Below are 57,671 nucleotides of genomic sequence, written 5' to 3'. Positions count from 1 at the left end.
GGTAATGCGGCGTTGCTCGGAGAAATCATGCGCGAGGTGCGTGTGCTCACGCGCCACTTTCTCGCGTAGCTCGCGCATGGCCTCGATGGGCCACGCGCTCGCTACCTCGGGATGGTGCTGTTTCAGCCACCGATCCACGCAATGCTCCGCTTCGATCAGGGCCGGCAGGACCGGCCACAGCGTGTCATCGAGATCCAGCGTGACCGCACGAATCGGACGCATCATGCGGTTCCCGCCAAATTAGCGGGCAGACACCTTAAGCACCTGCCCCACATGGACATTATTGTCCTTGATGCCATTGACGGCGCGCAGCTGGTTCACGTCGACGTTGTTCTTCTTGGCAATCGAATACAGCGTGTCGCCCGGCGACACCTTGTAGGTCTTGCCCGACGCCACGGCGGTCGGCTTCTTCTCGGCGGCCTTGGCCACGGCCTTCGGCTCGGCCTTCACCGGCTTCGCTTCGGTCACCTTGGGGGTGGCCACGGTGTTCGACTTCTCGGTGGCGTCCACGGCCGGCTTGGCCGTGTTCTTGCCCGCGACGGTCACGGCATCGCCGGTGACCTTGGCGAACTTGCCGCCGACCTTCGCGTTATCCAGCGAGGTGAAGGCTTCCGCGCGCACACCCTTGAAGCCCTGGTGGGCCGAGGTGGTGACGCTGGCCACGACGTGGCCAAACGGCGAGGCGTCGGCCGCGGCAAGGTTGGCGGCGGCCTTCGCGGCAGCGGCTTCCTTGGCGAGCTCTTTCTTGCTCTTGCCAGCCGGGCTCTTGGCCACGGCGGCTTCCTTCGCGGCTTCGGCAGCAGCGGCCGGTGCGGCAGCGGCGGCGACGGTCGGCGTGGTCATCGCCTGGCCCACGTTGCCGCGGGTGCCGACGGTGGAAGCGATCTTCGCGCGACGGGCCGCATCGCCGGAGGCGAGGGCGGTGCCATCGGCGTACGGCACCAGGCCGTGCGCACGCAGCAGCGAGCTGCCGGCGGACGAGGTCACGAACGCGAGGAATTCCTTCACGTCAGCGGCCTTCGGGCTGGTGTCGTTGCTCACCAGGTACAGCTCGGTGTACAGCGCGTAGCTGCCATTGGCCACCGTGGACATCGACGGCTTCACGCCATCAATGGAGAGCACCTTCAGCTTCGGGTTGTTGCCCGCGCCGGCGAGGGTCGTGGCGCCGAGGCCGCGACGATCCAGGGTGACGCCTTCTTCAAGCTTGGTCTGGTTCACGTACAGGCGCGGGGCGGCCACCGGCTGGTTGCCGCGGCCGAACAGCAGCTTGCGCAGGCTGAACTCGACGCCGTCGCCCGGGCTGGCCACCGCATAGAGGTTGATCGGGGCGTCGTCGCCGCCGAGGTCCTTCCAGTTGGTGATGTGGCCCATGTAGATCTCATGCAGCTGCATGAGCGTGATGTTCGATACCGGGTTGGACGGGTAGGTGACCATGACCAGCGCGTCCCACGCCACCGGCGTGAAGGTCAGCGACTGCTCGGCGGCACCGTTGCCCGCGCGGGCCGAGCCGGCCAGGTCGGCGGTGCCCTTCACCACGGCGTCGATACCCGAGGCCGTATTGAACGGCTGCAGTTCGAAATGGCCCTTGCCGGCCTTTTCCCAGGCCTTGGCGACATCGGTGACCACGCCGCGCGCGGTGGTGACGTCGCCACGCCAGACCAGTTGCGGCCCCGCGGCAGCAAGAACGGTGGCGGAGGCGCTAAGGCCGATCAGCGTGGCGGTAAACAGGCGCGCAAGACGAAGAGACATGGACGGCAAGAACTCCGGACAATACGGGGTGGCTTATTTGGGCCGCCATTGTGGGCTATACGCGCCGGGCGCGCACCATTTACGTCATCGCCGCATCCTGCCGGGGCCAAACAGAACAAAGCCTGTCTGATGAGATCAATCTCACGCGCCCGTCAGACGTGTCGTCATAACACCGCGTAATAGACGGCGTCGTCGCGGACGATGGTCAGGAGCAGCTGGCGGCCACCCAACGTGCCCGTGGTCGGCAGGCCTTTGACCCCAGGCACTCGGCGCTGGCCGATCGCGGCGAGCACATCGCCATCGCGCAGGCCGGCGTTGTACGCGGCGGAACTGCGCTGCACATTAGATAGCGCCACGCCATACAGCCCGCTGGCCTTCTGGTCGGCCGTCAGGTCAGTGAGCACCACGCCGGCCAGGCGCGCGTCCACCTTCGCGCCATCCACGGTCGCCAGCTTCGACGCTTCGATCGACGCCAGCACCTCCCGCGTGGCGCCCTCGCGCTGCACGCCCAGCTTCACCTTCGAGCCCAGCGGCAGCAGGCCTTCGGTGTTGCGCAGGTCCTGTGCCGAGCGCACCGGCTTGCCATCAATCGCGGTGAGCACGTCGCCGGTCTGCAGGCCAGCACCGTCGGCCGGGGAGCCGGTGGTGACGCTGGTGACCACCGCGCCATTGGTGTCCTTCAGCCCGAGGGCCTTGGCGATGCGCGGGGTGATGTCCTGCACCTCCACGCCGAGGTTGCCGCGGCGGACCTTGCCGTAAGCGAGCAGCTGCTTCATCACCCCGGTGGCCAGGTCCGTCGGGATGGCGAAGCCAATGCCGACGTTGCCGCCCGAGGGGGTGAAGATCATCGAGTTGATGCCGACCAGTTCGCCGCGCAGGTTCACCAGTGCGCCGCCGGAGTTGCCGGGATTGATCGAGGCATCGGTCTGGATGAAGTTCTGGATGCCCTTGCCCAGGCCGGTGCGGTTCACGGCCGAGACCATGCCCGAGGTGGCCGTCTGGCCCAGCCCGAACGGGTCGCCCACGGCCACGACGAAATCGCCCACGCGCAGTTGCGCCGAATCCGCCACGGGCAGGGCCTGCAGGCCCTCGGCGGGGATCTGCAGGACGGCCACGTCGGTGTCGGGATCCGTGCCGATCAACTTGGCCTTCAGATCGCGCCCATCCTGGAGGGTCACCGTGATATCGTCCGCGCCCCCCACGACATGGTTGTTGGTCAGGACATACCCCTTGGCCGCATCCACGACCACCCCCGACCCCAGGCTCTGCTCCACGCGTTCGCGCGGCACGCCCTGGCCAAACAACTGTGCAAACAACGGATCATCCGCATAGGCATTGCGGGTGCGGATACGCGTCTTCGTGGAGATATTCACGACGGCGGGCGTCACCTTCGCCAGCATCGGTGCCAGTGACGGCACGGGCTGGCCATCCACGGCCGGCGGGATACCCGCGAAAGCGGGCGTCGCCAGGGCCATGGCCAGGGCGGCCCCGAGGGCCGAAAAAGTGGTACGCCGGTAAATCCTTGCGGGCATTGAAAAGCTCCTTGGCTGGTGTGTCCTGGGCACGAGGTTTGCGCCTTTCGACCACGCATTTCCGGATGGGTTTCAAACCGTGAGACAGGTGTATCCGACACTTTACATCGAGCACCTCCGGGCGTAAGGTTCACACCGGCCGCAACCACAACATCTTGTGTTCCTTCGTTCGATAGTTACCAAGTGCTGGTGCTGCGGAGACTCAGGTTCAAGCTTCAAACCAGCGTCCGCAAAGGCATTTTGCCGGCGGATGCCGAAGGAAAAGGGATGGTCGATTTTGTCCGGGGGGATGGAATCGACGTGGTTGCGCCGACGCTACCAATAAGAACGGCCAACACAGGCCGAGTACTTGAGGACGACACATACATGAGCACCGCACGCGCGCAGGCCCTCGGCCTTGAATCGGCCATTCCGCTTCAGCCCGCTTCCTACGACATCTGGGACAAGAAGTACCGCCTGAAGGCCAAGTCGGGTGAGCCCGTCGATGGCTCGGTGGACGAAACCTACCAGCGTGTCGCCCGTGCGCTCTCGGATGTGGAAGCCACCGACGAGCTGCGCGCCCACTGGTTTGAGCGTTTCCTGTGGGCCCTGCGCCGCGGCGCCATTCCCGCCGGCCGCATTACGTCGAATGCTGGCGCGCTGGCCCACAAGCCGGCCACCTCGACGATCAACTGCACCGTCTCGGGCACCATCCACGACTCCATGGACGACATCCTGGAGAAGGTGCACGAAGCAGGCCTCACCCTGAAGGCCGGCTGCGGTATCGGCTACGAATTCAGCACGCTGCGCCCGCGCGGCGCGTACGTGAGCGGTGCCGGCGCCCATACCTCGGGCCCGCTGTCGTTCATGGATATCTACGACAAGATGTGCTTCACCGTCTCCTCCGCCGGCGGCCGCCGCGGTGCGCAGATGGGCACGTTTGATATCAGCCACCCGGACGCCAAGGAATTCATCCGCGCCAAGCGCGAAGATGGCCGCCTGCGCCAGTTCAACCTCTCGCTGCTGATCACCGACGGCTTCATGGAAGCGGTGGAGCACGACCAGGACTGGCCGACCGTGTTCCCGGTGCATATCAAGGAACAGGGCGAGATCGACCTGACCGACCCGGCCAAGGTGGTCTGGCGCGAATGGCCGACCAGCCAGAACTACGTCACCCGCGACGACGGCCTGGTGGCCTGCAAGATCTACGGCCACATCCGTGCCCGTCATCTGTGGGACATGATCATGGTCTCGACGTATGACTACGCCGAGCCGGGCTTCATCCTGATCGACCGCGTCAACGAGATGAACAACAACTGGTGGTGCGAGCACATCCGCGCCACCAACCCCTGCGGCGAGCAGCCGCTGCCGCCGTACGGCTCCTGCCTGCTGGGCTCGGTGAACCTCACCGTGTTCGTGCGCGACCCGTTCGGCCCCAAGGCTCGTTTCGACTGGGAGGAATACCGCGAGGTCGTCCGCGTGTTCACCCGCATGCTCGACAACGTGGTGGAAATCAACGGCCTGCCGCTGCCGCAGCAGCAGCACGAGATCCTGTCCAAGCGCCGCCACGGCATGGGCTTCCTCGGCCTGGGCTCCACCCTGACCATGCTGAAGATGCGCTACGGCTCCAACGACGCCGTGGGCTTCACCGAGGAAGTCAGCCGCGAGATGGCGGTGGCCGGCTGGGAAGTCGCCCTGGAACTGGCGAAGGAAAAGGGCCCGGCCCCGGTGCTGGCGCAGACCTTCGACGTCACCGGCGACATGCTGCGCAAGCGCCCGGAGATGGTGAAGGACGGCTGGAAGGTCGGTGCCAAGATCAAGGGTTCGGTGTTGCACGCCAAGTACTCGCGCTACATGCAGCGCGTGGCGACGGTGGCCCCGGAGCTGGTCGACGCCCTGGCCGAGACCGGTGCCCGCTTCACCCACCACTCGTCCATCGCCCCGACCGGCACCATCTCCCTGAGCCTGGCCAACAACGCCTCCAACGGCATTGAGCCCAGCTTTGCGCACCATTACTCGCGCAACGTCATCCGCGAAGGCAAGAAGTCCAAGGAAAAGGTCGAGGTCTACAGCTACGAGCTGCTGGCCTACCGCGCCCTGATCAATGGCGATGCCCTGCCGTTCTCGGAAGACCCGAAGTTCCGCCTGCCGGATTACTTCGTGTCGGCCGACGACATCAGCCCGAAGGAGCACGTCGATATCCAGGCGGCCTCCCAGAAGTGGATCGACAGCTCCATTTCGAAGACCGCGAACGTCCCCACGGATTACCCGTACGAGGACTTCAAGGACATCTACACCTACGCTTATAAGCAGGGTCTGAAGGGCTGCACCACCTTCCGTTTCAACCCCGCCGCGTTCCAGGGCGTCCTTGTCAAAGAAACCGATCTTGAGAACACCCTCTACCGCTTCGAATTGGAAGACGGTAGCGTTGTCGAACTGAAGGGTAACGACGAAGTGGAATACGACGGTGAATTGCACACCGCCGCCAACCTCTTCGACGCCCTGAAAGAAGGTTACTACGGCAAGTTCTGACCCCGCGGAGAGGGAAAAAAGTATGACGAATGAAAACCAGATCGACGAGGCAGAACTGCCTGCGAACGATGTAAGCGACACCACCGAGACCACCGAGACGCACGAAGTCCCGGTGTCCGAAACCGAATCCGCGACCCCCGGCCACCCGCCGGTCGTCGCCAAGAAGGTCGTCAAGAAGAAGCCGGTGGCCAAGAAAGTGATCGAGCCGACCCCGGCCCCGACCACCGAAGCCACCGACGTGGTCGCCTCCAGCGAGCCGGACTTTGACGACGAGCCCGTCGCCGAGAAGCCCAAGGCCGTCCGCAAGCCCCAGGCTGCAAAGCCGAAGGCCGCGAAGCCGCTCACCAGCCAGGCCGACATCGCTGGCGACGAGATCGCCGCGCACCAGGCTGACCAGGCGGAAGCCGCCGTCGTCGCCGCCCCGGTGAAGAAGGCCAAGGCGGCGCCGAAGAAGAAGGCGGCCGCCAAGAAGGCTGCGCCGGCCAAGAAGGCTGCTGCCAAGAAAGCCCCGGCCAAGAAGGCGGCGGTGAAGAAGGCCGCTGCCAAGAAGGCCACCGCGAAGAAGGCCGTCAAGAAGGCTGCGGTGAAGAAGGCTGCCGCGAAGAAGGCACCGGCCAAGAAGGCCGCGGTGAAGAAGGCTGCCGCCAAGAAGGCGCCGGCCAAGAAGGCTGCGGTGAAGAAGGCCGCGACCAAGAAGGTGGCCGCCAAGAAGGCTGCGCCGAAAAAGGCAGCGGTCAAGAAGGCAGCACCGAAGAAGGCCGTCGCCAAGAAGAAGGCACCGGCCCGCAAGGCAGCCACGCCCAAGAAGGTCATCAAGAAGCTGGTCCGCCAGGCCACCGTAAAGAAGGGCGCCGCGAAGAAGGCCATCAAGAAGGCCGTCACCCGCGTCGCCAAGAAGGCTTCCACCGCCCGCAAGGCGGTCAAGAAGGCAGTCGGCAAGGTAGCCCGCAAGGTCACCAGCCGTACCGCTCCGAAGAAGACGGTCCGAAAGGCCGCTGCTCCGAAAAAGGTCGCCAAGGCGGCCAAGAGGTCCACTGCCAGCAAGACCGGCCGTACGCCGGCGCGTAAGACCGCCGCCCGTGGCCGTCGTAAGTAAGTAGTAATTATCCGGCCCGGCGTACGCGCCGGGCCGGATATCCACCTGTACCAAGAGACAAAGACAATGGCGATCAAGATCGAAAAGAAGATCAAGGGCTACCAGGTAGTTAAGCCCGAGGACAAGACCACCGCAGCCGCCGCACCCGCGCCGGTGAAAGAGGTCGCACCCGTCGCCGAAGTCATCCAGATGCACGAGAGCCTCGAGCGTCCGGAAACCCTGGTGGGCAACACGTACAAGATCAAGTCGCCGCTCTTCGAGCATGCGCTGTACGTCACCATCAACGACATCGTGCTGAACGCCGGCACGCAGCATGAGCAGCGCCGCCCCTTCGAGCTCTTCATCAACTCGAAGAACATGGACCACTTCCAGTGGATCGTGGCGCTCACCCGAATCCTGTCCGCCGTCTTCCGCAAGGGTGGCGATGTGACGTTTATTGTTGAAGAGCTGAAGGCTGTCTTCGACCCGCGTGGCGGCTACTTCAAGGCCGGCGGCGTCTACATGCCCAGCATCGTGGCCGAGATCGGCGGCGTGATCGAACAGCACATGAAGTCGATCGGCCTGATCCACGACCCGGAAATGGACGAAGCCACCAAGCGGCTGATCGCTGAGAAGCGCGCCGCCTATGAGAAGGCGGCAGCTCCCAAGGCTGCGCCGGTGACGGCGGCTGTTGCCGAGGCCGTGGTCGATTCGCATACCAATGCGTCGGGCTTCCCGGCCGGTGCGACCCTTTGCGCCAAGTGCAATACCCAGGCGCTGGTGCTGATGGATGGGTGTCAGACTTGCTTGAATTGTGGGTATTCGAAGTGCGGGTGATGCACGCGGCGGCAAGATAGGAGGCGCAGCGGGGGATACTCGCTCAAACGCACGATCAGTGACGATGAGTGTGCTGTGGCGCGTCCAATCGCTGAAAGATGCTGTGTTCCACGCATCTGGAAACGGTCGAGTTGCCTTCCGACTCCTTGCAAGCATTTTGGACGTCGGTAGCCACCTGCGAAGAAGGGCAGCCGGCGGCTGTCCTTCTTCGCAAAATGCGATCTTCGCCAACTCGGGGGCGTCCACGGGCGTCCACGAGACGAGATTCCACGCGCGCGCTCAGCTTCAGGTCGGCGCGACGCCTGAACTACCACGGCGTCGAGAACGAGTGGCTGCTAATGCTGGGCCGATTCGGTAATCGTCAGGGTATCGCGGGAAGGCCAAGCTCTTTGAGGAACTGGTTGTGCGCCTCGGTAGCGGTGGCTATCGTCCCGGCGAGTGACATCAACTCGCGGTGGACAAGATCTAAATCCACCTCTTCCTCAATTTCAGACGTACTCACGTATCGCGAGATGTTGAGGTTGAAGTCGTTTCTTTCGATCTCATCCATGGTTACTCGGCGCGAGAAGCGTGGCTCTTCGCGGCGATGCTGATACGCGTCTACAATTTTCTCAATGTGTTCTGAAAGAATTCGGTTCTGCTTTTTCCCCTTGTCGAACTGCTCAGAAGCATTGATGAAAAGAATATCATCCGGCTTCTTGCACTTCTTGAGCACCAGGATGCAGACCGGTATGCCAGTCGAAAAGAAAAGATTGCTTGGTAGAGTGATCACAGTGTCGATGTGACCATCGCTTAATAGCTTGCTTCGAATGCGCGCCTCAGCACCACCACGGAATAAGACGCCGTGAGGGAGGATGATCGCCATCACGCCATCCTGCTTTAGAAAATGAAATCCATGCAATAAGAAGGCGAAATCCGCGGCAGACTTCGGCGCAACGCCGTAATTCTTGAATCGCACATCGTCAGCAAGCGACTCCGAAGGATCCCATCTATAGCTAAAGGGAGGGTTGGCCACTACTGCGTCGAAACGCGGCATCTTTGCTGGATTTGTCTCGCGCAGTGCATCCCAATCGTTCAAAAGGGTGTCCCCGTGAAAGATCTCGAACTCCGAGTCTTTCACGCCGTGCAAAAGCATATTCATTCGCGCAAGATTGTACGTCGTTATATTTTTTTCTTGTCCGTATATTTTTCCGATACCATGCGATCCCATGCGATGGCGCACGTTCAAAAGCAGAGATCCGGACCCGCAGGCGAAATCCATCACGCTATCGAGGTGCGAGCGCAACCCGGTTGCAGGATCTTGACTGTCAAGCGTGACTATCGCAGACAGGATCGTTGAGATTGGTTGCGGTGTATAGAATTCTCCGGCCTTCTTTCCACTCCCCGCCGCGAACTGACCGATCAGGTATTCGTACGCGTCCCCAAGGGTATCGGTATCGGTAGAGAACTGCGTTAGCCCCTTAGCAATCTCGCTGATGATCTTGCACAGTCGAGCATTTCGGTCTGAGTACCCTTTGCCAAGTTTCTCGGATGCAAGATTAATTTCTGAAAATAGTCCGCGAAACGTACTCGCGAACGATTCATTCTCGATGTAGTTAAGCCCGCTCTGGAGTGTGCGGAGGAGCTCGGGGTCCTGAGTGCGAGCCAGCTCTGCGATGTGCGACCAGAGGTAGTCGGGCCGTATTACGTAGTGCACCTTTCGGCGCATCTGCTTCTCGAATTCCAAGGTATCGGATGAATTTGAGGCATACCAAGCCGCTAGGGCGGCCTGCCGATCTTCGCCTCCGATGCTAGGGTAATCGGGCCCAAGTTCTTTCTTCGCCGCGGCCTCATAGTTATCCGACAAGTAGCGAAGAAATAGGAAGGCGAGCATATAGTCGCGGAAGTCATCGGCATTCATCGCCCCACGAAGCTGATCTGCTATAGACCAGAGTGTTCTTCCGAGTTTCTGCTTTTCGAGGTCGGTCATGCCGTATTTCCGTTTTGCGCCGTCGCGAGGTTAGGTAGGGCGAATTGATAGCGTGCTTGAAACGAATCTAAAATTTGACGAAAGAGTGCTTTGGTGTCTTCGACCATCTCGCGCGGCTCATATATCGCATACTGCCCATGGCTTAGTAGATTTAAGGCGCGAGCATAGAGGATTTCGTCTTCTACACCGTGAATGCACGCAGAAAAATCATCGTGCCCAAAGAAGGTCGCGGTTTTTTCGAGAATGCTACGGAGCATATTGAAGTGATACGTGTAAAAGTCACCTGACTCTGCGGCATGTTGGATCTCACTAAGCATCGCAACGTGATGGAAGAATGGCGTGTCGTTCGTTGCTCTAAGCGTGTACTGTCCATTTGGGCGCGTGCGATGAAGAAAGTAGCGCTTATGCACCTCACGCTTCAGTTCGTTGCAGACGACGTTAAAAAACAGGGCATGATGCGATGAGATCACGACCTTAAGGCTATTTACTCCTTTGCGTAATAGCCGAGCAAGGTCGCTTGCAACCGCGATTGCGTTGTTGTCGTCGAGCGACGAAATTGGGTCGTCGATGTAAAGATACTTGACCCATCCATATGACGGGTGCCCGTCAATAACGCGTTCGCATATAGCCATGAACAAGCACCATATGAAGATATTTTCCTCGCCGCGAGAAACCTTGATGTGGTCGCTTTCTGCCTTGCTGAATGTTATGAGCCATCGCTCGTAATCAACGTTGAAGTCGAAGTCAGTGTAGCGGCCGAGGTATGCTTGAATGTTTTCTTCGAGAGCCAACTCTCTGATGCCAGCAAAAAATCGTGATGCGGAATTTAAGCGCAACACTCGTTGGCTGTCATTAGCTAGGTCATTGTCCCAGGAAAAAAGGTCCTCGGTGAACGCGTTGAAGTAAAGCGTATCGGGGCGGCCCCTGTTCTTACGCTTCCCGGCATCCTTGAATTCCATCGAAAGTCGCGTCTTCCCTGTTCCATTGAATGCGTAAAGGAGAACGAAATTCTGAGCGCCGCCATTCAAGTCGTCGCGGATTCGCTGAACAAGTCGTCTGATTGAACCGTACCTATAGATGCTCACTCCGCATCCTCGACGTGCTCGCATAAAACTTTCTGCATCAGACCCGTTTTATATCGCTTGAGGGCATCGATCATCCTTGATTGCGTCGATATCAGCTCATCGAGAGAGAGTAGGCATCGAGCAATCTTTTCCTGCTCCGGCATTGCAGGGTGGGGCAAGGATATGCGTGAAAAGTCCTGAAAATAGAGCCGCAGTCTATCGGAGGTCAAGCCTCGAGAGTGAGATGCCAAGAGACGAAGGCTCCGCGGCATTTTGAAGTAGTAGTAATAGTACTGGGACAGGACGTCCGCTTGCGGTGTAAGTACAACGTAAGCCGGACTGACCATGCATTCCTCAGGCGCTACCCCGAGGGCGCCCTGCCACATGCGCATCATGTTATAAGCGATATCGCCGGCATTGACCTTTTTGTTCACTCCCGGGTCGGAAGCGTCGTCAACTCGACGCTCGAGAGACGCTCGCGGCACCATTCCGTCATTGACGGTTACCGAGTAAATTGGAAGATCGCTGTTGCCGCGCTCGGACCTGTTGTGGAAGAGGGTTCCTGCCTGCCTTACTCTCCACCGACGCGTGCGCGCGAATTCCGGGAATCGTATGGTTGGAGGTTGTGAGTCATCGGACGGGAATAGCAGACTGATCAAGCCCACCTTGTGAGACTCGAGTGCCGAGAGTTTCCGTGTGGCGGATGAGATGAGTGAGTCCGCACTGTCTAAAAAAGAGGCAATCTTTCGCTGCTCATCTGGCTCGGGTCGGGGCATACGAACGCCGAAGAAAGTGCCCTTCGTTATATTTAGAAGGCCATTGCTCCGGGCGCCACTTGTGATCTGAGGTTTGAGCTGGTGGCCATGCACATTGAGTTCGAAGGAATGGCGGAAGAACGCGTTCTCATTGCCTTGTTTGAACCGGAAGCAAATAAAAACATTAGGGGCGGCTGCCTCATCGTTCCCTCGCCATTCGTATATACATCCTTGCGGGAACTTCAGTGAGTTGCCCTTGTTGTACACGAAGTCCCCTCGTCCGATTCGGGTGTACAGTCGGTACTGATTGCCGGAGATGTCGCGCCCAAACTTCTCGGCTTGCGCCACAAATCCGACGCCCGCGGAAATGCTTACAGGCGTGAGCGCCGCTGTTCCCACGCGACGTTCAACGGGTGACGAGATTTCTGCCAGACTGGGGAGGTCCCAGGCCTTTCGGGATCTGAATTCGGGGAAGCGAAGTCGTGGGGCAATCGCTTCAGCTTCGCGCTGTAGATTGGTCATAGAGCTGCGCTTCTTAGTGCTCATAAACGTCCAAGCCAGAGATGTCGTGACCTGGCGAAAGGCGCTCAAGTAGCGGCGTCAGGTCATGCATAAAGGCAAGCTCCTTCTGAATGCGGGCCTTCCAGGCGAGTCCGAGTGGAACCATGAGGTCGCTGAGGGCCTCTCCGTCAAAGATGTGGCGACGAAGTATTTCTTCGACGAAGGTGTGAACTCGTCCTGGCTCGAGCTGGTGCTTGATCGCAAGATCCTCTATTGCTTCATCCTTCTTTCGGTCCTTGAATCGCTGATAGTCAGCGCGAATTTCACTCTCACCAAGAGCTCGGCCGACCGGGAGTGACCGAATATATTCGGCGATTTCATTCCGCTCATCGATGAACTTAGCGTCTGATTGGATTAGGCTGATCAGCTGATGTCGATCGAGCGTGAGCTTTCCCGGCGCTTGCAGGGTCATGCGCGATATAAGGCTCATAATGTAGTCGTAATCTATGATGCTCGAAGCAAACAGTACCAGTTCAAAGTCAAGCGACTGTAATTCCTCATCGCCCTGTGATTCACGATGTGAACGCGCTTCACCGAGACGGTGTGCGGTCTCGATATATGCACTTCGGAATTCATGGAGTCGTTCTGAATTCGCTATATCTTGGATCTGCGATTTCTGCTCGGACGTCAGGTCAGTATATTGCTCGAGTCGAGTGGCTAGGCGCTGCACCTCTTTGAAAACGCTAATGAACTGGCTGCGCGCGGTGTCCCCGTGGAGGTTCGCGACATCGTCGGGAACGCATCTGAGGCCCTGCGACTCCATGAAGATGGCCAGGTGCCCGACGGCTTCCTCGAAGGCTGCAATAACCGCGGGCGCAGATTCAACAAGCCATATCTCGCGGGCACTGTCGTTCTTCTCTCCGGAAAACAAGGTAATGGCATCTTCGACGGCCGACTCTTGTTGCCGAAAGTCAAGAATATTCCCATAGGGCTTGCTGTCATTCAGGACGCGATTTGTGCGTGAGAAAGCCTGTATCAGGCCGTGATGTCTTAGCTTCTTGTCCACGTAGAGGGTGTTCAGATACTTGGAATCGAAACCAGTCAGAAGCATGTCTACGACGATAGTTATGTCGATGTTGTCAGCGTGACTGAAGCCGGAGCCAAGGAACTGCTGATCCTTGATTCGCTTCTGTACGTCTTGCAGATATGAATCGAACTCTCCAAGACTATGGGCGGTGCCGTATGCCTCGTTGTAATCGTTAAGGATCGCGTTCAGTGCTGCCTTTTTTAGCTCCGGCTCCTGGCTATTGTCTTCCCGCTCCTGAGGAAGATCCTCTTGGATCTGCAGTACATCTCGATTGCCTTCTGCGGGCGGCGAGAATACACATGCAATGTTCAGCTTCCGGGGAATTTCGGCGCTCTCTTCCCTCCGCGATTGAACTTCCTTAAAGAGCTCATAGTAAGCGATTGCATCATTTATGCTTGATGTCGCGAGGATAGCGTTGAAGCGCCGAGCGTTCGTGGCCGAATCGTGCTTCTCAATTATCGCGTCAACTATCTTTTTCTTTGGCACGCCTCCGCTACCCGCAGGAACGGTTGTCCCCGCAGGCTTGAAGTAATCAACGTGAAACTTCAAGACATTTCTGTCTTCAATTGCGTGCGTGATTGTGTACTGATGAAGGCAGCGATGGAACAGGTCCTTGGTAGTCCGAAGTGAAGCCTCCTGACCTGAAATCTGCTGACTTGATGCGTTCTGTTCAAAAATCGGTGTTCCGGTAAATCCGAATAGTTGAGCGTTTGTGAAGAATTCTTTGATCGATTTATGATTCTCGCCGAACTGCGAGCGGTGACATTCGTCGAAGATGAACACCATGCGGCTCTTCTTCATACGCGAAAGCCGCTCACCGTATTTCTTCTTGCTCGTGCCGCTCAGCGCAAGGCTGAGCTTTTGTATCGTTGTCACGATGACCTTGTCGGCATAGTCTTCCGATAGCAGCCGGCGAACCAACGCTTCCGTGTTGGTATTCTCTTCAACGCACCCTTCTTGGAAGCGATTGAATTCCTCGCGGGTTTGGCGATCGAGATCCTTGCGATCTACTACGAACAGGCACTTCGCGACAGTCGGATCATCCTTCAGTAATGTCGATGCACGAAACGATGTAAGCGTCTTGCCACTTCCAGTGGTGTGCCACACGTAGCCATTTCCGCACCTTTGTTTGATGCAGTCCAGGATCGCCTTAACCGCGTACATTTGGTACGGGCGCATGATAAGGAGCTTCTGCTCGCTCGCTACGAGAACCATATACCGACTTATCAATTCACCAAGTGCGCATTTCGCCAGAAAGGTCTCGGCGAAGTGATCAAGACGGGTGACCTTGGAGTTATCCTCCCGTGCGAATTCATATGCCGGAAGGAAGCGTTCATCAGCATTAAATTCGAAGTGACGCTCGTTGTTATTCGCGAAGTACCAAGTGTGAGTTCTGTTGCTAACGATGTAGAGTTGAACGAAGCAAAGTAGCGTCCGCGAATAGCCATTACCAGCGTCATTCTTGTAATCGATGATTTGCTGCATTGCGCGGCGGGGGCTGACCTTCAGATTCTTGAGCTCGATTTGTGCAACGGGAACACCGTTGATCAGAATGATTAGGTCGTATCGGTGATGACTGTGATCCGTGTTGACTCTTAGTTGGCTAATCACTTCGAAAATGTTCTTGCACCAATCTCGAATGTTGACCAAGGTGTAATTGAGCGGCGTTCCGTCGTCTCGCTCGAACGCGTTGATATTTCGCAACGACTGAGCGGCCGCGAAGACGTCAGGCGTCGTGATGCTGTCAAGCAATCGTTGAAACTCACCGTCCGTCAGGCGAACGCGATTGAGATCTTCGAATTTTTCGCGAAAGTTTTTTTCCAGGCCCAGTCGATCTCTGATGTCGGGGCGGTGCGTGTACTTAAGATCGACCAGCCTCTCGATGAGTTCGTGTTCGATATGGCTTTCCACTACTGTCATGACGCGATCCTGAAGAGAACTTACTGGTTCTTGTGCGGGTGCACTTCGATCCGGTTGGGGTGGCGTGTACGCTGTCCGAAGTCCGGCGTCGGCGATTAACTCGCATCGGCTCCAGCGTCGTCGCTCGTCTTGCCCGGTTCCAGTCGGTGAAATTGGGCGTACGCCACAACTAAGGCCTCCACCATTGACGCAACTGAGCGTCGTTCGCGCTCCGCGGCCATGCGTAGGAGGGCCTTAATGTGCGCAGATGTCCTAATCGAAAGCGTCTCATCTTTATATCGTGCCATGGCGGCCCCTGATGTACTGCAAATGTACTGCATTCTACCTCACCTGGAGGCAGCCTTTGGGGTAATTCTTTAGCCTGCTGGAGCAAGGCATGTCGGGACTTTGCCTTCGCAATGCGCATTAGTGATCTTGATTGCCAGCGCGGGCTACGAAGCGTTGGGTGCGCGCTAAGTAGCTGGCATTACGGAGGAGTATGCCGTTAGCCGAAGACGCTTGCGCGCATTTGATAGAGGTCTGTACGTCGTAGACGTTCGCCCACTTTCCCGACACTGCTGAGAGACGATGGATTATCTTGTGGCATTTGACGCAGAGAAGGGCGGCGTCTTGCAGTCGGGTCTTCGCTGGGCCTCGACTCGACAGGGGCAATAGGTGATTTGCATCGAGGATCGCTTCATCAAGCCGAGAATCTATCGTGGCAGAGCACGTTCTGGATGTAATCAGGCCACCGTTCCTCGGAAATCAGGCTGACGCGTTCGAGGCCTGACTATTCCCGGGGAACTCGACTTTGCACGTGCCTCTCCACTGATAGCTGGCGTGGAATCGGCTTAGATTTTGCGGCGGTGTTCACTCATGTAATGCTCTTGCTGTTCTGAAAGTTGGCGGGGAGCAGTTGCAAGGTAAAGATTCCATTTCGACCGAACATCCTTCGAGAGCCGCTTAGAAACTAGAAGCATTCCCTCGCGGCTAAACGATATTAGGTGCTTATCGAATAAATGGTCGATGTGGGGCGCCAGCATAAGGCCGTTGAATCCGTCGAGGCGCTCGTAGTTAGTCGCATCCCTCCACGGCTTTATGTGGCTCGCTCGAAGCAACTTCGGGTCGGCGACGTTCGTGACGCGGCAGATAGGATCAATTGACGCGACTCTCGAACGAAAGACGCCCTGACCCACGCGAGAGCGCAGGATCTGTATTCGCTCAGTCTCGGGAATGGATGCATCTTTCGCTAGTTCCGCTTCGTCATCAGCGAGTCCTGCGGCCTCGAGCACACTTGGTCGCGACGGCTCCGCTGTACTGCCGAGACGAAGCAGTTTGAACGCGAGTGAGCTCGATATCTCACTTAGATAATTCATCGTGCCGTCACCATTCGCCTGGAGCGGAGACGGGCCTTGCTTGGGCAAGTCGTCGCGAATCAAGTCCATGTGCTCTCTTGGCCTGAATGCTTGACGGATGCGCGAGAACGTCACCGGTAGAAGCCATCCGTCGTCAGCCCAGTTCGCGTCTTTGGCATATGACGGCTTGATGTAACTCGACGCCGCCTGATCTACGACGCCAACGAAGGAAATACAGGTATCGGCGAACGAAAAGACGACATCACCCGGCGTCGCCCGGGTCATGTTGATGTATGGCTGATGCTTTCCGTGGTTACTTCGCGTCTTCGGCGACCAAAGCATGTTCAAGGCGGTCTCATGCTTCCAAGATTGGCCGTGATTAACCCACCAATACGCCATGTCAGCCGTCCCCAACTAGGCCGAAAATAGTTTCTATTCAGTTGAGAATATTCGGAATCGCGGCTGAAGAATAGGCTTGCAGTCCGGTCTGTCTGTTTCGTGAGGATGCACTGCGAAGTTTAGCCAGGAAGATTTCGTCGATTCAGACGTCCTCCCCCCGCAAGAACGATCAAACGCCCCATCCCCATCCCTCGTATGATCCCCTCACACCAAGGGGAACCCCGCATGCCAGCAGTCCAACGCGCAGTCTGGTTCATCGAAAGCCACTCATCCGAAGAGCTCTCTTTGGGTGATGTCGCTGCCGCTGCGGGCATCTCCTCCTTTCATCTGGCTCGCCTTTTTCGTGCTGCTACCGGTTGGTCAGTCGCCCGCTATATTCGCGTCCGTCGGCTTAGCCAGGCGGCCGCCGAGCTGGCTGCCCGGGCGCCGGACATCCTTCCGCTGGCCCTTGCTTCGGGCTACGGCTCGCATGAAGCGTTTACCCGTGCCTTCCGGGATGCCTTTGGCCTTCCACCGGAAGAGGTGCGCAAGCGCGGCCATCTCGATGGCCTGGCCCTCCTTGCCCCTGTGCGTGTCATGGAAGAGCCGGTAACCCAGGCACCTGCCTTGCGTACGGAAGTCATTGGCCCGCTGCTCCTGACCGGTATCGAGGCCTCGTACCTGTCCAGCGATACGGCAGGCATCCCCTCCCAGTGGCAGCGCCTGCACACCGAGCAATCGCTGGACCGTTGCCGTTACACCTACGGCGTGTGCAGCGCGACGGATGGGGAAGGGCGGCTGGATTACCTCGCCGGGTACGAGGTGGATAACTTCGGCCAGGCCCCCGACGGCTATCGGCGGCTGCGCCTGCCTCGCCAGCGTTATGTCGTGGCCCGCCATGAAGGGCACATCGGCTCGATCCCACAGACCTGGCATGCCCTGCTGAGTGACTGGCTTCCTGCGGCCGGCTTCACCCCCGTGGATGCCCCGGACTTCGAGCGCTATGACGCCGCGTTCGATCCCGGTACGGGTTATGGCGGCGTCGATATCTGTGTCCCGGTCGAGTGATGGAGCTGATCATGTTGAAGACGCTATTTAGCGGTTGTGCCGTCGCCCTGGCCTTTCTTGCCCTTTCCGGGCCCACCGTGGCGGCCGTGGGTGAGACCCACCGGTCCGCGACTACACCCACCGCGGCGCTGCGCAATGCCGACGGCTCGTCAGCCGTGCCCATCACCGTGTGGTATCCCGCCCAGGCCGACGCCCACGAAACCCCGCTGGTGATCGGCCCCGACGACGCCCCCTTGTTCGCCACCGGCAGCGCGGCCGCCGATGCCCCGCCCGCGTCAGGGCGCTATTCCGTCGTCCTGCTCTCGCACGGCTTCGGTGGCACGGCCCGCATGATGGCCTGGTTCGGCACCGCGCTCGCCCGGGAGGGCTTTGTGGTCATCGCGGTGGACCACCCCGGCAGCAACGGCCGCGGCCCGATCACGGGCAACGGCGCCGCCTGGTGGTGGGAGCGGGCGGAGGATCTGAAGGCCGCCTGGAAGACCGTACAGGCCGATCCCGAGCTATCGCCGCATATCGATGCCACGCGCCTTGGCGTGGCCGGTTTCTCTGCCGGCGGATTCGCCGCGCTCGTGGCCGGCGGGGCTCGCGTCGACGTCCAGCACTTCGCGGACTTCTGCCAGAAGCACCCCAACGACGGCGTCTGCGCACCCCAGCTCGAAGCCCCGGACCTGACGGCACGCAACATCGGCACCTGGCTGAAAGACCCCAGCATGCAAGAACGCTTCAAGGATGCCGCCGGTGACCACGCCGTACCCGGTGTGCGGGCGGTCTTCGTCATGGCGCCTGCGATCGTCCAGGGATTGGCGCCGGATTCGCTCAAGCGCATGCAGGTACCGGTGTCGATCCTCGTCGGTACCGCAGACACCGTCGCACCGCCGGCCACCAATGCGGACGTCGTGGCCAAGTCAGTACCGGGTGCGAAGGAACAGCGCCTACCGAACGTCACGCACTACGACTTCCTGGGGGAATGCACGGAAGCAGGGAAGAAGGCCGTGCCGCAGTGTGCGAAGGCGCGGCATCAGGAGGAGGCGCATAAGGTGGCTGTGGAGGAGGCACTCCGCGTGTTTCAGGCGGCGCTCGCCAAGTAGCGCTTCAATCACGCCTTGTCGCGTCATGGGCCGGTCCTCGCGGCGTCGGCTTCCTGAGACTGGTGTCGAGACGAACGGGGTATGCGCTCGCGTACGGGGAGTTCTGTTTTACAGGGCTTTATACCGGTCGCGCGACTAAAGCTGATGCTCGATCAACCGATAACCTAAGTCCCGACCTCACCTAGGAAAACCCTGCCATGGATACGGTATTTCGAGCGATACGAAAGCTGCTTCCACAACTTCCTTATCTCTCATTGGCTATCGCGCTGCTTTACATCGCAGGGCGTCAGTACAACATGTCCTATTGGAAGGGGATGGGTCTTCCGCTGATGATTTCGAGCCAGTCTGTCGCCGACACGGTCGCAGACGGGTTCGTTGCGTGGGCTATGCTGGTCTTCTCGTGGCTTCCCTTTAGGGTCGATCCCTTCTGGTTGATCCTGGGCGTCGCATCGGTCGGTGCCGGGCTGTTCTTCCTCGTTGAGACGTTGACGAGGCGGGGGCAGCAGAGGCGTGCCGAAGGGCACAGATTTCCCCCGAGAACGAAGGCCTCTCCTGCTGTAGACGCTGTGGGCGAAGCGATCATTCGTATCATTGAAATATTTCCCGGGTTCGCGTTTCCGCCGGTGCTCGTGCTGTTTACGTTTTTCGGCGGACTCGCTCTCGTCATTTCACCGATGAAGTCCATTGATGCTTTAGCCAGAAAACAAAGTTCCGTCGAGGCGACGAAGTACAAAGCTAGCTTTACGAAGCTGAGGGATGGCCTCGTCGACGTTTCGGTGGCGCGCTACCGAGCGGCTGGCGATAATACGGATGCGCTCGGAATCCCCATGGCTTGCACTGCGGACCGCTGTGCAATCATGACGACCTCGGGCCCCGTGTCCCTTTCCAAGGACAAGGTCACCGAGGAATATCTTCAGGCCGCAAATCTAACGTCTGCGTGTTATAGCGAGGCGGGCATTCTTAGCAGGCGCACTTAGTGCAGAGCGCTACGCGCGAGTTCTGGTTGCCGCCCTCGCGTCTTCGTCCCACGATCGCATGTTGAAGGGTCATCGGCGTAGGCGTGGGCTTAATCTAGTCACTGACGGATCCCCCTCAGGGGATCCGCGCATGCGCGTCTTTCATCGCAGCCTCCCAGCTCATCTGGGCCCTGGCCTCACCCAACTGCCTCGTCCCACGCGCGGTCATGGCCGCAATCGCCTCCAGCGTCAGCGACAGTTGCTTGCAATCGACCTCGTCTGCCTCGTGAACCAGATCGGCCACGAGCGTCATGACGCTGCGGGCGTATTGAAGCCACTGGGTGGCGTCGTTCAGGAGATCGTGAACACTCGGGGTTTGTTCGTCCGTTGTCATGGATTTCGTCCTTGCAGTCGTGGATGGCCCACGGTCTAACGTGGCGCGACGAGCATTCACTCGCCGCGCCACGGACCATAGGCTCGCGGGTTCACCGGCCACCCGTGTCCGGGTGCCGGATGGCTTGATTGACGAAGTGGGTGCGGCAAGGGCCGGACGTGAGGTGCACCAGGCGTCTCGCCTGCCTCATCCGATCAAGAATTACCTCAAAGCCGGACCGCGCCGCGGTTCGTCAACCGTGCCTGCAGACTAGGCAGGCGGTCCGTGTACCGGCGAGGTGCCACCAAGGGGATTCGGCGGGCGAGCGTCTGCCGTATGATCAGGGGTAGCCAAATCAACTCTCCAAAGTTGGTTCTGGTTAGCGGGCCAGGGGTGCGTCTAACACCTCTGGCTCGCGACTCTCACCGCGAAGAGCGGTGGTCACCAGCGCCGTAGCTGTGTCGGTGCGCTGGTGACGAGAGAAACCTAGCAGATCGTGCGTGTGTTGTGTCCACGCTATCGGAAGCCATTGAGGTTGGTGCGCACGAGCGTTGATGTGCCGTCGCTTCGGAAACAACGCACATCCCATCGGGTGACGTCGAAGCATCACGCGCCGATGCTACGACCTCAGAATATCCTGACTGCAGATGCGCCTTTCTGCGGTTACCGGTCAAGATACTCAGTCGGAATCCAGAACGCCGCTTCCCCGTTCGCGCCCGACACCTTCGCGTTGTTGGTCTTCTTGCTCACTTCAACCACTACGACGCTGAGACCACCCTTCAGCGGCGAACACGCCTTCAACGCGTCACTCGCCGACGCAACACCAGAGGCCTCACGCAAGCGCTTCACGACATCCGCGCTATCGCCGGTGGCCTTCGCCTCGACGGCATTGGGGTCCACGTTTTCCTGTCCAGTGCTCGCCGCATCCGCGGCCACCAGGTAGAGCATGAAGTTGCTATAGGCGGCCAGGGCATCCGTGGCGCAGGCGGCCACCGGTTCGCCGGGGGCGCTATAGGTCGTGACCTGCTGGCCAACCTTGCAGGAGACCTCTCCGCACGTCGTTGCGGCGGCCAAGGTGGCGAGGAGCGTAAGGGCGAGCGAAACGAGGATCGTTGATGTGCGCTGCATGCAAGAAGCTCTTGGGGCTGGGGCCGGATGGGTTCGTCGGAAACTATAGCCGGTGAGTCGCTGGTAATCTCACCATCCTCCGCTGCAGCCGCGCAGCTCGGCAGCGCGGAGCCAGGCAGCTGCAGTTCGATTTGCCGCATTCAACCAGCCAATAAGATCAGCACTAGGACGCCGCGTGATGCCAGCCAAAGCCCCTCCGCTCAAAGCCCTGGCCCACGCTACGGTGGCCGCCATGCTCCTCACCGCCCCCATGCTCCACGCCCGGGAAACCCCGCCACCGTGGCTTCGCAAAGACCTCGTGCCCTCGCTCATGATGGAAGCCGTGGACCAGGTCTCCGGCGACAGCATGCTCAATGCCACGCCGGCCATCTACGATGTCGCGACCCAGAGCTGGTCGGTCACGTTCATGCCTGTCAACGGCACGCCCTTCATCGGGACGCTCGACGAAACGACAGGCAAGGTCTGTGCGCACCGCCCCAACGAAACCGGGTGCCTGGGTACGGGAAGCGCGAAGCTCAGCCTCGACCTGGCAAAGGCATCGTACGCCCGGGAGGAAGAGGGCAGGCGCAACCCCGCGCCCGACATCGAAGACCTGTGGCTGACCGTCATCCGCTATGCGCAGCCGCCCGAGCACCTGCCATCGGGCCCGCGAACCGTCTACCTGGCACTCAGGGATACCAACGACGAGCGCGTTGTTCCGGCCGCCTCGTTTCTCGACAGCATCCACGTCGACGGCGTGACCTTCGTTCCCGCCAGCAAGGCGCCCGATATCCGCCATCTCACGTGGCTGACCATCGGCCAGCCTTTACCGAGGCCCGATGGCGATTACGACGTCACCTACGGCCAGGTGAGCGGCATCGGCGGCCAAAGCTCGACACTGCGTACGACCCACACGACCGCCGGCTGGCGTGTCGTCTCGCGGCAGCAGGGCGAGATGATGTGATCGCGCATGCCCATACCGGCCGCGCCGCGTTTTACGGTCACGCCTGTGCCAGAGGCGCATAGGCGGACTCAGGAATCTCCGCCAGCCGCGAAGGATGCACCTGCGCACTCAGCCCGTAGAACTTCTGGAAGTTCATGATCAGCGGTGACCACTTGTCCGGATCGATACGGTTAGCGTGACCCGCCATCAGGAGATCCGGATGAACATGGACGCGCTGGACCCGCACTTCGAAGAGCTTGATAAAGCCCCTCAGATCGTCACTGTCCTCGCCAATGCCGTGGACAGCCGCGACGACGGCTTCGAGCTGGATGGGGCATTCAAGCGCGCGTGAGGCCGAGACCGTGTCCGCCGCAAGTTTTGTCATGCCCGCACGGCCGAACTTGTCCGGTTCGTAGACATAGCCAAGCGCCTGCCTGAACTCCGGCACCGGATTGCTTCCGGTAGTCCGCGCAATGCGATCGACCGCGGACACCTCGTTCGCCGACGGAAGGTTCAGCACGCACTCGCCGGTCCGCATCAGGTTGCGTGTCGTCTGCGAATCCGCCGCAAGCCCAAGCACGCCTCGCCAGCCCAGCCAGAACGCCGAGGACATCGGGGCAAGGTTGTGGGTGCCGTCTTCGTTGACGGTGCTGATCAGGACGACGGGCGTGCCTAGGTAGAGGATATGGGGTTCGATGGTGACGTGGGGGCTGGGCATGGCCTTGGTGTTTCGCGACGGGGTGGCTCCATGGTGCGGAAGGGGCCATGGGTGGGCCATCCGGATCTTGTGCCCATTTTTCAGATAAATCGCGTAGTTTTGTGATGGTGTTCGGGGCTAGACTCGCGCGGCAACTTAGAATTGATGTCTACGGAATGGTGATCAGGAGGATCAGAGATGCGATCGGAAAAAGTAGCGCGCGAGCTCGCAGGGCCGCTTTATGGGCAGGAGCCGTGGCCCATCCGCTTCTACACTCATAGCTTCATGGCCGCGTGTTTCAACACGCTTGCCTGTAGCTTCATCTACAACCATTACCAGTTCGGTACGCAAAAAAAGGATTGGGCCGGGCGTATTTCGGATGGGCCGTCTGGCCCTCCGCCCAACGACCGTGGAGTTCTGTGGAACTCCGGGCACATCATCATGCCAAAAAAGGGCGAGACGTTTCCTGGCCCCGTTGAACTTGCGTGGACCTCTCTTGACGGAACCCCGTTTCAGGCTTCCGTGGATCTGGATGACCTCTTCAAAGAACGATTGGTCCTGCATAACGTTGTGCGCGAAAACGTTCAGGAGCCGTGGCTGAAGTACCTCGCGGTGCAGCCATTGAGTCCAAAGATCCTCGTTGAATTGGATGATCGGACGGTAAGTGTGTACATGAAAGCGATCATCGCGACGGTACAAGAGCGGGTTCCGGGTGAGCCGGCCACCCGTTTGCGTATCGAGCCAGTTCTGGCGTGGAAGCACACTTACTGAGCAGGGAGAGCTCACCATGGATGAGAAGAACTCACCGCTGACGGCGACCGGGTCGATGCCGGCGGTCACGACTACGCCAAGCCAGACCATTGATGTCTGTGGGATACCGATCCGGAGGATCAAGGATGCAATCTGAGCAATCGGCTCGACGGCTGGCGGGCCCCCTTTACGGGCAAGAGCCCTGGCCCATTCGTTTCCACGAGCACACTTTCGTGGCTGCCCTTTACAACACGCTCGCCTGTAGCTTCCTCTACAACAACTATCAGTTCGGTACTCAGAAGCGAGATTGGACCGGCCAGGTCTTCGAGCGTCCATCCGGCCCAGGGCCCGAAGACCGAAGTGCTCGCTGGAACTCCGGGCACATCATCGTGCCCAAGAATGGACAAACGTTTCCTGGCCCAGTTGAGCTGGCGTGGACCTCGCTCGATAACACGCCTTTGCAGGCGTCCGTGGACTTGGACGCCATGTTTAAGGACCGACTGGTCCTTCATAACGTTTCGCGCGAAGAGGTCAAGGAAGCTTGGCTCAAGACGCTCTCGATCCAGCCGGTGACCCCCAAGATCCTCGTCGAATTGAACGATCGGACGGTTAGCGTCTACATGAAGGCAATGGTTGCCACTGAGAAAGAGCAGGTCCCGGGAGATCCGTACACCCAGTCGCGTTCGGAACCAGTCCTGGCGTGGAAGCACACTTACTGAGCCTCGCGGCTACTTTTTCAGAAAAATCGCGTAGTTTTGTGATGGTGTTCGAGGCTAGACTCGCGTCGCAGCTTAGAATTGATGTCTATGGAATGGCGATCTGGAGGATCATGATGCGATCGGAAGAAGTGGCGCGAGAATTGGCAGGGCCCCTCTACGGGAAAGAGCCTTGGCCCATTCGTTTCCACGAGCACACCTTTTCGGCAAAGCGCTTCAATACGCTGACCTGCAGCTTTCTATACAACAACTACCAGTTCGGCACGCAGAAGAAGGACTGGACCGGCCAGATTCTGGAACGTCCATCTGGCCCGCCGCCCGAAGATCGGAGTGTTCTTTGGAACTCCGGGCACATCATTGTGGCCAAGGGAGGTCGAACGTTTCCTGGCCCCGTCGAGCTCGACTGGACGTCCCTGGATAACACACGCTTGCAGGCGTCCGTGGACTTGGACGCTCTGTTCAAGGACCGACTGGTCCTTCATAACGTTTCGCGTGAAGGGGTCAAGGAGACGTGGCTCAAGACGCTTTCGATCGAGCCTGTGGTCCCTACGGTTCTCGTCGAATTGAATGATCGGACGGTCAGCGTCTACATGAGGGCGATCATCGCGACGAACGAAGAACGAGCTCCGGGTGATCCGGACACCCGCTTGCGCTTCGAGCCCGTTCTGGCGTGGACGCACACTTACTGAGCAGGGAGAGCTCACCATGGATGAAAAGAAAGTGGCCGCTGATGGCGGCCCGATAGACGCTGGCGGCCATAACTACGCCAGGCCCGAGCATCTGGCTAGGCTCAAGGATGCCAGCGACGAACTCTCGAGGTTCAAGGCGCCGACGTTTCTTCACGCGGGAAATCCGTCGGAACGCCTGTTCGTCGTGGCATTTGACGGAACCGGAAACAACAAGTTCACGGATCCCGAGCATGCGACTAACGTCGCAAAGATTAGCGACGAGCTTGAGGCCTTGGCGGAGCGCGATAGCCGGCTCTCGGTTATGTATATCGAAGGTCCCGGGACGACGGGAAGTCGCTTGGAGCGCGGGTTCGACAGTGCGACTGGCGCTTCCTTCGCTGGCAAGATCGAGCGAGCCTACGAAGGCCTGGTCAAGCAGGCGAACGTCTGGCATGAAGATGTTCCTGAAGCCAAGATTCGGGTTCAGGCTATTGGTTTCAGCCGCGGCGCTAGCCAGGTAGCCGGCTTCACGAACATCTTGCATGAGCGCGGAATACCGCGACTTTCAGGCTTCGTCGAACGAGACGACAGCGTCCACTACACGCGGTATGTCGCCTCGCCTGGAACGACGCGCCAGGCCGTCGGCCTCTTCGACCCGGTTGCCACCGGCGTCCCCATGCAGTTCGACCGCCGCCTTCCCTCGTCGGTGGTCTCCGGCTTCCAGATCACCGCGAAGGACGAGTTCCGCGCATCGTTCCCCTCCGACCAGATCATCCCGCCAGGGTTGTCGCAGGACGGCCGTTTCCTGAACATCACGGTGCCAGGCGCCCATTCGGACGTCGGTGGCGGCTACCTCAGGAACGGGCTGTCGATCCGGTCCGGCAACCTGATGCGCGACTACCTGGGTGCGTTCAACGAAACGCCCAGCCTGGTGAAGGAATTCGAACCGACGGACACGCGGTTCAACGTCCTCCACCGCTCGGTGGAAGGGCAGCACATCTTCCGTCTGGATCCTCGCGTCGGCGTTCGCGGCTTTCCCAGTGGCACGAATCACGTTCTCGCCCCGGACCATGTGAACGATGCGGGTGCCTGGCCGCAGAAGCCCGCTGAGCTCAATCCGGACCTGGCCGCGCCGACACGCCACATTCCCATTGGTCCACCGATCACCGAGCCGAACCCGCATCTCAGCTTCGCCCGCCCGACCGCTGCCCAGCTCGTCGAAGCAGGGCGGGGGCCTTCCTATGCGGGCGCGCTGGGACGTGTGGTGGGCGTCGGGGCGACCGTGGCCGACGGCGTGAAGAGCGGCGGTGCCGCTGCCGATGCCTTCGAAGCAGGCAACCATGCAGGCGCCATGTCGCAGGTCGTCCACTTCGCCGGTCGTAATGCCGGTGGCTGGGTGGGTGCCGCTACGTTCGCCTCCGCGGCGGGCGCGGCCGGTATCGAGACCGGGCCCGGGGCGCTTGTCGCCGCGGGTATCGGCGGCATCGTGGGTGGCGTGGCCGGCGAGCGCCTCGCAAACGAATACGACCAGTACCGCATCAACAACCAACGGGACGCCGAGGGCAGGTCATGGACGCTTGATGCGGACCACGGGTGGTCGCAGCGCCTCCCGGCGCTACCTGGGCATCCGCGGGAGCAAGTCATCGTTGCAAGCCCGGAGCTTTCGCGCCGGCTGTCATTCCAGGCCAGCAATACGGCGGTCGAGCTTGCGCTCGCGAATCAGTACGAGCCCAAAGACCCGTACCGTCAGCCGCCGTCGGATCACGATCCGCGCACAGCGGACGCCGTGCCCTGGGTCCGCGACCCCGAGACCAAGGCGTGGTCGCGCCACGTGACCGATCAGTGGCTCGAGCACGGGATGTCGCGCTCGCACGTGGAGACCGCATCGCCGCAACGTGCGGCCGAACTCAATGCGAGCGCCGAACAGACCATTCGTGAAAACGTCGCCCAGTCGCCCCTTGGGGTCGCAGAGCGTTACCTGTCCGTGTACGAACAGGAGCGCTGGCACGAACTGGGCAAGGTTCCCACCGCCGTACAACACGCGCTCCTGACACCGACGGACAAGTTACTGGCCTCGGACGGTCATACCTACACCCACGACCGTTCCGGCGACTGGTCGTCGCCCGGCTTTCTCGGAACGCGGCATGCGGCTGACAACCTGCGGGATGAGCTTGACCATGGATCGCAGGTCGCAAGGAGCACCAGTCAGAGGGCTGACGAGGAACTGGCGTCGATTGACCGCGCTAGTGCCGCACCGGCGGCTAAGCCGACCCGCCTGGACGACCAGGCTCATCCCGACCACGAGCTCTTCACCCAGGCGCGGGCGCATATCGCCGAGCTTGATAAGTCCCTGGGACGCACCCCGGACCAGTTTACGGATAACCTCGCATCAGCCCTGACCGTACAGGCACGCAAGGACGGCTTGTCTCGCATCGATCAGGTGGCACTTTCGACCGACGGTAACGCCCTTTGGGCGGTGGAGACGCCGCCCGGCCGTACGGACCATCTATTCGACTTGCAGACCAAGGTGCCAACGAACGAAGCGACGACGCCCATGGAGCAAAGCGCGGCGCAATGGCCGGCGGCCATGCAGCAATTCCAGGTGCAGCAGCAGGAGAACGCGATGGCGCAGCAGCAGTCGCAGGATCGGCAGCAGCAGGAGAGCGTGGGGCGCGGCATGTCGCGTTGAGAAGGCATGCCCCGTATCGCCACCGCCACGCCCCCGCCAAGCCACTTCCTTCCGATAACTAATGGGCCTTCACCTGCAGGGAAGGCCCCCATGAAAGCGCTCCCCACGTTCGCCGCACTCTGGCTCTGCGTCATAGGCATGCTCCCGCTTTCCGCACGGGCCGCCACCCAGCCCACGGGCGTCTGGCAGCCCGTCGCACCCCTGAAGCAGGTCAACCTGTGGCCGAGTGGTGTTCAGATCGCCCAGCCCGAGAACGACGGCCCGGAGAGCTTCGACGGCCACACCGTCCGAAACGTTACGGTCCCCACCATGACCGTTTCCCCGCCCAAGGGAAAAGCCAACGGTACGTCCGTCGTGGTTTTCCCCGGCGGAGGCTTCAGCGTCCTGGCCATGGACATCGAGGGCACGGAAATCTGCGACTGGCTGACGTCCAAAGGAATCACCTGCGTTCTCCTCAAATACCGCGTCCCTGTCTCCGGCCCGCAGTGGGATGGCTCCTGCCACTGCCGCCGCGAGCCCACCGTCCACATGGCCACGCAGGACGCCCAGCGGGCCATCGTCCTGCTTCGCCACCAGGCCAAAGCCCTGGGGATTGATCCGCATCGCGTCGGTGTCATCGGCTTCTCCGCCGGCGGCCACATGGTCGCGGAGGTGAGCAACGAGAAGGGCATCATCTACCGTCCGGTGGACGACGCCGACAAGGAAAGCGCACGCCCCGACTTCGCCATCGCCGGCTATCCCGGCCACCTGTGGGAAGGGAAGGGGCTGGTGCTCAATCCCACGCTGCACGTCACCTCAGCCGCACCACCCACCTTCATCGTCCAGGCCGAAGACGATCCGGTCGACAGCGTCCGCCAGTCGCTCACCTATTACCTCGCCCTCAAGGAAGCTAACGTCCCGGTGGAGATGCACCTGTACGCGGTAGGCAAGCATGCGTTTGCGCTGCGCCATCCCGAGCTGCCTATCGGTGCGTGGCCGGTGTTGGCGGAGAGCTGGATGCGGTCGATTGGGGTGCTATAGGCGTTGCCCGGTCGGCTATGGCCTTGTCATCGCGGGTAGACGATGAACTGGGCGATCTTGCCCTCGGGCGTGAAATAGGTGGCGGCGCCTACCGTCTTCCCGGCACCTTTGATCTTGAAGAAGCGGTAGGTGAGACCGCCGCGCTTGTCCGCACGCGTCTGTGTGATGGCAATGTCCGAACCGAGGGGCTTGAGCGACGCAGCGAAGTCCTCAATCGTCTGCTTGCTGAAGTAGGCGTTCAGTGCGTCCGTCATGACGCTGCGATCCGGGTGGCCGTCCTGCAGTTGCACGAACAGGCTTCGCGCGGCCGCAAGGGCAGCGGGCGCCTGTGGATCGGCTGCCGACGGAAAAAGCAGCTTCTCCAGCTCGCTCGTGATGGTGGCGCTTGCGGCCCCCGTTCCATTGGTGAGCACCACGATAGCGGTGTCATCGTCCGGGAACAGGGTGTTCTGGGTGCGGAAGCCCGATGCTTCACCACCGTGGTCCCAGCGCAGCCGTCCATCGTCGCCGGCGTGCACGAATAGCCCGAGCCCATAGCCGCTGGCGATACCATCAGCCAGCAGGGTGTCCGTCGTCATCGCTTTCCTGGATGCCGCGGTAAGTACCGTGTCATGCATCAACCCGATATCCCAGCGCGCCAGGTCCGTGGCGGTCATGGCCAGGTTGCCGGCGGCCCATAGCCAGTTCTTCCCTTCGGGCCGTGCCGGCCGGGGTGGGCCCAGCGCGGCGACGTCATAGCCTTCCGGGTCGCGTCCTTCCCAGGGGGCCGTGGCGGTATCGACAACGGACTGCATGCCCAGCTTGTCCGCCATGCGGGTCCGGATGAAATCGGTCAATGGCATGCCCCCGGCGATCTCGATGATCCGGCCGGCGATCATGTATCCGGTATTGCTGTATTCCCACCGTGTCCCGGGCTCGAAACCGAGGGGCCGCTTGCCCCAATCGGAAAGGACGGCAGGTACCGTCGTTGGCCTGGCCATATAGGGTGCCAGGTAATCGAGCGGGTAGTAGTCGACATATCCGGCCGTGTGCGACAGAAGCTGCCGGATGGTTACCTCATTCGCACGCGTAAGCTCGGGAAGGTACTGCGCTACCTTGTCGTCAAGCGAAAGCTTTCCATCCTGCACGAGAAGCATCATCGCGGCGGCGACGAATTGCTTTGTGTTGGAGCCAATCTTGTAACGCATATCGACCGTGGCCGGCGTCCTGCTTTCCAGCCGCGAGAAGCCATAGGCTTTGGCATACACGATCCTGCCGTGCTGCACGATGGCAAGAGAGACACTCGGAACCGACGGATCGTTGAGCGACGTGTTGACCACGGCATCGATGGACTGCGCGGTGGCCGGCGCGATCTGCGCCTGGGTACATACGGGGAGGAGTGCGACGACAAGGACGGCGTAGATGGCGTGGAGTCGGCGCTTGCGCACGAGTAGTCCTGTTGACTGAAAAAGGGAGGCTTAGTCCGTCCGATTATCTGGGCGTGCACTGATAGCGGGCAACACCCGATTGCAATCCGCCTGCGATCGGGAAGCCGGTCTTCGGATCCCGCTGGGGCGCACCGAAACTGGAGTCAAGCAGGAGTACGGGCCCGTCACAGGCTTCGCGGGCCCGTTGATCGCATGACGCCATGTAGTCGCTACCCCCGCCGGTCATCATGCTGCAGCCGACACGGACGACGCCCGTGGCATCCGGCTTCGGTGGCGTCATGTCAAAGAGACTGCACCCGGATAGCCATCCAGCGGTTACGACCAGCAGAACGGCCTTCAACCCCTTGCTTGCCATGCGCATACCTTTCCTTGTGGTAGACCAGCGTGGCGATGCAGGGACCGGGGCCACGCTTCATGGGGCAAGCATAGGTGATGTACGGCCGGGGCGGGTGGCGGCTAGTATCCCGGGCAGCTCGATAGCGCGTGATGGACGGGAGCCTGTCTGATGCGGATACGTCAATGGATGCATGTCGGGGCATGGGGCATGGCGTTGCTCCTGCTATCGGGAGCGGCTGGCGCCATGCAACCGGCGCTGGTCACGGTGCACGTGAAGGTCAGGCAGCCCGATACGGGTGAGCCGGCCCCCGGCATCCGGGTGAAGGTCGGCTACTGGCGATGCGTCCTTGTCGTGGCGTGTGCGATCAAGCCTTTGGCGGAGGGGACGACCGGCCCCGATGGCGAGGTGACGCTGGTCGTGGAGCGGCGGACGTCGATGGTGGTCCAGGATCTGGCCTGCCCCGAAGAAGTCACGATGCTGGCACAGAAGATCCCGCCTGATGAGATAAAGGAAGGGGAGGTGATCGTGGAGGTCACGGCGCGGAAGGTGGTTTGCCGTCCGCATAACAGCCAGGCTGCACGACAACTTCAAGGATCCGAACACCATGACCCCTCGTGACATGACGTTGCGTGCCGTGTTCTTTGCCATGGCCTGTGTGGGCCTTTCCGTTGCCCATGGGGCTGCGCCAGGGGCGCCCTTCGCCTCTCAGGCCGACGCCATCGTCAACCGCTTCACGAAGACGACCGGCCCGGGCGCGTCGGTTGCCGTTTATAGGGACGGCAAGCTCATCTACCAGGCCTCACGGGGCGAGGCGAGCGTTGAGCTTCATGTGCCGGCGAAGGAGGGATCGGTCTATCGGATCGGCTCCATTACCAAGACCGTGACAGCGGCCACCATTCTTTCCCTCGTGCATGAGGGGAAGCTGGCGCTGACGGATCCGCTGGCGAAGTTCCTTCCTGACTTTCCCGGGGCGTCGGGTATCACCATCGCCCAGTTGCTGAGCCATACGGCGGGCGTCAGCGATGAGTGGACTGCCGACCCTGCCCAGCCCCTGGACACCAGGGCGCTCGTGGCCCTGATCGCGAAGCAGCCGCTGGACTTCAAGCCCGGGAGTGAGTGGCGCTACAGCAACTCCGGTTACATGCTGCTGGGTGCCGTGATCGAGCAGGTCACGGGCAAGGCGTGGGACCAGGCGGAGCACGATCAGGTGCTGGTGCCGTTTGGCATGACGCACACGGGCTTTCATCCGGACGACGTGGTCGTGGACGGGGCCGTGCAGGGCTATGGCGCGGATGCCGCTGGCAAGGTCACCAGGCCGCCCTTTGTCTCCATCACGGGGCCGATGAGTGCGGGTGCGCTGTCGTCTACGGCGGACGATATCGCCCGGCTTGCTGTGGGCCTCGGCAATGCGAAGGTCTTTTCGCCGGAGCTGCTCAAGGCGATGACAACGCCGGCAAGGCTATCGGATGGCAGTGACGCGCCCTATGGCCTTGGGCTGGCGCTCTCGACGGTGAAGGGCGAACCGGTTTATGGCCACAACGGCGGCATCGAGGGCTTCTCGTCCCAGTTCTTCGTCGTGCCGAAGGACCACGTGGCCGTCGCCGTGCTGGTGAACTCGGACTCGGGGACGCCCAGCGCACGTGCCATCGCACTGCAGCTCGCAGCGGCCGCCATCGGAAAGCCCTATCAAACCTTCACCGACGTAACGCTGAGCGACCGGGACAAGCAGGCGCTCGTCGGCAGCTACCAGATCCAGGGCGACTCGGCGCATGCCATCACGCTGGAGCATGGTGCGCTGTATATCCAGCGAGCGCCTGGACCGAAACGTCGGCTTGCGACAGCGAAGGGAGACCTTCTCTATTACGCGGGGGAGGGCACGGATTACATCCATGTCGTGAAGGTGGACGGTGGGAAGGTGTCGGGGATTGAGTTTTTTGTGGATGGGGTGGGGCCGGGGCGGGTTGAGAAGCGCGTTGCGGGGGTCAAGTGACACCGTTGGATGACCTTCTTGCTCTCATCAGTGAGACGAGCACGCGCTTTCGGCCAAAGGATGCTGTGTTGTTGAAGAGGGGCCTTGAGGCCGCCTCTCTATTCGGTAAGGCTTCCCCATCCGATCGCTTGCGGGTCGTCGAAAGCGTTTCATCGGACCTTCGGAAGAAGCTACTCGCCATCTCTGGGTTCATGGCTGAGGAAGCCTTGAATGACGGCGGCGAGCGGTGGATTGAAGGCGCCGTTGTTATGCACGTCATCGAAGATTTTGATGACTATCGGGAGAATTTCCGGCGTCTGGCATTGGTAAACTTCGCCGCCGACAGGATCGGCGTACGCCTCGAGGACGTCATCGACCGCGTTGGCAAGATGGGTACAGCGAGGTCGTTTGGATATCTCGGGGACTTCTGCCGAAGAGATCGAAGCCTCAATGGATTGGGTTCGTTTGGGGTAAGGGTGGAGCAGGTGGGTGCCAGGTGGCGATTTGTCCCGGGAGCGAATCCATGATTGATGCTGCCAATGGATACATCCAATTGCCGGATGGGCTAGTTCTCCGTCCAATGATGGCCGCCCAATATATCCCTAGGAACTCCCGTAGCGACGCGTATCCCGTAGGCATTCCAGGAAGCCGAATTTCTCGGCTCGGCTTGCATGAGGTCGACGGGCGAAAGTGGAGTGTGGGAGCCATCTTCGCAAGGACACTCGATCAGGTACTTGTGCAGTTGCAGCTAGACACCATCGTCGACTGGAGCCTCGACAGTGAGAAGCTCCGAAATCGGCATCATATCGAGTACATGCGTGAGGCCTTTCGCGCCTTTCGTCTAAAGCCAGAGCCGGGTGAGGGGGTGCGTGTCGACCTTCCTTGGGGATCTGTCGCCTGTTCGATCGACTTGCGCGGTCTTCAGGCCCTTCTACTGGTCACGTACCATGATCAATGAAGATGGTACTGGCGTCGCCGCCGGCCTCGCGCGCTCTGTGACGTCCACGGCGGTTGTTGTTCGATCGCGGAACGAGGCGAAGCTATATCGCCGACTCAAGTCACATGATGGCCTTGCCGTTCATGAGTTCAGGTCTGACATTGCGACCAAGGTGAATGGCATGTTCGACATCGGGGAGGCGCATTTTATTGCGGTGTTTGTCAGTGCGGCTCAGATCTTTGTGAGGCTCGATGACGTCGTCGCATCGCTACAGGGCGAGGAGACTCCAGTCCGCTACGTACGGGACGATGCCGCGTGCACGTTCTCTGTCCTCGCCAGTGACGGTCGATTCGCCGAAATCACATATCAGATTCCCAGAGATCCGGTGCTTACCGAGCAGCCGTTCCATTACGTCGATGATTCGGATCTCGATATAGGACTTGCGATTCACGATATTGCATTAAGCCTGCAAAAGCAGAGGCAATTGACGTTGACATGGCAATAATGGTTTGAAGTTTCTTGAATGGATATTTGAACCTTGAGGATGGATACCTACATTAAATCGTGGTCAGGTGGACGCCCGATGTGGCGTGCATTGAGCGGCGTAAATCAAGCGCACGACAGAGTTGGGAAGCTCGGATATGAATGAGCAACTGGTCCGAGCATTAATTGATGTATGCGTATTCCTGGAATACTCAGGCGATGACGTCATTGAGCCTGATGCAGCCGTGAAGGCCTTTGAGGACCTGGCGGCGACGCTTCAATCCGCCGAGCCGTCGGTTCAACGAGAGCTACGCTCGGAGATATCGAGACAGGCATCTTCATTTGGTCCCGGGACGTCGTCGTTCGTCGAGCATTTGGCGGACCACATCGGGTTGCATGGCGCGGAGTGACTTAGCCCCGATCGCCTCAGGGTGGTGAGACGACACCCTAAAGTTTTCACGAATCCGGCCGATCCTATGCGATTGAAGAACGGCCGCGGCCGCCCGTGAGGGCTTCCCGCGCGCTATGACCAGGACGGTATGGAGCAGGAACAACATGAGGTTTACAGGGAAAGGTCGTTGGCGCTCAACGACATACGGGCTGATTTCCCTGCTTGCGGTCGCTGCCAGTCACACGGTGGCGGCCCAGCAGAGCGTTTTGGAGAAGCAAGAGCAGTTGCGTCGCGCACAGCAGCTTGAGCACAAGGAAGAGCAGCGCCAACAGGCGCCGTTCCAATCCTCGCCGTCGGGTCAGGTCGAGCGGGTTGATGCGCCGTTGCCCAAGGAAACGCCGTGCTTTCCGCTGCAGAGCCTGCAGCTCGATGGGGAGCGCGTGGCGGAGTTCGCCTGGGCGCAGCATTATCTCGATCGCTTTGTGGGGCAGTGCGTAGGCCGGGACGGCTTGGAGACGCTTCAGCGGCGGCTCTCTAACCTCATGATTGCGCGGGGTTTCGTTACCACGCGTGTAGGCGTGCCGGCACAGGATATCTCCCAGGGCCGCCTACGCATGCTGTTGGTGCCGGGGACGCTGCGCCATATCCGTTTTGCGCCGGGCTCACCGGAGCTCGACTGGCGCTCAGCATTCCCCATCCGCGAGGGCGACCTGCTCAACCTGCACGCCATCGAGCAGGGTCTGGAGCAGCTCAAACGCGTGCCCTCGCAGGACGTGAGCATGGACATCGCGCCTGGCCAGGAAATCGGCGAATCCGACGTTGTCCTGACGGTGCACAAACAGCGCCGCTGGCATGTCGTCGTCGACGCCGGCGACTCCGGCCTCAAAGGCACCGGCAAGTACCAAGGCAATCTCAACGCCTCGTTCGATAACCCGTTCGGCCTCAACGACCTGTTCTCGATCGGCGCTGGCCACGCGCTGGGCACCAACCGCGATGGCGGCAGCACCTTCAGCAAGAACGCCACGTACAGCATCCCCTGGGGTTGGTGGACCTTCAGTGCATCGCTTTCCACGTACCGCTATCGGCAGTGGATCGACGGCTTCAACAGCCGGTTCCGCTCGACGGGAACCTCGACCTCAAGCGACCTCACCGTGCAACGGTTGCTGACCCGTGGCACCTCAAGCAAGACCTCGCTCGAGGCGCGCGTCGCCACACGCAATGCGCATAGTTATATCCAGGGCGTGGAAGTCGGCATCCAGCGCCAGCGTGTCGCCAGTGCCGAACTCGCCCTGGTCCATCGCCATTACTTCGGCCAGGCACAGGTGGATGGGCGCCTGGGCTACCAGCGGGGTACGCCATGGTTTGGCAGCCAGTGGATGGGCTATGACCCCGAGGTGGGCTTCCCGACCAACCGCTACGGGCTGACCACGCTGGACCTGTCGGTGAGCCAGCCGTTCTCGCTGGGCGGCCGCCAGGCCATCTGGGATAGCAGCCTGCGCCTTCAACGCTCTACCGACCACCTGCCGGCGGCCGAACTGATCACCATCGGCGGCCGTTACTCGGTGCGTGGATTCGATGGCGAGCAGACGCTTGCCGGCGAGCGCGGCGCGTACCTCCGCAACACCCTCACATTGCCGCTTGGCGTGGTCGCACCGTACCTCGGTGTGGATCTCGGTCATGTGGCGGGGCCATCGACGCAGCCCGGCCATCGCTCGCTCACGGGCGCGGTGCTGGGTCTGCGTGGCAGCTACAGCGGTTTGAGCTGGGATCTCTTCATCGGCCGGCGCCTGCATGCGCCACGCGGTTTCGACACCGAGCAGCCGGCAACGGGCTTCCAGCTGATCTACCAGTACTGAAACGGGCAGGGGTGCCCAGGCGGGCACCTGACAAAACTTAGGAACGGTCATGATGACGGTCAAGGAAACGATGGCGCGCCCGCGGGGCGCGATGGCTCTGGCGACGTTGCGCTCACTGGCGCTGGCGATTGCTTTTGCCTTGGTGGGCACCCCGGTGGTGTCGTGGGCGCAGCAAGTGCCCGACGCCGCGGCGGGAGCGCACCGCCCGGGGATGGACTCGGCAGCGAACGGCGTCCCGGTCGTGGACATCGTCGCTCCGAACGCGAAGGGCGTGTCGCACAACAAGTACCAGCGCTTCGATGTCGACCAGCGCGGCGTGATCCTCAACAACAGCGCCTCGATCGTGCGGACGCAGTTGGGTGGTTACATCGCAGGCAATGACAACCTCAAGGGAGGCGAGGCCTCGCTGATCCTCAACGAGGTGACCTCGGCGTTGCCAAGCAACCTGCGCGGTTACATCGAAGTGGGTGGCAAGTCGGCAGCCGTGGTGATTGCCAATCCGTATGGCATCACCTGCGATGGTTGCGGTGTCATCAACAGCCAGCGCTTCACGCTCACCACCGGCACCCCGGTGTTTGGTGGCAGCGGTAGCCTGGATGCCTTCCATGTCACCGGGGGCAGCATCGCGATCGGCAGCGGTGGCCTCGATGGTTCGGTGGTCGATCGAACCGACCTCGTCGCGCGTGCCGTGCAGGTGAATGGCCAGCTCTGGGCCAAGGACCTTAACGTCGTCACCGGCACGAACGATGCGAGCTACGCCGATGCAGGTGTACGTGCCAACAACGCCGACGCCGCGCACCCTTCCGTCGCGATCGACGTGGCGGCGCTGGGTGGCATGTATGCGGAAAAGATCCGTCTCGTTGGCACCGAAGCAGGTGTCGGCGTCGTCAGCAGTGGCGCCATCGCGGCACAGGCGGGCGACCTTGAGCTCAGCAGCGCAGGCGAAGTGCGCCTGGGTGGCACGACGGTAGCGCTGAACAACGCCACGCTGAATGCAGCCGGACCGGTCACCCTCAGCGGCAACTTCGGCACACAGAGCGGAAACGTCGCGCTCACCGCGCAGGGCCCGCTTACCGTGCGCGGTGGCCTTATCGCCGGTGGTGCGCTAACCGTGAATGTGGCGGGCGATATCGATGCGTCCGGCCGCCTCAACGCGGGCAACAACATCGCAGTATACGCTTCGGGCGCGCTGGCGAACTCCGGTCTCGTCTACGCGGGCCAGTCGTTCGATCTGCGCACGGGAAGCCTGCGCAATACCGGCACCATCGTCGGCACGGGCGATGGTGCGCTGCGTGCCACCGGCAGTATCGACAATGCTGCGGTCGCCGTCTCTGGTGGTCGTCTCGACTTGCAGGCCGCGAGCATCATGAACCGCGCGGGCGCGATCGTGAATGCCGGGACCATGCTGGCCACGACAACAACGGGCGATGTCGTGAATGACGGCAGCCTGGTCGGTAACTCGGGCCTCGCAGTGAGCGCACAAGGTCTCACCAACCGGGGTGAGCTCGGTGCGCAGCAAGGCAGCGCCGCGCTGACCACCACCCGTGACATGCACCTGGACGGTACGACGGTGGCCGGCGCAACGTTGACCCTGCGTGCGGGCGGTGCGGTTATCCAGCAGGGACAGCTCACCGCCAACGGCATCGATGCCGACGTGGGCTCGCTCGATAACCAGGGCGATTTCTACGCGCGGGGTGATGGGCAGGTCCACGTCAGTGGAAACGTTAGCAACGCTGGCGCGCTGTATGCGGACAACCGCCTGGCGCTGAGCGCGGACGGCGCGGTCAGCAACAGCGGCACGCTGCACGCCGGGACGGATCTTGCGCTCTCGGCGACCACGCTGGACAGCAGCAAGCAGATCGACGCCACGCGCGACCTTTCGCTGAACGCCCAGTCGATTCGCCTGGCCGGCAATGTCCAGGGCGGCCGCGACGTGGCTCTCACGGCGAGCGGAATGCTCGAGAACAACGCCGCCGTGATCGCGGGCCGCGACATGGCGGTCAACGCAGGCTCGCTTGCGAATGGCGGTGCACTGTCCGCGACACGCAACCTCGCCCTGTCGACACGCGGGACTGTCTCAGGGGCGGGCCAGCTCTATGCCGGCCAGGCGCTCACGGCGGAGGCCGGTTCGTTGTCGCTTGGCGTTGGCGGTTCGGTCAGTGCAGGTGACTCAGCGATCTTGCATGTGCATGACGGTCTGCAGAACGCCGGCAGCATCGTGGCCGCGAACGCGCTGTCGATCAACGCGGGCTCCATCGATTCCACGGGATCGTTGGGCAGCACGCAGGGCTCGGCCACGCTCAGCACGACCACGGGCGACCTGCATCTTGGCGGCGTGACCTCCACCGCCACGGGCTTCCAGGCGCGCTCCGCGCAGGCCTTCCTGCTCGACGGCAAGCTGACCGGCGCGACGCTCGACGTCGCGTCCGCCAACACGATGACACTGGGCGGGTCCTTCTACACCTCGGGTAACGCGGTGTTCGAAGCGGGCCAGGCGATGCTGTTGGGTGGCGACGCCTACGCGGATGGCGCGCTGAGCCTGCGTGCCGCTACGTCGCTGGCGCAATCGGGCACGACGCATGCGGGCACCGATCTCTCACTACAGGCGGCAAGCCTCAGCACCCAGGGCACGCTGGATGCGGCTCGCGACGTATCGCTTCGCGCAGATACGCTGAACCTGGCGGGCCGAACGCAGGCGGGGCACGATCTCACGCTGACCGTTGCGCAGGAAGTGGCCAACGCGGGCCTGCTCTACGCGGGCCACGTGCTGAGCCTCGATGCGGCGAGTTTCACCCAAGCCGCGGCTGGCGAAGTTAACGCGGCCGGCAAGCTCTCGCTGTCGGTCACGGGCGCCCTGTCGAGCGATGGCGCGCTGATCGGCGGCAACGGGCTGGATGTGCATGCGGGTAGTCTGCGTAGTGGCGGCCAGCTCGGCACCACCGCGGGCGATGTGACGCTCACCACGACGCAAGGTGACCTCGCGCTGGCGGGGACCACCGTGGCTGCGGGGCGTATCGACGCCACCTCCGCGGGCGTGCTGGCGCAGGCAGGCTCCTTCAGTGCTTCATCGGCCGGACTGAACGCCGCGGGCGACCTGACCCTTGGTGGCGACACGTCGGTCAACGGCGCGCTTGCGCTGCAGGCGGGCCGCGATCTGCACAACTCGGGTAGCGTCTATACAGCGGGCACGCTCGATGTGCATGCCGCGCGCGATCTGGATAACCGTGGCAGCATCGCCTCGGAGCAGGCGCTCACCGCCATCGCGCAAGGCGCGTTTACCCAGGACGCCAATAGCAAGCTCCAGTCGAACGGTCACCTCGACGTCCGTGCGGGCAGCATTGATAGTGCTGGCCTGCTGGCCGGTGCACATGACGTAACGGTGGCCTCGCAGGGCGATGCGACCCTGTCCGGTGTCGCGCAGGCGGGCGGCACGCTGGGGGTCACTGCCTCGGGCGGACTGAGCAACGGCGGCAAGCTGCTGGCATCCAGCGGCCTCAGCTTGGATGCCACGCGTATCGGTAACACCGGCGAGATCTCCACGGATGGCGCGCTGTCGCTGCACGCCGCGGGCACGCTCGATAACCAGGGCAACATCTACAGCGGAAAGGCGCTCACGCTCGGCGGCACGGACTTCACCCAGGGTGGCTCGGCCACACTGACGGGTGCTGATGACGTCGGCGTCGATGTCTCGGGTGCCGTGACCAACGCCGGCAAGCTGGTCGCGGCGAAGACGCTTGATGTGAAGGGTGCGAGCGTGGCCAGCACGGGCACGCTCGGCACGCAGCAGGGTGACGTGCATCTGTTGGCACGCCAGGGCGACCTGGTGCTTGGTGGCACCGTCGCTTCGGCGTCGAGCCTTGATGCCACGGCCAGCGGCGCGCTTCGCCAGAGCGGCCAGCTCGCGGCGACGGGCCTGACCCTGAACGCCGCGGGCGATCTCGTGACCCAGGGCGATGTCGCCGCCCGAACCGCCGTGCTCTCGAGCGGCGCCGCTCTGAAGCAGATGGGCACGCTTAGCGCGGAGAGCATCACGCTCGACGGCGTGGCAGTCAGCAACGATGGCCGCACGCTTTCCTCGAACGACCTTACCGTGCACGGGAGCACGGTCGACATCGCGGGCACGCTCGCTGCCGGCCTGAAGGACGACGGCACGCTGGGGACCGTCGGCGACCTGCATGTGCTGGCGGATACCGCGCTCACCGCGCATGGCAGCCTGCTCACGGGTCACGCACTCGATGTCCAGGGCAACACCCTGGATCTGTCATACGGCACGCAACGAGCGGGTGGTGATGCTCTGTTGCTGGCGCGCACGGGCAACATCGACCACACCGGCGGTGACTTTGCAGCAGGTGGCGCACTCACGGCGCAGGCGAGTGGCGCCTTGATCAACCGTGGTGTAGACGGTCACGACGCGCGCCTCCAGGCGAATACGTTGCTGCTATCGGCGGCGTCTATCGACAACGGCCGAGGCAAGCTTCTGCAGACCGGCACTTCAGCGCTCGCGCTGCGCACGGCCGGTACGCTCGACAACACGAGCGGTACCATCGCCAGCAACGGCAGTGATCTGACGCTGCACGGCAGTCGTGTCGTCAACAACGGTGGTACGGTGCAGCTGGCCGGCACGGGGACACTTGATGTCAGCGCCGACCAGGACGTGGATAACCGACAGGGCACGATCATCGGCAACGGCACCACCCAGGTGTCCGCTGCCACGACCCTCGCCAACGATGGCGGTCTGATCAACGCGCAGGGCGCCACCACGATTGTGGCGGGTTCGCTGAGCAACACCGCGAACGGTGCTATCTCGGGCACTTCGCTGGGCGTGACGGTTACCAACGGCGTGAACAACGCCGGTGGCCTGCTCCAGGCGACGACGGGCAACGTCGGCGTCACGGCGGGTTCGCTTGCCAACGCGGGCGGCACCATCCAGTCCGTTCCGGGTGCGGTGACCCTCGGCGTAGGCGGCACGCTGGACAACGGAAGCGGCATCATCGCTGCCGGCGGTCTGGCGACGCTCAACTCCGCGCGCCTCATCAACGCCGGCACCATCGCCGGCGGCCAGCTTACCGTGTTGGCCACCGATACCGTGGCCAACACCGGCCGCCTGCAAAGCCTCGGCGCGCTTGACTTGCGTGCCAACAACGGCCTCAACAACAACGGCGGTGCGATCGAGGCCAACGGCGCGACCACGCTCAACGCGGCATCGATCTCCAATGTCGGCGGCCGTATTTCCAACGCGAGCACGGCGCTTACCCAGGTGAATGCCACGGGAGGCATTGATAACCGTGGTGGCACGCTGGGCGGGCAGGGCGATGTGAACCTGTCGGGCACGTCCGTCTCAAACACGCAGGGCGGCACGCTGGTCGCGGCCGGCAACATGACGCTCGGCACCGGCCAGTTCGACAACACCAGCGGCAATGTGTACGCCGGCAACACCTTCAACTTCGTTAACGCCGGTGCCTCGGCGAACAACACCAACGGCAAGATCACTGCCGGCCGCCAGCTCAACCTCACCCTGGCCTCGCTCAACAACAGCGGCGGCACTGTGCAGGCGGGCATCGATGGCGTGGGCGGTGTGGGCAACGTCGCACTGGACGTGCACAGCATCAGCGGCCAGGGCAGCATCATCGCCAACAACACGCTGGGCATGCACCTGGTGGGTGACTACATTCAGTCTGCGGGGTCGAGCATCAAGGCCAACGGCGGCTTCAGCCTGGCCGTGGACGGGCAGTTCATCAACAACGGCAGCATCCAGGCGGTGAACGGGCTGACGATCAGCGCGGCGAACATCACCAACAACACAGGGGCACTGCTTAACTCGGCCAACACCCAGCTCAACACCGGCGGCACCATCACCAACGCCGGCAACATCGAAGGCAATACGGTCGGCCTGCACGCGGGCACGGTGAACAACACCGGCAGCATCATGGGCGACAACGTCACGATCCAGGCCGCTACGGTGATCAACGGTGCTGACTTCGGCCAGGCTACCGGCAACGCCGACTACCAGAGCGGGACTATCGCCGCGACGAACAGCGTAGATATCTACACCAGCTACCTGCTCAACCGTGACGCGCAGATCTTCAGCGTCGGCAGCATCAACGTGGCGGGGGCGGGGCGTAACGGTCAGGGGCTTTTCGACACCCGCGCCGGCCAGATCGACAATATCTCCGGTTCGATCCAGGCCCAGGGCAGCATCCTGCTCGCCGCGAACCAGATCAATAACGTACGCCGCGTGCTCAACACCACGAGCCATACGCTGACCGCAGAGGAATCCGCAGCGTCGCAGCCGTTGCCGCGCTCGGATTACAAGCATACGGTCAACAAGGTCCAGGAGTTCGAGACGTATACCGAGTACCACACCATCGACGAGACGGTGGTGAACGCTGCCAGTGCGCAATCGCAGATTGTGGCGGGCGGCAATATCTCGCTGTATGGCTCGGTGACCAACAATACCTCGACCATCGCCGCGAACGGCTTCCTCGCCGTGAATCAGCAGGGTGCGGGCGGCGGTACAGGCATGGTGTTCGGTAACGAAAATGTTGCCAACCAGTCCCTGGCGGCCGGACGCACGATCCAGGCCGTGGCGGTGACGCACCATATTGGCTGTGGCTGGGAGCCGGATCTCTGCCAGGACAACGATTTCGACACGTACAGCTATCGGCCCGATACCGATCCGTCGCACTACATCCACGACAACTACACCGCCCTCGGCGCGGTGATGTCGGGTGCGCAGGGCGTTTCCATCGGTGGAGTGAACGTCTCTAACGGCGGGGTGGCCGCGGACGGCCGCTCGGTTGGCAACACCCGCCTGGATCCCAACGCGCAGGCGATCGGCCTGTCGTCGGTGAACAAGGGCAATGCGCAGGGTGCAGCCGGCCTGCCGGTGGGCGCGCAAGTCGATCCGGCAACGGGCCATGCGCCGCAGGTGCTGGGCGGTGCCGGCCAGCCGCTGGCGGGCGTGACCCTGCCAACCGGTGGCATCTACAGCGTGCGCGGTGGCGATAGCGTCTCTGTGGATGGGCCCACGGTGGGCGGCCAGATCACCGCGGCGTCGGCGGGTTCGCGTAGTGCCGTGGGCGGTGTGGACGCGGGTGCGCTCTCGGCCTCGGCCACGGGCGCCTCGGCCCGTTACGCCGGGATGTTCGGCAACGCCTACCTCGCCGCACTGCTCGGCCATGCGCCGAGCAGCAACTACCTCATCGAGACCAACGCGCGCTTCGCCGACTACAGCCAGTTCATCAGCAGTGACTTCCTGCTGGACAAGCTGGGGCTGGACCCGGCGCGCACGATGATGCGCCTGGGCGATGGTTTCTATGAGCAGCAGCTGGTGACCAACCAGGTGACGCAGCTCACTGGCCGCACCTACCTGGCCGACTACAGCAGTGGCCTGGAGGAATACCAGGCGCTGATGAACAACGCCACGCAGGTGGCCCAGGCGATGAACCTGAGCGTGGGCGTTGCGCTTACCGCCGATCAGGTCAGCGCGCTGACCCAGGACATGGTCTGGATGGTGCAGCAGACCGTCGATGGCCATGAGGTGCTGGTCCCGGTGGTCTACCTCGCCAAGGGCGGCTTGGGCCTCACCGCCCAGGGCGCGGTGATCGCGGGCGGCGATGTGAACATCAACGCCACGGGAACGCTTTCAAACGACGGCACGATCCGTGGCGAGAACAGCACGCTGCTGACGGCGAAGGATCTGCTTAACAGCGGCCGTATCTCCAGCGGTGGCCTCACGGCGATCAACGCTACCGGCAATATCACCAACCTCAATGGCCGTATCGACGGTGCGGGCGTAAGCCTCGTAGCCGGTGGCGATATCCGTTCGGAAAATGTGGGTGGGCTTGTCGGGCGCGGCATGGATGCGTCGAGCATCACTGCTACGCAGGGCCTGCAGATCAGCGCGGGGAACAACCTTTCGTTGAGTGGGACCAAGATCACGGCGGGCGGCGATGCGCTGCTTTCGGCGGGACATGACCTGACCCTGGCGGGGCAGGGCGTCACGGCGGGTGGCAGTCTCGCGCTGGCGGCGGGCAACAACCTGTCGCTGGAATCGAGCCTTACCACCACGCATCCGTACGCGTGGAGCAACTCGCTTACCGGGACGCAGGTGCAGGGCATCACGCTGAGCGCTGGCAACGGTATGTCGCTGATGGCCGGCAACGACCTCAGCCTGTCGGCCACCACGCTGAGGGCGGGGGGCAACGCGTCGCTGCAGGCAGGTAACGACCTGACCGTGGGCGCTGTGCAGAGCGGCACCCGCTGGAAGACGGAGACGACCAGCAGCTCGATCGACGCGGGCGGCTCACTGCTGCTCCAGGCGGGACATGACCTGGGCGTACAGGCGAGCACGTTGAAGTCTGGCGGCGACATGGGTGTGCTCGCCGGCCACGATCTGTCGCTGACCGCGACCACGAACGGCAGCGCCACCAAGGTGACCCACGACGTTACGACGCTGGATGCGGGTGGCAGCCTCGCGGTGGCCGCTGGCCACGATGCGACGCTGGAAGGCACCCAGCTCAAGGCAGCCGGCACGGCCGCGATCCAGGCGGGCAACGACCTCACGCTGACCACCGTGACGGACAGCCAGACCAGCACCGCCAACTGGAAGGAAGGAAAGAAGAAGATCACCCAGACCACCACCGACGAGACGGTGCGCGGGGTGACGCTGGAGGCCGGAAAGGGCGTCCAGATCGCGGCGGGCCATGACGTCAATCTCGAGTCGGCAACCGTGAATACCACTGGTGACCTGACCGTCGCCGCGGGCCATGACCTGAACCTGACGACAGCCGATGAAACGCACACGGTTGTCACCGATACAAAGAAAAAGAAGGGCGGCCTGCTTAGCAGCAAGACCACGACGACGCATGACGAGGTCTCAGAGACGTATGCGATTGGCACAGGGCTGACCGGTGCCAACGTCAACCTGATTGCCGGTAACGACCTTAACGCGACGGCCGCCAAGGTCAGTTCGGATGGTGCCATCGCGCTATCCGCCGGTCACGACGTGAACCTCATGGCGGGCGAAGACGTTTACGACGAGGGCCACAGCAGGACGGTGACGCGGTCGGGTATGACGCGCGGCACCCTACCGGCGGACTGGAACTACCAAAAGCAGACAAAGGCAAACGCGGATGTCAGCGAAGATCACGTTGCTATCGGCACGACCCTTAGTGGCGACTCGGTCACGGTCAGCGCCAGGCACGACATCAACACCGAGGCAGCGCAGATCGCGGGCACCCACGATGTAACGCTCGCGGCTGGGAACAACCTCAACATTGGTACGGCTCTCTCCACGCATGCCGAAGGACACGAACAAAAGGTCTCCACCTCTGGGTTCATCCAGGACGGGCTGCACGTCACCATTGGCAACCAGAAGCAGAAGGGCACACTGGATGTTACGCAGGTGGATGCGACGGGTAGCCTTGTCGGAAGCACTGATGGGCGTGTAACGCTGGCCGCAGGACAGGATGTCCATATCACAGGGTCGGATGTCATCAGTCATGCTGGGACGTCGATCGTTGGGCAGAATGTGACGATTGATGCGGGGCTGGGGAGCGTAGATACGCGTCAGACCCAATCAGTTCACTCTGGCGGAATTAACGTAGGCCTGACTGGAGGAGCTGTTGCCACCGCTCAGGGCATCTACGGGTCTGCGCACGCGGCAAGCCAAACGGATGACGACCGACTCAAGGCGCTTTACGCCGCGCGCGCTGCATACGGGGTGTACGACGCCGTCTATGGGAATGACGATCAGGACTCGAACGGTTCGAATGGCCTGAGCGTACGTATTGGCCTAGGCGCGAGTACAGTCAATAGCCACACCAATTCCCACGACGATACGACAGGTGCAAGCCATATTCGTAGCGACGGCGATGTCAGCATTGCTGCGGGCAACGGCGATCTCAACGTCATCGGGAGTGCCATTAGCGGCAAGGATGTAGCGCTTGCGGCAACGGGTGATCTGAATCTCATTAGCCAGCGAGAGACGCATTCCCAGAATAGCGGTAGCGCAAACGCCAGTGGTGAACTCGGATTTAGCATCGGCAGCCAAACTGGCTTCTACGTGACGGCGAGCGTTGGTAAGGGCATTGCTCACGGAAATGGTTCGACTAACGCCAATACGTCAGTTAATGCGTCCGAGACGCTTACCCTTCTGTCCGGAAACGACACGAACATCCTGGGCGCCCAGGCGAGGGGGCAAACCGTTGTCGCCGCGATAGGTGGCGACCTGAATATTGCGAGTCAGCAGGCTACCAACGACTACGCAAGTCAGTATTGGCAGGTGGGCGGAACGTTCGTCTATGGATATGGTAGCCAGGTCAACATCGCTGCCGGGAAGACTACGAGCAACTACAAGAGCGTCGATGAGGTTAGTGGCATTGGTGCTGGGTCTGGCGGATTCAATATCTACGTTGGCGGTAACACCGATCTAAAGGGTGGGGTGATCGCTAGTTCATCGGAAACATCGAAGAACGTCCTTAACACCGGCTCGATCTCCTTTAGCGACATCGAGAACAAGGCGGAATATCATTCCGCGAGCGCCAGCGTATCCGCTGGCGGCGGCAATTTTTCCGGAAGCATTGGTCTTCCCCAATCGAAGGATACTGCCAGCACAACGCGCGCCGGTGTTGCCGACGGCGCGCTTATCGTTCGCAACCAGCCGGACACTGACCTGAGCGCCCTGGATCGGAAGCCCGATATTGACGCAGGTGGCCTGAAGCCGATCGACGAGAAAAAGCTCGCGCAGGACCAGGAAGCATTCCAGGTCGCGACACAGCTTGGCTTCTCAATTACGAAGGACATCGTGAAGTCACAGCGCGATGAGGCCTATTCCCGACTCCAGGATGCTTCAAGTGATATGCAGGCTGCGACGAACGATGACGAGCGCGCAGCCGCATCAGCCAAGCGTGACGCCGCTCTGTCGGACCTGAATCACTGGACCGATGGCGGCTCGTATAAGATCGCGGCCGATGTTCTTGTTGGCACCGTCTCTGCGTACCTCGGTGGCGGAAAAGCCGTCGCTGGTGCCGCAGGTGCGGCTGCCAATGACGAATTCCTGACGGCCATCAGTGTTGGTCTACAGCGGAATGGTATTGACGCTGATAAGGCCGAAAGCAGCGGATTGATGACCCTTGCCGCCATCGGTCTTGGGTATGGCGTAGGAACGGTGGTGGGGAGTGGATCCACCGGCGCTGCGACGGGGGACGCAGCCCAGACCTACGGCTTCTATGATTATCGAGATGGTAAAGTTCAAACGTTGAAGTGGGCGCACGATAGCTTGACGGCTCTCACTGGTGGCGATGACGCCGTGAGCGCCGCCCGTCAGCACATCATCGACGAAGCGATTAAGAACGGCGCCGATCCCGTGGCTCTCGCTGCGGCGCTCACGGCACCCGGCGTAAGTGAGGACTTGAATGGGCTGGCGGTCGTCGAGGCCACGTCGTACAAGATGTACGGTGGAACGTCCTTCAATGATCTGTCCGATAGTCAAAAATCAGCGGTGCTGGAGGCCATTGGTGGCACTGTCACTGTCGGGCCGATCGAACATCAGGGCCAGGGCGCGGATGTCGCTGACTCGGCAGCTTCGCCGACCTCACAGGGCAGTAGCGCAGATGCGATCAGCGGAAACATTCGGGAGGCCGCCGGATCGGCTCTCACCTATGTGGTGGTCAGTGGCGAGAAGGGGGTCGAGAAGGCAGTCAACTGGGTGGGTGCTGACAACGCGGAGGCATTGGGCTACGCCGTCGCTCTCGCTACCTCAGGGCCCGCAAAGTTCGGTTTCGGTCTTATTCTGGACAAATCGGGTGTCACCGGCCAGATCCAGGCGGTAAAGCAGGAGTATCTCGTCGATCCGGCGGCCAACTGGATCGGAGCCTACGGCTTTAACGCGCAAACCCCCGAGCAACTCAATGCGGTGCATCCGGCATCGAATACCGTTGCATCCGTTGGGGTTGACTCGGTCCTCGCCATGGTTGGTGGTGCGATAAAAGACAGCGCAAAATCCATAGTCCAGCAGTCGAACGGCTTCTCCGATAAGGTCGGTTCCGCAGAGGAATCAATCTTGAATGGGGTGGATCGTCCCACCGCAAAGCAATCCGAGGTCGACGTCGGAAAGGATCTGGGTGAGGGTGCCAGGCCGCAAGTCAGCTACAAGGATGGTGAGGAGGTAAAATACGGTACGCCCGGGAGCGTCAGGCCAGATTGGTGCCAGGGGACTACCTGTAGCGTTGAAGTAAAGAACTACAATCTGACGACGAATGAGCAGGGTTTGATCAGCAGCATCACAACCCAGGCTAAGCAGCGGGTAGACAACCTGCCTGAGGGAATGGTGCAGAAAGTCGTGATCGACATACGCGGACAGAACGTCGATTCAGATCAGGTTCGTCGAATCACGAAGGCCATTGTCGAGAAGTCAGGTGGCGTGATCAAAGCCGAAGATATTCAGTTCAAGAGGTGATTCATGGCGGTGGGCTTTATTGGCGGTAGTTACATGTACGACCTTGGGGATCGAGAGCGGATGTTGACGCTGTCTCGACTCGTCAAGGAAGTTGCGTCTACACATCCTCACGGCGACGACCTTCATGAAAAGATATTTCGGACGTTCGTGCCGCTTTCGGATCTTCCTGAAGCGAGGACTCTGATGCAGCACGTGCGAGAGACTCTCCGTGGCGCGCGTTTCACGGGAGACGGTCCGTCATACGGCCGGCCGTATGACGAAGCCGTATTTGGTCCTTACTTCGACGCTTTTGAAGAGTGCGCGCTTTCTTGCGCCGATTTTTTTGAGGATTGGGGGAAACTGAAACCTGTCCGAGTGGCGCGCGTCGATATGCCTGCGTACCTGGCAGACACGGGACGGTCGCTAGAAGAAATCGCGGCTCTCTCCGGCTTCGATGAGCCGTTCTGGGCAAAAGTAAGCGACTAGCTCTATGATTTCCTGTGAAATATATTGTGAGGATGCGGGTCGCCCATGATTACTCCCGAATTCGTAAGCGAAGAGCGCGGAGAGTTCATCTTCGTATCGAACCACAGTCTGTCGAGCGATGAGCACGTTTCCCGGAGTATTGAATACAACCGGGCACGCATCCTTAATGCACGAGCGCATTTGCCCGCCCATCTTTCTCGTTGCCGTCTCTTCTACGACGTCAGAGGTCAGAACGTCACCGAGGACATCTTGGGGCGCCTCTCCACCGGATTGAGCGATCTGTGTGCCGTGGAGATCAAGCGCTGATGGGTATGCAAATTCTTATCGAAGACACGAATGCGGCTCTTGTCGCGCAGGCGCTTTCCGATGCGGGCATCTCGTCTGAAGTATTTCCTGTCTCAGACGGGCGCGTCGGGGTCTCGATACCGACCGCAGTGATCGACTCCGTCGGCGAAGACTTGGTGTCGAAAGTATTGAGCATATTCACCTACGTCGACTTGTGGTCGGGTGAGCGCTCACTGCGGCGTGGGTAGGGAAGTCTGACGGCAGGTCGATTTCAGCTGAATCTTGAGGCCGCCATGAGTGACCTATCCGAGTTTGAACTCAAGGTCCTGCGATTGGCCTTGCGCGGCGATGAGCCCTGGCGACACGCCCTGCGTAGTCAGGTTCCGCATCTTTCGGTCGACCGGCGCGAGGTCTTCGCCGGTGGAGCGACCACTCACTTCACGAGCGCCGGCCCCATCGTTGGGGTCGTCGTTCCGCGAGGAGAGGACGGACTACCGGTTAAGTCCTATCCGCCGACCGTCACCGCAATACGGGACGATCCCGTCCCTGGACTGGCTAGTTTCGTTGTGTGGGTCGGCCAGGAGGGAACTATCGTTGAGCTCGAAGCCTTCTCTCTGGTCGATGACGCCTGGCCGGAAGAGCCGGAAGTCGGGTTCCACTCATTCCAGGACGACGCAGGTAACTTGCTCGACATCCCTGTGGGGTCTTAATACACACTTGATCGGCCGGGGCGCCGCTGAGACGAGTTGGTCGCTGCAGTCGCCCGTGCCGCAGCCTCGGTGCGCTGCATCACTCAGCTGCGAAGGAAAGCAGATCAACGTATGCCAGTAACTAATCGCCTTAGTCCGTGGGTCATCAGGTGTCTTCTGCTCCTACTCTGTGGTGGGCTTGCCGCATCCTCATTCCTTGTGATTGCTCTGTTCAATGGCGGCGCGTTCATAAGGCAGTGGCGCGGTCTCCTGGGATTCTTTGCCATCGGAGTTCTCGTGACGGCCATCTTGGGCCTCCCGCTCCTCTTCGTGGTCGATCGCTGGTTCAAGTTCCGTGGTCGTTACATTCTGGGAGGTGCCCTATACGGTCTGATTTTTTGGCTACTCGTCGACTCTCCGATCTTTCCTAAGGATTGGCCCACTTGGCTCGATCGACACTTTTTGCTGCACTACGCGATTCCACGCGCGACCGCACACGTTATATATGGCGCGGTCTTCGGCATCGTTTTCACGCTAATGGTTTGGGCTGCTGAGGGTAGAAGGCGAAGTGCATAACGATGACTCAACGGTGCGAGCGTCTCTACGTGTTGAGATCTTTAGCCGTCGAACTGTCGGTCGATGCATCCGACTTGGTCGCGGCGTCCGTCGTCTGAACGTCGGTCCACGCATCCTGAAGATGCATATCCATAGCCTCCAGCCGGCTCTTGGTCAGCGTCGACGTCCAGGTTAGAAAGTAGAACAAGAGCAACAGGAACCCGAACAGGCCGTCGATCCAAGTAATGGCGTGGCCTTCGAGTATTTGCCGACCCTGGAAGTAGACCGCCACCAGGACGGGGACGATGCCCAGCGTCGATATGCTTCCCGCAAGCAGCGGAAGCTTCTGGGTATACCGTTCCCGGCGGTACTTGGACATGGAGGCATGCTTGCTCAGTACGTCCCGTGGCTGACCGATCAGCCACGTGCGAATCTGGAAATGGTAGGGAAAATCGTGGTCGAGCTGGCCTGCAAAGTCTTCGAAGGGCCTGAGCAGGCTGACGAACTCCCGGCGAGAGAACCAGAAATTGATGGCAACACCTCCGATCTCTACGGCCAGTAGGAGAAGCATCAACGCCACTTGCACCTTACCGTTGATCGGCAGCTTCGCAACGACGAGCGTTCCTGCGTAGGCCAGCAATGAGACGAGGAATCCGATGGCAGGTAGGCGTCGCCTCTTGGGCGGCGCCGAGTCGTAGTCCGGGATAGCGCTAAGCCGGCGGTTCAGCTCAGTGAAGCTAAGTGGCGTTTCCATCGAGCCCAACGCGTTATCGGGCACCTGAGAGGTGGCTACCGCATCAGGCGCCATGGTGAGCATCGAAATCCCTGTCATGTCTCACGGCCTCAATAGGCTGGCTTCCCCGTGGTCGCCACTGCCGGACGAGAATATAGCCCGGTCAGCGAACGAGCCGGAAGCATCCGACACCACACCGGCCGAGCTGTCAGAGTTCCAAAAACCCCCGCTGGATCGCCAACGTCACCGCATGCGTCCGATCACTCGCGTCCAGCTTCCCAAGAATGCTCCGGATACGCGACTTGATCGTCTCTTCCGACACCCCGAGTGCCTCGCCGATTTCCCTGTTGCCGTAACCCATCGCGGCCAGTTTCAACACGCTGAGCTCGCGCTTGGTCAGCTGTTCGGAACCCGCATGCGTGGCGATATCCCGGCGTAGGTCGGTCCCGAGCACCTGGCGGCCGTCGAGCGCGGAGCGGATGGCGCTGAGGATTTCGCTGGTCGTTGACGATTTCAGAAGGTACGACGTGGCCCCCAGGGCCAGCGCCCGCATTACGCGGGCATCGCCGGGGTAGGTGGTCAGCACGACGATGACCGCCTTGCGGTCGATTTCCCGGATGGCCGCGATGGCCTCGATGCCGTTCATCCGCGGCATCTGCAGGTCGATCAGCGTGACGTTGGGGCGGTGTTCCCGGAACAGGTCGACGGCCTCGAGGCCGTCCCCCGCCTGCGCGGCGACCTGCATGCCTGCCTCCAGCGACACCGCATGGGCGAGACCCTCCCGCATGGCGGGGTGGTCGTCGGCGATGAGTACGCGGATGGGCGAGGGTGTGGTCATGTCCTTTCATTCTCCGGGACCGGTGGCGGCCTCCGCAACGCTCGAAAGAGGCATTTTCCGCACGTGCATTTTTTGCCCATAACGAGGGTATCGGGGGCGTGAACGGCCCGGGCCTAATGCGCCCATAGGCCGTCCATGAACGATGCAGGAGACCCGCATGCGACCCGATATGTCAGCGACACTACGCACGCTTCCGTCCGCCGGGGTCCTCGTCGCACCGCCGCAGGGCACCGTTACCGCACACACCGGCCCGGTGTTGGATCGCCTCCTCGATACGCTGTGGTCGCGCCAGGCCCTGGACACGATCGACTACGCAGGGACATCGGGCGAGCCACTTCTTGTCGCCTACTGCAACGAGCCGGGCAGGCCGACCTCGGGCCTTGTCCTTCGCCCGGTGCCCGGCAGCCACGACGACATGCCCATAGCGGCACGGCTGGCGGCGATCCTCGTGCGCCTCCTTGAGCAGCATCCTGCCTCGGTCGGTGCCTCGCTTGAAGTGGCCCAGGCCTTGCGTCTGGCGTCGCTGGCGCTGCCGCCCGCTCCGCCACAGCCGAAACCTCAGCCCGCCCGCCAACTCGCCGAGTGGCAGCGGGTACAGGCCGTGGCGTACATGGATCACCACCTCGCCGATGGCTTCGTCACGGCCGACGTCGCTGCGCGGTGTGGCATGTCGTCATCGCGCTTCTCCGCGGCATTCCGGGTGAGCTTCGGCATCAGCGTGCGGCAGTGGGTCATCCATCGCCGTGTCCAGCTTGCCCAGCGGATGCTTTCGAATGAAGACGTCACCCTGGAAGCCGTGGCGGCTGCCTGCGGCTTTAGTGAGCAATGCCATTTCAATCGCCAGTTTGCCCGCGTGGTGGGTGTGCCGCCCGGCACGTGGCGCAGGCGGCACAGCACGATGGCCGCGTGACACCTGTTCGCCCGTTCCTTCCCTTGCCTTGAGACGACGATGAATAACCTTCTGGAATTTGCCCTCCGCGCCGCTGGCGGCATGGAGCGATACAACGCGTTCTCTTCCGTTTCTGCCCGCCTGCACCATTCGGGTGTGTTGTGGGCGCTCAAGCAGCGCGAGGGTGTTCTCACGGATGCGACGGTGACGGCCGACCTCAAGAAGCAGGTGGTCTCGCACACGCCGTTCCTGCCATCGGGAGACCATTCCCTGTTCACGCCCGGCCGCGTCGCCCTGCTGAACGCCGAGGGCGCAGTCACCGAGACCCTGGACGAACCGCGTGCGTCCTTTGCCGGGTTTGAACTCAACACGCCCTGGTCCAACACGCAGCTCGCTTACTTCGCGGGCTACACCATGTCGACCTATCTTCGCCTGCCGTTCGTGCTTGCTGGCGACGGCATCGTCACGGAGGAGATCGAGCCGTGGCATGTCGACGGCCAGCCCTGGCGCCGGCTTCGCGCGACGTTTCCCGATACGTTCGCCACCCACAGCAAGGTGCAGACGTTCTACTTCGATGCCGATGGCCTTTGCCGTCGCCATGACTACGAAGTGGAGATCCAGGGCAACAATGCGGCGGCCCGTTATATCTCCGACTACGTTGCGGTGCAGGGCCTGATGATGCCGACACGCCTGCGGATCTTCCCGCGCACGGAGGACAACACCTCGGTTGCCGAGCCGCTGATCGTCGGCGTGGACCTTTCGGACTTCCGTTTTACGTAACCGTCCGCCGGGCCGATGCGGCAGCGATGGCGATGGTCAGTGTCAACGACGTTCCCTTCGCACTGCTTGCCATGGCAAAGTCCGCGCCCGCGGCAATGGCACGCTCGCGCATAATGACCAGCCCCCAATGGCCCGGCCGACGGCCTGCCTCGAGCACGTCGGCCGGCAAGCCGCACCCGTCGTCCTGCACCGTTGCCCGCAGCGTGCCGGCCGAGAAGTCGATGGTCACCATGACCCTCGCCGCCTGCGCATGCAGGAACGCGTTGTGGATGGCTTCCCTGAGGATGTCGAGGACGGGCACCTGGACCGCATCCGGTAGCTCGGTTTCCTCGCCCACGACGAACAGTTCGAAGGCCGTCTCCGAGGCCTCCTCGTGATCGTCGCCGATCAGGCGCAGCGCATCGGAGAGCGACATGCCGCCCTGGCCGACGCTACGTAACGCGACCACGCGCGCACGGCCTTCCAGGACGATGCCCTTCATCTGCCGGGACACGACCTTGATGCGCTCGCGCATCGATTCAGGAACGGTGGTGTCGAGTTCCCAGCCGGACAGGCGGATGGCGATGGCCTGCGTGCCCTGGAGGATGGAGTCGTGGAGTTCGCTGGCAATGCGGTCGCGCTCGGCCAGCTTCGCGTTGATGCGCTCACGATGCCGTTGTCGCACGGACCGCATGCGGAGCGTGTAAAGGATGAACAGGGCAGCGAGGCACGCGAGGCCGACGAGGCAGCGGAACAAAAGCGTCTCGGTGAACGCGGGCGTCCGCACGATCGTCGACGAGGACACCACCGGTGACCACTCGCCTTCGCTGTTCCGCGCCTGTAGCTCGAACTGGTAGCTGCCGGGTGCCAGCTGGTCGAACCGGACCGTATCGGCACCGTCCGCGTCGTGCCAGGTGTCATCGCTGCCGCGCAGGCGATAGCGCAGCTGCACATGTTTTGGGTCGTCCAGCGACAGGCCGGTAAACGCCACTTCGAGCGATGCATCGCCGGGAGGCAGCGTCGCGCCGTGCGAGGGCAGGGGGCCGTGGTGTCCACTCGCAAGGGAAAGGATCACCGGTCGCACCGGCGAGGGTGGCTTGACGGTGGCCGGATCCACGGTGACGAGGCCCAATGCGCCGGCGGCCCACAAGAGGCCTTTGGCGTCGACCGTGAGGCTGGTGAAGCTGCGCGATTGCTGGGCACCACCGGCCAGGCCGTCATCGTTGGTTAGGATGCGGTAACCGGCGTCGTTGGCGCGGCCTTCCATAACAGCCTTGAAGGCTTCGCCGTCGATACGTACCAGGCCGGCACGGCCATAAGCCCAGAGTGCGCCGTCGGCCGTTCTCGCCAGTCCGGTGACGCCGCGCAGGATGCCGGGCGTCCTCAATCGCAGCGGATGGAAGGCCTTGCCGTCGAACCACGCGACGCCTTGTTCGCCGCCCGCGATGAGCGGTTTGCCCGGAAGGAGTGCCGTGACGGCGCCCAGGCCGGTGTCGTAGGTGCCGCCTTCAACGACGTGACCGTCCTTTACGTCGCGCAGCTTGCCGTCGGCGTAACCGAACCAGGTGCGTCCGGCGTCATCGTTGCCACCGACGGACGGTGACTGCTTCGGAAAGCCTTCCGCAGCGCCGACGGGCGTCCACGCCTGCGGCGTGACAAGGAACAGGCCCATGTCTGCCAGGCCGACCCACGCGCGATCGTTGCCGGCAGGGAGTGCGACCAGCGTTAGTACATCATTGGCTTTGTCGGGGCGCGCGGACCACGGAACGAGCCGGTTGCCGTCGACCACGCTGAGTGGCCCGGAGCGATCCACATGCAAGACCTTTCCATTCGGCCATCGCGCCAGGGCGTGGGTATGCGCGCCCCGTGCCACGACGACGCGCCCGGTGGGTGTGAAGCGGACGAGGTCGTCGCTCTTCCAGTTGGACTCGGCGCCGGCGAGCATGCTGCCGTCGTCCATCGGCATCAGGGTGAAGTAAAACGCTTCGTAGCCCATATCCATGGGGCGGACATCGGTGGGGTGGAAGCGGACGAGCCCGTCCTTGCCGCCGACCCAGAGATTGCCTGCACGGTCCGCGAGGAGACTCATGGCGGACAACCCGTCCCGGCCCTCAGGGAGCCGGTAGAGGGCCGGGGCGCTCATGGAGCCCTGGGCGGGATCGAGGCCTTCGCGTCGCAGGCAGAGGCTCGGGCATCCCTGCTGCATCGACCAGAACGCGCCTCGACCGTCGTTAGCGAAGATGCTGCTTCCTGAGCCGATGGCCAGGTTCCCCGCGGTGAGACCGGGCAGCAGCTCGAAGCCTGCCTTGCGTGTCCGCCACATGCGGCCGTCGGCGGTGCCGAAGAGATGCTGCTCCGGCGCCGGATCCACGCCGCTGACGCGCTCGAACGCGTTGGATCCGGGCGCCAGGCGATAGACGCCGTCGGCGGCGTTCACGATGAGCGCGCCGCTGGCATCGAGGGTGGCGCCGTCGACGGGTGTTGCGGGTAGGCGCCACGACGGCGCGTGGCACAGCGTCCAGTGGTCGCCGGTCAGTGTGAAGAGTTTCCCTTCGGCGGCGGCGAACACACGGCCGCTGCCGTCGAACATCACGCCGTCGACGCTGTCGGCGGGTAAGCCGTCTGGGCGGGTGGCCGTGACGCCGTCGGCGGCCAGGTGCATGACCACGGCTCCGCCATACATGACGAGAAGCCCGCCATCGGGCAGCGCGGCCATGTCGGTGACGCCGCGCGAGCCCGGAAACGTATCCGGTAGGAGGTCATGCGCGGCGAACGTCTGGCCGTCGAAGCGGAACAGGCCCGACGAGGTACCGAGCCACAGCCAGCCGTCCTTCGTCTGCGCCATGGAGCGGATGTCGCCAGGCGCCCCGTCGCGGGTCCGCCACTCGCTGGTGACGTAGCCGGGGATGTCCGCTGGGGTGGCGAGCGCCGGGGCCACGGGCATGGCCCCCAGAAGCAGGGCCAGGATCGTCCGCGACGGCGCCCAGTCAGCGAAGCGTCTGTTCCACCGCACGAATCCCACCCCTCGATTGCAAAGCCTTTCCGGAATCGTGCAGGGCAATGCTTGCTGATGCAAGCGTTTGCGGTCCTGCCCGAAGGCATGGGTATCCTTGCCTTTGGCGGGTTAGGGGAGTTCGCATGGATAACGGGGGAATAGGCTTTCTACTCGGCGCCGTGCCTGGCGTCGCCTTTGCACTGCGGAACATGCTCTGGTGGGTCAGGTCGGTTGCCGAGGCGAGGAAGATGGTGCAGGAGCGAGGGGAGCGCTTCGACGTCCGTGACGATATTTCGGCGACGAGCGGCTTGATATTCAAGGCGTTGGAATCAATCAGGGCGAGCGATGGACCCGCTGTGCGGGAGGCTAAAGAAATGCTTCTGGCACGACGTGACAAGTTCTACGCAAATCACTTGACGGCCATCTTCCTCCTCGGTGGGCGCACGCTCATAGGGGCATTTTTAGGTGTGCTGTATGGGCCTTTGATACGTTCACTGTCGTGATTCACCGCGTCGACGCGAGTGACGAGGGCATAAGGGTGGCGTAGCGATCGGCCCCCTTCTCGGTAAGACCAGTTACTTGTCGCGAAGGATCAACGATTTACGAGTCACGTGCCGCAGTTGCATCGTGATTTTTTGACCTATGGGGCCACGAACTCGGTACGCTGAAAGCCCATGGCATGGCAAGGAGCGCGACGTGGCGACGCAGAAAACTCTCGACAAGGTTCGGGCGGTGGTGGCGAGTTGCTTGAACGTTCCTATTGAATCCGTCTCAGAGGATGCACGTTTGACGGATTGGGGGGATCTGGGGCCGGCT

The 57,671-nt window shown here is 61.7% G+C and carries 42 protein-coding genes (2 of these 42 cut by a window edge); 27 read left to right on the top strand and 15 right to left on the bottom strand.

Annotation, left to right across the window (positions count from 1 at the left end; genetic code table 11):
- From FIV34_RS17810 to FIV34_RS17800, 3 genes are all read right to left on the bottom strand, one after another.
- Positions 1–222, bottom strand: the 5' end (the start) of a protein-coding gene (locus FIV34_RS17810) for an HAD family hydrolase (RefSeq protein ID WP_139986065.1). It extends 480 nt beyond the left edge of the window; only the first 222 of its 702 coding nucleotides appear in the window; the start codon lies at positions 220–222; its stop codon lies beyond the left edge, outside the window.
- Between the two features lie 18 nt (positions 223–240).
- On the bottom strand, positions 241–1,749 hold the full coding sequence (locus FIV34_RS17805) for a substrate-binding domain-containing protein (RefSeq protein ID WP_139984860.1): 1,509 nt from the start codon (positions 1,747–1,749) through the stop codon (positions 241–243).
- 164 nt (positions 1,750–1,913) lie between these two features.
- Positions 1,914–3,281: a Do family serine endopeptidase gene (locus tag FIV34_RS17800; RefSeq protein WP_139984859.1), complete on the bottom strand. Its 1,368-nt coding sequence runs from the start codon at positions 3,279–3,281 to the stop codon at positions 1,914–1,916.
- A gap of 366 nt (positions 3,282–3,647) precedes the next feature.
- Here FIV34_RS17800 and FIV34_RS17795 point away from each other — a divergent pair, with 366 nt between their 5' ends.
- The 3 genes from FIV34_RS17795 to FIV34_RS17785 all read left to right on the top strand — a co-directional run bounded on the left by FIV34_RS17795 (position 3,648) and on the right by FIV34_RS17785 (position 7,704).
- Entirely contained in the window at positions 3,648–5,792 is a 2,145-nt protein-coding gene (locus tag FIV34_RS17795; RefSeq protein WP_139984858.1) for an adenosylcobalamin-dependent ribonucleoside-diphosphate reductase, read from the top strand.
- A gap of 22 nt (positions 5,793–5,814) precedes the next feature.
- Complete coding sequence (locus FIV34_RS21150) at positions 5,815–6,888, top strand: hypothetical protein (protein WP_246058667.1); 1,074 nt, start codon at positions 5,815–5,817, stop codon at positions 6,886–6,888.
- 66 nt (positions 6,889–6,954) lie between these two features.
- Positions 6,955–7,704, top strand: a complete 750-nt coding sequence (locus tag FIV34_RS17785) for a TSCPD domain-containing protein (protein WP_139984857.1) — start codon at positions 6,955–6,957, stop codon at positions 7,702–7,704.
- A 361-nt stretch (positions 7,705–8,065) separates the two neighbouring features.
- On the opposite strand, the gene FIV34_RS17780 is transcribed toward FIV34_RS17785, so the two are convergent.
- From FIV34_RS17780 to FIV34_RS17755, 5 genes are all read right to left on the bottom strand, one after another.
- Positions 8,066–9,673 (bottom strand): type I restriction-modification system subunit M, encoded by a 1,608-nt coding sequence (locus FIV34_RS17780; protein WP_139984856.1) that lies wholly within the window; start codon positions 9,671–9,673, stop codon positions 8,066–8,068.
- Positions 9,670–10,632, bottom strand: coding sequence for an AAA family ATPase (locus tag FIV34_RS17775; protein ID WP_211352656.1), 963 nt, complete (start codon positions 10,630–10,632; stop codon positions 9,670–9,672). The genes FIV34_RS17780 and FIV34_RS17775 overlap by 4 nt, the downstream gene beginning before the upstream one ends.
- 122 nt (positions 10,633–10,754) lie before the next feature.
- Positions 10,755–12,038, bottom strand: coding sequence for a restriction endonuclease subunit S (locus FIV34_RS17770; RefSeq protein ID WP_139984854.1), 1,284 nt, complete (start codon positions 12,036–12,038; stop codon positions 10,755–10,757).
- Complete coding sequence (locus tag FIV34_RS17765) at positions 12,028–15,000, bottom strand: type I restriction endonuclease subunit R (RefSeq protein ID WP_139984853.1); 2,973 nt, start codon at positions 14,998–15,000, stop codon at positions 12,028–12,030. The genes FIV34_RS17770 and FIV34_RS17765 overlap by 11 nt, the downstream gene beginning before the upstream one ends.
- Before the next feature lie 830 nt (positions 15,001–15,830).
- Positions 15,831–16,676, bottom strand: coding sequence for an HNH endonuclease (locus tag FIV34_RS17755; RefSeq protein WP_246058840.1), 846 nt, complete (start codon positions 16,674–16,676; stop codon positions 15,831–15,833).
- Positions 16,677–16,958: 282 nt separating this feature from the next.
- Here FIV34_RS17755 and FIV34_RS17750 point away from each other — a divergent pair, with 282 nt between their 5' ends.
- The 3 genes from FIV34_RS17750 to FIV34_RS17740 all read left to right on the top strand — a co-directional run bounded on the left by FIV34_RS17750 (position 16,959) and on the right by FIV34_RS17740 (position 19,845).
- Positions 16,959–17,780: an AraC family transcriptional regulator gene (locus FIV34_RS17750; protein WP_139984850.1), complete on the top strand. Its 822-nt coding sequence runs from the start codon at positions 16,959–16,961 to the stop codon at positions 17,778–17,780.
- A gap of 11 nt (positions 17,781–17,791) precedes the next feature.
- Positions 17,792–18,868, top strand: coding sequence for an alpha/beta hydrolase family protein (locus FIV34_RS17745; RefSeq protein ID WP_139984849.1), 1,077 nt, complete (start codon positions 17,792–17,794; stop codon positions 18,866–18,868).
- A 197-nt stretch (positions 18,869–19,065) separates the two neighbouring features.
- Positions 19,066–19,845, top strand: a complete 780-nt coding sequence (locus FIV34_RS17740; protein ID WP_139984848.1) for a hypothetical protein — start codon at positions 19,066–19,068, stop codon at positions 19,843–19,845.
- Positions 19,846–19,960: 115 nt separating this feature from the next.
- Here the strand turns inward: FIV34_RS17740 and FIV34_RS17735 are convergent, their stop codons facing one another.
- Together FIV34_RS17735 and FIV34_RS17730 are read right to left on the bottom strand one after the other, a co-directional pair.
- Positions 19,961–20,218 (bottom strand): hypothetical protein, encoded by a 258-nt coding sequence (locus FIV34_RS17735; RefSeq protein ID WP_139984847.1) that lies wholly within the window; start codon positions 20,216–20,218, stop codon positions 19,961–19,963.
- Positions 20,219–20,860: 642 nt separating this feature from the next.
- Entirely contained in the window at positions 20,861–21,325 is a 465-nt protein-coding gene (locus FIV34_RS17730; protein WP_139984846.1) for a hypothetical protein, read from the bottom strand.
- Positions 21,326–21,503: 178 nt separating this feature from the next.
- On the opposite strand from FIV34_RS17730, the gene FIV34_RS17725 reads away from it, so the two are divergent.
- Complete coding sequence (locus tag FIV34_RS17725; RefSeq protein WP_139984845.1) at positions 21,504–22,268, top strand: hypothetical protein; 765 nt, start codon at positions 21,504–21,506, stop codon at positions 22,266–22,268.
- Positions 22,269–22,305: 37 nt separating this feature from the next.
- Here the strand turns inward: FIV34_RS17725 and FIV34_RS17720 are convergent, their stop codons facing one another.
- Positions 22,306–22,965, bottom strand: a complete 660-nt coding sequence (locus FIV34_RS17720; RefSeq protein WP_139984844.1) for a flavin reductase family protein — start codon at positions 22,963–22,965, stop codon at positions 22,306–22,308.
- A 177-nt stretch (positions 22,966–23,142) separates the two neighbouring features.
- On the opposite strand from FIV34_RS17720, the gene FIV34_RS17715 reads away from it, so the two are divergent.
- The 5 genes from FIV34_RS17715 (at position 23,143) to FIV34_RS17695 (ending at position 28,787) form a co-directional block, all read left to right on the top strand.
- The gene (locus FIV34_RS17715; RefSeq protein WP_139984843.1) at positions 23,143–23,715 is read left to right on the top strand and encodes a hypothetical protein; all 573 of its coding nucleotides are present in this window, start codon (positions 23,143–23,145) and stop codon (positions 23,713–23,715) included.
- 125 nt (positions 23,716–23,840) lie between these two features.
- Complete coding sequence (locus FIV34_RS17710) at positions 23,841–24,413, top strand: hypothetical protein (RefSeq protein ID WP_139984842.1); 573 nt, start codon at positions 23,841–23,843, stop codon at positions 24,411–24,413.
- Complete coding sequence (locus FIV34_RS17705; protein WP_139984841.1) at positions 24,395–25,099, top strand: hypothetical protein; 705 nt, start codon at positions 24,395–24,397, stop codon at positions 25,097–25,099. Before FIV34_RS17710 ends, FIV34_RS17705 begins: the two co-directional genes overlap by 19 nt.
- Before the next feature lie 16 nt (positions 25,100–25,115).
- Positions 25,116–27,767, top strand: a complete 2,652-nt coding sequence (locus FIV34_RS17700) for a T6SS phospholipase effector Tle1-like catalytic domain-containing protein (RefSeq protein ID WP_139984840.1) — start codon at positions 25,116–25,118, stop codon at positions 27,765–27,767.
- A 90-nt stretch (positions 27,768–27,857) separates the two neighbouring features.
- Entirely contained in the window at positions 27,858–28,787 is a 930-nt protein-coding gene (locus FIV34_RS17695; RefSeq protein WP_139984839.1) for an alpha/beta hydrolase, read from the top strand.
- 26 nt (positions 28,788–28,813) lie between these two features.
- Here FIV34_RS17695 and FIV34_RS17690 read toward each other — a convergent pair whose 3' ends face one another.
- Positions 28,814–30,214 (bottom strand): serine hydrolase domain-containing protein, encoded by a 1,401-nt coding sequence (locus FIV34_RS17690; RefSeq protein ID WP_139984838.1) that lies wholly within the window; start codon positions 30,212–30,214, stop codon positions 28,814–28,816.
- Between the two features lie 544 nt (positions 30,215–30,758).
- Between FIV34_RS17690 and FIV34_RS17685 the strand changes: the two genes are divergently transcribed.
- The 11 genes from FIV34_RS17685 to FIV34_RS17635 all read left to right on the top strand — a co-directional run bounded on the left by FIV34_RS17685 (position 30,759) and on the right by FIV34_RS17635 (position 50,107).
- Positions 30,759–31,169 carry a hypothetical protein gene (locus FIV34_RS17685; protein ID WP_139984837.1) on the top strand — a complete coding sequence of 137 codons (411 nt, stop codon included), beginning with the start codon at positions 30,759–30,761 and terminating at the stop codon, positions 31,167–31,169.
- Positions 31,156–32,541 carry a serine hydrolase domain-containing protein gene (locus tag FIV34_RS17680; RefSeq protein ID WP_139984836.1) on the top strand — a complete coding sequence of 462 codons (1,386 nt, stop codon included), beginning with the start codon at positions 31,156–31,158 and terminating at the stop codon, positions 32,539–32,541. The genes FIV34_RS17685 and FIV34_RS17680 overlap by 14 nt, the downstream gene beginning before the upstream one ends.
- 5 nt (positions 32,542–32,546) lie before the next feature.
- The gene (locus tag FIV34_RS17675; RefSeq protein ID WP_139984835.1) at positions 32,547–33,047 is read left to right on the top strand and encodes a hypothetical protein; all 501 of its coding nucleotides are present in this window, start codon (positions 32,547–32,549) and stop codon (positions 33,045–33,047) included.
- Positions 33,048–33,467: 420 nt separating this feature from the next.
- Positions 33,468–33,962 carry a hypothetical protein gene (locus FIV34_RS17670; protein WP_139984834.1) on the top strand — a complete coding sequence of 165 codons (495 nt, stop codon included), beginning with the start codon at positions 33,468–33,470 and terminating at the stop codon, positions 33,960–33,962.
- A gap of 136 nt (positions 33,963–34,098) precedes the next feature.
- A complete protein-coding gene (locus tag FIV34_RS17665; protein ID WP_139984833.1) occupies positions 34,099–34,350 on the top strand; it encodes a hypothetical protein in 252 nt (83 codons plus the stop codon).
- 247 nt (positions 34,351–34,597) lie between these two features.
- Positions 34,598–36,187 carry a ShlB/FhaC/HecB family hemolysin secretion/activation protein gene (locus FIV34_RS17660; protein ID WP_246058666.1) on the top strand — a complete coding sequence of 530 codons (1,590 nt, stop codon included), beginning with the start codon at positions 34,598–34,600 and terminating at the stop codon, positions 36,185–36,187.
- A gap of 49 nt (positions 36,188–36,236) precedes the next feature.
- The gene (locus FIV34_RS17655; RefSeq protein WP_139984831.1) at positions 36,237–48,647 is read left to right on the top strand and encodes a hemagglutinin repeat-containing protein; all 12,411 of its coding nucleotides are present in this window, start codon (positions 36,237–36,239) and stop codon (positions 48,645–48,647) included.
- Between the two features lie 3 nt (positions 48,648–48,650).
- Positions 48,651–49,112, top strand: coding sequence for a hypothetical protein (locus FIV34_RS17650; RefSeq protein ID WP_139984830.1), 462 nt, complete (start codon positions 48,651–48,653; stop codon positions 49,110–49,112).
- 45 nt (positions 49,113–49,157) lie between these two features.
- Positions 49,158–49,418: a hypothetical protein gene (locus tag FIV34_RS17645; protein ID WP_139984829.1), complete on the top strand. Its 261-nt coding sequence runs from the start codon at positions 49,158–49,160 to the stop codon at positions 49,416–49,418.
- Positions 49,418–49,645, top strand: coding sequence for a hypothetical protein (locus FIV34_RS17640; RefSeq protein WP_139984828.1), 228 nt, complete (start codon positions 49,418–49,420; stop codon positions 49,643–49,645). Before FIV34_RS17645 ends, FIV34_RS17640 begins: the two co-directional genes overlap by 1 nt.
- 45 nt (positions 49,646–49,690) lie before the next feature.
- Positions 49,691–50,107 carry a hypothetical protein gene (locus FIV34_RS17635; protein WP_139984827.1) on the top strand — a complete coding sequence of 139 codons (417 nt, stop codon included), beginning with the start codon at positions 49,691–49,693 and terminating at the stop codon, positions 50,105–50,107.
- 580 nt (positions 50,108–50,687) lie between these two features.
- Here FIV34_RS17635 and FIV34_RS17630 read toward each other — a convergent pair.
- Entirely contained in the window at positions 50,688–51,458 is a 771-nt protein-coding gene (locus FIV34_RS17630; protein WP_139984826.1) for a hypothetical protein, read from the bottom strand.
- Positions 51,459–51,582: 124 nt separating this feature from the next.
- Positions 51,583–52,212, bottom strand: a complete 630-nt coding sequence (locus tag FIV34_RS17625) for a response regulator (protein WP_139984825.1) — start codon at positions 52,210–52,212, stop codon at positions 51,583–51,585.
- Between the two features lie 157 nt (positions 52,213–52,369).
- Between FIV34_RS17625 and FIV34_RS17620 the strand changes: the two genes are divergently transcribed.
- Together FIV34_RS17620 and FIV34_RS17615 are read left to right on the top strand one after the other, a co-directional pair.
- Positions 52,370–53,122 (top strand): helix-turn-helix domain-containing protein, encoded by a 753-nt coding sequence (locus FIV34_RS17620; protein ID WP_170207650.1) that lies wholly within the window; start codon positions 52,370–52,372, stop codon positions 53,120–53,122.
- A 39-nt stretch (positions 53,123–53,161) separates the two neighbouring features.
- Entirely contained in the window at positions 53,162–53,881 is a 720-nt protein-coding gene (locus FIV34_RS17615) for a hypothetical protein (RefSeq protein ID WP_139984823.1), read from the top strand.
- Here FIV34_RS17615 and FIV34_RS17610 read toward each other — a convergent pair.
- Positions 53,874–56,873, bottom strand: a complete 3,000-nt coding sequence (locus FIV34_RS17610; RefSeq protein WP_139984822.1) for a sensor histidine kinase — start codon at positions 56,871–56,873, stop codon at positions 53,874–53,876. The two genes, FIV34_RS17615 and FIV34_RS17610, sit on opposite strands and share 8 nt — an antisense overlap.
- Before the next feature lie 125 nt (positions 56,874–56,998).
- On the opposite strand from FIV34_RS17610, the gene FIV34_RS17605 reads away from it, so the two are divergent.
- Together FIV34_RS17605 and FIV34_RS17600 are read left to right on the top strand one after the other, a co-directional pair.
- Positions 56,999–57,358 (top strand): hypothetical protein, encoded by a 360-nt coding sequence (locus tag FIV34_RS17605; protein WP_139984821.1) that lies wholly within the window; start codon positions 56,999–57,001, stop codon positions 57,356–57,358.
- A gap of 193 nt (positions 57,359–57,551) precedes the next feature.
- Positions 57,552–57,671: the start of a hypothetical protein gene (locus tag FIV34_RS17600; RefSeq protein ID WP_139984820.1), read on the top strand. The gene runs 162 nt beyond the window's last position; 120 of the gene's 282 nt are visible here — the first part of the coding sequence; the start codon lies at positions 57,552–57,554; its stop codon lies beyond the right edge, outside the window.

The sequence above is a fragment of the Luteibacter pinisoli genome, from assembly GCF_006385595.1.
Lineage (GTDB): Bacteria > Pseudomonadota > Gammaproteobacteria > Xanthomonadales > Rhodanobacteraceae > Luteibacter > Luteibacter pinisoli.
The sequence above is the reverse complement of the archived record's forward strand: the minus strand, read 5'-3'. Positions and strand labels throughout refer to the sequence as shown.

Coding starts and splice junctions, on each gene's coding strand:
- FIV34_RS17805 (WP_139984860.1), bottom strand. CDS start 1,749: ATGTCTCTTCGTCTTGCGCGCCTGTTTACCGCCACGCTGATCGGCCTT.
- FIV34_RS17800 (WP_139984859.1), bottom strand. CDS start 3,281: ATGCCCGCAAGGATTTACCGGCGTACCACTTTTTCGGCCCTCGGGGCC.
- FIV34_RS17795 (WP_139984858.1), top strand. CDS start 3,648: ATGAGCACCGCACGCGCGCAGGCCCTCGGCCTTGAATCGGCCATTCCG.
- FIV34_RS21150 (WP_246058667.1), top strand. CDS start 5,815: ATGACGAATGAAAACCAGATCGACGAGGCAGAACTGCCTGCGAACGAT.
- FIV34_RS17785 (WP_139984857.1), top strand. CDS start 6,955: ATGGCGATCAAGATCGAAAAGAAGATCAAGGGCTACCAGGTAGTTAAG.
- FIV34_RS17780 (WP_139984856.1), bottom strand. CDS start 9,673: ATGACCGACCTCGAAAAGCAGAAACTCGGAAGAACACTCTGGTCTATA.
- FIV34_RS17775 (WP_211352656.1), bottom strand. CDS start 10,632: ATGGAATTCAAGGATGCCGGGAAGCGTAAGAACAGGGGCCGCCCCGAT.
- FIV34_RS17770 (WP_139984854.1), bottom strand. CDS start 12,038: ATGAGCACTAAGAAGCGCAGCTCTATGACCAATCTACAGCGCGAAGCT.
- FIV34_RS17765 (WP_139984853.1), bottom strand. CDS start 15,000: ATGACAGTAGTGGAAAGCCATATCGAACACGAACTCATCGAGAGGCTG.
- FIV34_RS17755 (WP_246058840.1), bottom strand. CDS start 16,676: ATGCTTTGGTCGCCGAAGACGCGAAGTAACCACGGAAAGCATCAGCCA.
- FIV34_RS17750 (WP_139984850.1), top strand. CDS start 16,959: ATGCCAGCAGTCCAACGCGCAGTCTGGTTCATCGAAAGCCACTCATCC.
- FIV34_RS17745 (WP_139984849.1), top strand. CDS start 17,792: ATGTTGAAGACGCTATTTAGCGGTTGTGCCGTCGCCCTGGCCTTTCTT.
- FIV34_RS17740 (WP_139984848.1), top strand. CDS start 19,066: ATGGATACGGTATTTCGAGCGATACGAAAGCTGCTTCCACAACTTCCT.
- FIV34_RS17735 (WP_139984847.1), bottom strand. CDS start 20,218: ATGACAACGGACGAACAAACCCCGAGTGTTCACGATCTCCTGAACGAC.
- FIV34_RS17730 (WP_139984846.1), bottom strand. CDS start 21,325: ATGCAGCGCACATCAACGATCCTCGTTTCGCTCGCCCTTACGCTCCTC.
- FIV34_RS17725 (WP_139984845.1), top strand. CDS start 21,504: ATGCCAGCCAAAGCCCCTCCGCTCAAAGCCCTGGCCCACGCTACGGTG.
- FIV34_RS17720 (WP_139984844.1), bottom strand. CDS start 22,965: ATGCCCAGCCCCCACGTCACCATCGAACCCCATATCCTCTACCTAGGC.
- FIV34_RS17715 (WP_139984843.1), top strand. CDS start 23,143: ATGCGATCGGAAAAAGTAGCGCGCGAGCTCGCAGGGCCGCTTTATGGG.
- FIV34_RS17710 (WP_139984842.1), top strand. CDS start 23,841: ATGCAATCTGAGCAATCGGCTCGACGGCTGGCGGGCCCCCTTTACGGG.
- FIV34_RS17700 (WP_139984840.1), top strand. CDS start 25,116: ATGGATGAAAAGAAAGTGGCCGCTGATGGCGGCCCGATAGACGCTGGC.
- FIV34_RS17695 (WP_139984839.1), top strand. CDS start 27,858: ATGAAAGCGCTCCCCACGTTCGCCGCACTCTGGCTCTGCGTCATAGGC.
- FIV34_RS17685 (WP_139984837.1), top strand. CDS start 30,759: ATGGCGTTGCTCCTGCTATCGGGAGCGGCTGGCGCCATGCAACCGGCG.
- FIV34_RS17680 (WP_139984836.1), top strand. CDS start 31,156: ATGACCCCTCGTGACATGACGTTGCGTGCCGTGTTCTTTGCCATGGCC.
- FIV34_RS17670 (WP_139984834.1), top strand. CDS start 33,468: ATGATCAATGAAGATGGTACTGGCGTCGCCGCCGGCCTCGCGCGCTCT.
- FIV34_RS17665 (WP_139984833.1), top strand. CDS start 34,099: ATGAATGAGCAACTGGTCCGAGCATTAATTGATGTATGCGTATTCCTG.
- FIV34_RS17655 (WP_139984831.1), top strand. CDS start 36,237: ATGATGACGGTCAAGGAAACGATGGCGCGCCCGCGGGGCGCGATGGCT.
- FIV34_RS17650 (WP_139984830.1), top strand. CDS start 48,651: ATGGCGGTGGGCTTTATTGGCGGTAGTTACATGTACGACCTTGGGGAT.
- FIV34_RS17645 (WP_139984829.1), top strand. CDS start 49,158: ATGATTACTCCCGAATTCGTAAGCGAAGAGCGCGGAGAGTTCATCTTC.
- FIV34_RS17640 (WP_139984828.1), top strand. CDS start 49,418: ATGGGTATGCAAATTCTTATCGAAGACACGAATGCGGCTCTTGTCGCG.
- FIV34_RS17635 (WP_139984827.1), top strand. CDS start 49,691: ATGAGTGACCTATCCGAGTTTGAACTCAAGGTCCTGCGATTGGCCTTG.
- FIV34_RS17630 (WP_139984826.1), bottom strand. CDS start 51,458: ATGCTCACCATGGCGCCTGATGCGGTAGCCACCTCTCAGGTGCCCGAT.
- FIV34_RS17625 (WP_139984825.1), bottom strand. CDS start 52,212: ATGACCACACCCTCGCCCATCCGCGTACTCATCGCCGACGACCACCCC.
- FIV34_RS17620 (WP_170207650.1), top strand. CDS start 52,370: ATGCGACCCGATATGTCAGCGACACTACGCACGCTTCCGTCCGCCGGG.
- FIV34_RS17615 (WP_139984823.1), top strand. CDS start 53,162: ATGAATAACCTTCTGGAATTTGCCCTCCGCGCCGCTGGCGGCATGGAG.
- FIV34_RS17605 (WP_139984821.1), top strand. CDS start 56,999: ATGGATAACGGGGGAATAGGCTTTCTACTCGGCGCCGTGCCTGGCGTC.